We start from the raw sequence: 57,671 nt of genomic DNA on the forward strand, positions 1-57,671 counted from the left end.
ATTGTAGTAGTCAATTCTCCAGAGGGAAACACGATCGCCGCCGCCGAACATGCGCTAGCGATGATTTTGGCTTTGTCTCGCCACATCCCCGATGCTAATGCTTCGGTGAAACGCGGTGCATGGGATCGCAATAGCTTTGTCGGTGCGGAAGTCTACAAAAAAACTCTTGGCGTTGTCGGTTTGGGTAAAATTGGCTCTCATGTTGCGGCTGTAGCTAAGACAATGGGCATGAAACTTCTAGCTTATGACCCTTTTATTTCTACAGACCGAGCTGAACAACTTGGCTGTCAATTAGTTGAGTTAGATTTACTCTTCCAGCAAGCAGACTATATCACCCTACACATCCCCAAAACCCCAGAAACCACCCACTTAATCAATGCCACAACCTTGGCAAAAATGAAACCCACAGCCCGGATTATCAACTGCGCTCGTGGTGGGATCATTGATGAAGTAGCTTTGGCAGCAGCTCTGAAAGCGGGTAAAATCGGGGGTGCAGCTTTGGATGTGTTCGAGTCAGAACCACTGGGTGAATCTGAATTGCGATCGCTAGGCAAAGAAGTTATCCTCACTCCCCACTTAGGAGCCTCTACCGCAGAAGCTCAAGTGAATGTGGCTATTGATGTTGCTGAACAAATTCGGGATGTACTTTTAGGACTACCAGCGCGTTCAGCCGTCAACATTCCCGGACTCGGCCCCGATGTGTTGGAAGAACTCAAACCCTACATGCAACTAGCAGAAACTCTAGGTAATCTAGTAGGACAGCTAGCTGGCGGACGGGTGGAAGTACTCAATATTCGACTGCAAGGGGAACTTGCAACCAACAAAAGTCAGCCTTTGGTGGTAGCTGCCCTAAAAGGTTTACTTTACCAAGCTTTGCGAGAACGAGTAAATTACGTAAATGCCAGCATAGAAGCCAAAGAGCGCGGAATTCGGGTAATTGAAACTCGCGATGCTTCCATTCGAGACTATGCCGGAACGCTTCATCTAGAAGCCACCGGCACTTTAGGTACTCATTCTGTCACCGGCGCTTTGTTGGGTGAACGGGAAATCCATTTAACTGATGTTGACGGTTTCCCGATTAACGTCCCACCCAGTAAATATATGTTGTTTACTCTGCACCGCGATATGCCAGGGATTATTGGCAAACTCGGTTCTCTACTCGGCAGTTTTAATGTGAATATTGCCAGTATGCAAGTAGGTCGTAAAATCGTCCGTGGTGATGCCGTAATGGCTCTGAGTATAGATGACCCTTTACCAGAGGGCATTTTGGATGAGATTATAAAAGTCCCTGGTATTCGGGACGCGTATACAGTAACACTTTAAAAGTCAGGAGCCAGGAGTCAGAAGAAATAATTCCTCCTGACTTCTGAATTCTGACTCCTGAATTCTGAAAGATGGCAAACACCTGGTGGGAACTACAGATTTTATGTGAGCCAGACCTAGAAGATTCGATCTTTTGGCGACTGGAGGATTTTGGCTGTCGTGGAACAGCTAGTGAAAATAAAGGAAATTCATCTTTAGTCAGGGCTTATTTATCGACAATTCAAACGCAGCTGCTAGATTTGGCTGCTCTATCGCTGTGGCTGCGTCAAGATGCTCTCTGTGTAGGAGTTTCATATCCCTCACTGCAATGGCAGTTAATTGATGAGGAAGATTGGGCGACTAGCTGGAAACAATATTGGCATCCGCAAGAAATAGGCGATCGCTTCCTAATCAACCCCGCGTGGCTACCATTACCAGAAACAACGGAACGGTTAGTGATTCGTCTTGACCCTGGTGTAGCATTTGGTACAGGAAACCATGCCACCACTCAGCTATGTTTGGAATCTCTGGAAATGCGGCTAAGTGGAGTTCCTCAGTCGTTTGTGGGTGCTAGTGGTAAACATGAACATCTAGTAATTGCGGACATTGGCTGTGGTTCTGGTATCCTTTCTATTGGAGCGCTGCTACTGGGAGCAGAGAAAGTCTATGCAGTAGATACTGACCCTTTAGCGGTGCAATCAACTATCAGTAATGGTGCGCTCAACGACATTAGTTCAGAACGTTTACTACCAGCACAGGGAAGTGTAGACGTTTTAACAAAACTGCTTGAAAATCCAGTGGATGGTATTGTTTGTAATATTTTGGCTCATGTAATTATTGAATTAATTCCAGAAATGAGTGCGATCGCTAAACCGGAAACTTGGGCGATCTTCAGTGGTATTTTACTAGAACAATCTAAAGGTGTTGCTGATGCTTTAGAACAAAATGGCTGGGTGGTTGCTACCCTGTGGAAACGAAAAGAATGGTGTTGTTTGAATGCACGGCGTTCTTAACTCAGTAGGTAGTACCGCAAGGCGGAAGTCAAAAGTCAAAAGTCAAAAGTCAAAAGTATTATGGAATAAGCTATTTAGGTATTTTAAATGGTTGCTCTATTTACGCCGTGGTGTACTATTATTGCGATCGCAATCTCCGACAACCAAGCCACAAGTCCAAAAAACTGCTGAACGAGTATCAAAGACTCTCGCACGAGTATTAAAGACTCGCTCACGAATATCAGAGACTCTCGCGCGAGTATTAAAGTCTCTCGCATGAATATCAAAGGCTCGCTCACGAGTATCAAAGACTCGCCGACGAGTATCAAAGACTCTCGCACGAGTATCAAAGACTCTCGCACGAGTATCAAAGACTCGCTCACGAGTATTAAAGACTCGCCGACGAGTATCAAAGACTCGTGGATGAGTCAGCTTAACTCAAAATAGACGGATCGCTTACAGAAATTCTTCAAAATAGACGACAGATGCCAACCTAAAAAGCCGAATTAAATTCTAAATTTCTTAATTACGAATTACGAATTACGAATTACGAATTAAATCTTGCACTCTCGCTACCATTTGCCTCACTCCCTCAGCATCAGGAAATTGGATACGCTGCAATATCTCCAATGCTGGCTGTAAATAATCTAGTGCTTTATTGTAATCGCCCTGTTGCTCTGCTATTTCCCCTAAGCACCACAACGTTATTGCCTGACCTTGAACATTGCCGATTTGTTCATCAAGGGCAAGGGATTGTTCATAAAGGGCGATCGCTTCGTTGATTTCTCCTGTATTCTCTTTGAGATATCCTAAGTTGTTCAATATTGTTGCCTTAATTTTGACATCATCGAATTGTTCAATGATGGCAAGAGATTGCTGATAAAAGGCGATCGCTTCGTTGATTTCTCCTCTATCAGCTTTGAGTTTCATCAAACAGACCAAAGTCGTCACCTGACCTGTGACATAGCCGATTTGTTCATTGAGGGCAAGGGATTGTTCATATAGGGCGATTGCTTCGTTGATTTCTCCTGTATTGGCTTTGAGGTTCCCCAATTCGTGCAACGTCGCCGCCTTGCCTTGAACATCACCGATTTGTTCCTTGAGGGCAAGGGATTGTTCATAAAGGACAATTGCTTGTTCTATTTCTCCTCTATCGGCTTTGATTGTCCCCAGTTGGTGGAATGTGCTCGCCTGACCTTGGACGTGGCCGATTTGTTCACTGAGAGCAAAGGATTGTTCATATAGGGTGATCGCTTGTTCTATTTCTCCTGTATTGGCTTTGAGTCTCCCCATTTCGTGCAACGTCGCCGCCTTGAGTTGGACATTGCCGATTTGTTCATTAAGGGCAAAGGATTTTTCATACAAGGCGATCGCTTCATTGATTTCTCCTGTATTGGCTTTGAGTCTCCCCATTTCGTGCAACATCTCTGCCAGTCCTTGAACATCGCCGATTTGTTCATTGAGGGCAAACAATTGTTCATATATGGCAATCGCTTCATTGATTTCTCCTCTATCGGCTTTGATATATCCCAAGTGTTGCAACGTCGCCGCCTTGAGTTGGACATTGCCGATTTGTTCACTGAGGGCGAGAGATTGTTCATACAAGGCGATCGCTTCGCTGATTTGTCCCCTACTGGCTTTGAAATACCCCAAGCTATGAATAATTTCTGCTTTTTCTTTTTCGTCTTCTGCTGGACAGTTATCTAGGGCTTGTTGATAATGCTCTTGGGCTTTACTTACATCACCCAGTTCTTGTTCACAAGCAGCTAATCCATGTAAAACTAAGTAATTTTCAGAAATTTCTAGAGTAGATTTGCACAATTGAACAGCTTCCCGAAATCGGCTTTGATTCCTCCAGTGCCTTGCTAACTTCCCTGCTATTTCCACCGCAATCTTGTCTACCTTTCCTCGCAACGCCAGCCTATGAATTTCTAAGCATTGTTTCTCGGTTGGGATTTCTGTCCCTTCCCACCAAAAACGATACAACACCTCAGCCGCTTGCTTGTGCAAAGCTTCCCCATCTTCCGGTAAATGCACAGGCAAAATGCGCGGCACTCGTAACGCCTCATCATGGCTCACTTCCAACAGCCCCAAGGCAATCGCCCGACTAATATAATGTGGCAAATTGGGGATAGTGTCACAAACTGCGGCTAATGCTTCCCTCGGTACTGGCAACTCAAACACCAAACCCCGTGACAACATCTCCCGCATGGTTGTATCCATCTGTTGCAACAACGCCTCTGCCAAAACTTGCTCTCGTAACTCCACCGGATCTGCTGCTAACCGATTCAAAATTGCCGCCACATCAACGGTTGTATTTTGCAGAATCTTATCCAACCATTCCAGCAAGCAGGGATTACCATCCGCCAACTTCTGCGCTTGTGATTTTAACGCCTCATCCACCTGAGATTTAGCACTAAAGGCTGTGAGGCGATCGCACTTTTTTTGCAAATCTGCGCCTTGTAGTGCATCCAACGGCTGCTTGTGGAAATACTGCAACTGGGTAAATTCAAAATCGTAACGGCAGGTAATAATGATGCGGTGGGAAGTGGAATTTTCTTTAATTGCCCAAACTAAAGCTTTCATTACCTCTGCTGCTTCTGGTTGCAGCACATAACTCTCATTGCGGGTTTCCAAATTCACTTCAAAGTCATCCAGCACCAACAAAAACGGCTTTGCATCCTCATGCAACTGCTGAAAAACTCGCCTCAGCCGAAATCTTAATTCTTCATCGTAATTTTGTAGGCTTTTGCGTTGTTCGTTGTCATCCAACTTTTCCGCCAAGCGACTCACTGAACTAGCTTCATCAACTCTCCCCACCCAGACAACGCGCTCAAAATTGGGCAGTCTGTCGCACAGCCTAGCTGCTAAACTACTTTTACCCAAACCGCCCATCCCATGAATCAACACCCCGACTTCATCGCTTGGTTGACTCAGCACCCGTAAACAATTTTGTAATTGTCGACGACGACCAACAAAACTCTCCCGCGTCGGGACTTTCACCTTACCCGCAGGATCTAGAAACTGGGTAGAAACAGAAAGCGGTGGTGCTGGTTTCCGTCCACGAGTCCGCAAAGGTGTGACTAATGAACTCAGTAAATTGTCTGCTGCATACAGCCGCAATAAATGCCAATCCCGCGCTTTGTTCTTAATTAATGTTTGATAAGTACAAGCAACAGCCTCGATAATTTGCTTTCCGGCTGATAATTCCTGATACAACGCGGCAGCTGCGGCTGTAGCATCAGGATCTAAAACCTTTTGACCCCAACCCAAAACCGCTTTTGCACCCGATTCCAGCAATTCTTCAGCCATTGACGGCACAGAACCGCCATTGCCAGCTTGTCCAGTGCGACAACCAGAGAGGAAAATGAGTTTAGGCAATCGAAATTGTAATTCTTGGGCGATATCCCCAGCACTGGCATAGAAAGCTTCACCTGTTGCCGTTTCTGTAATGAAGCGATGTTGCCCATTCTGAAAAGTAGCATGACCCGTCAGGTGTAAAATATCAAAATATTCCTTGTCGTAAGCATCAACTAAATAACCCAACTCCGATAAACAGCCGCTTTCTTCCACTGTTAGCGCTAAAGGTTGGCGCTTTGTCGCCTCCAAAATCCGTGCTTCCTCGCCCTCAAAATCCAACACAGGTTTGACATCCAAAGGCGAAGTTGCCATAAACAAAACTTGCAGCGCCCGGTTTTCTGGTTCACCTTCAATGGTCAATTTTTTTACCGTGCTATCCGACACCCAGCGCACCGGGACAATAGCCGGGACACGCTGCACTAAAAAAGCATTGCCATCGTGCAACACTTCCCAAGGCAGATGGGCGAGTTTTTCAGATGTGGCGTTAGCGGAGCTTAACGAAGTTATCGCTAACACAATCCCCTCACGCCGATACTTATCTAGCAAGGGTTGCAGCCAGCGATCGCTCCCATCTAACCAGTTATACAACCGCCGTCCAGTTACCGTATAATCCTCTGGGAAAAACGAGACGTAATAATCTCTCTCAGCCAACTTAATCAAATCGGCGATTTCTGAGAGAGGAAGCGATCGCTTTTCATACTGATTAGGATTATTAACAAAGTAACGTAATTCTACGTAATTATCATCAACTGGCTTGAGGTCGAGGTGGAGGGTTTGCACGTTCTCAATCTTGAGACTTCAGTATTTACCCCAAGTCTACCACCCCCAATTCCGTCTCTACCGGATTTGTTCAGCAATAGCGATCGCACCCCCAACAATACCAACGATGGTAGCAACTGTTGCGGTTACTCCTTCTCTTTTTGGTGCATCTGCACTCACTGCATAGTTACCAGATATACCAGGAATTGCCAAAAGCGCCTCTGTTGCTGCGATTGCATCTTTACCCTCAATCGCTAACTGAATTTCTGCCATAGTGTTGATCTGCAAGTAACTCCAGGCTTATTTTAAACAACATCCCAAGGCAATTTCTCAGTTTCCCTGTGCCGTATCTTCTTAAAGCTTCGCTATGCTTCACATCAAATCGTAATGTTCGCTCTCAAGACTGAAGCATCAGCAGTGAGAATAGATAATATCAATTCTGTATGAAGATGCGTCGATAGTGCAAGAAATAAAGAACGAACCGCTTTACATTTAATACCGCCTGTAGCGGTTCGCTGGCAATGAGAACATAGAACTTACTGCTTGCACTTTGTCTACACTAGAACTGGATTAAAGTAGTTAAAAAGTAATAAAAACCTAATGTCTAAAAAGCCCGATTCACAGTTACAAAATCTTTTTGCTGCCCATCACTCCAGCGACTGGCAAGAAAAATTAGTGCAAGTAGCCTATCGTTTTAACCGGGAGTATCAACGTGAAACCTTTGAACTCCCAGCAGAAGTACAGGCGATGCCGATATTCCGGGAGTGGATTGGAGGTAGTTTCTCAGGGAGAATTGCTTCCCCTTTTTGGGAAATTGCTGAACCTAAAAAGAACCAGCACTGTATAGATATTGGCTGTGGTATCAGCTTTTTAATCTATCCTTGGCGGGATTGGCAAGCGTTTTTTCATGGGCAAGAAATCAGTAATGTGGCACGGGATACCCTGAATTCGCGTGGGCCACAGTTGAATTCTAAGCTGTTCAAAGGTGTTGAGTTGGGAGCAGCTCATCAGTTAAACTATTCACCAGAGCAATTTGATCTAGCGATCGCCACAGGATTTAGTTGCTATTTTCCACTCGAATACTGGAATGCTGTACTAGCAGAAGTCAAGCGCGTATTAAAGCCAGGTGGACATTTTGTGTTTGACGTTCTCAATCCAGAACAGCCTTTAGCAGAAGATTGGGCAGTTTTGGAAACCTATTTGGGGGCTGAGGTGTTTTTAGAGTCTTTGGCTAAGTGGGAAAAAACGATTAAGGCAGCTGGTGCTAAAATCGTAACGCACAAATCAGGGGAATTATTTGAGTTATACAAAGTACGGTTTTAAAAATACTATTACTCAGGGATAACTGGACTTAATGGATCTAAAGAAGTTGTAAAAACAAAATAGATTACTCCAGCGCCGAGAATCATCACAGCGATACTGAACAGCAACACCCAACGGTCTGTCGGTTCATAAGTATCTTCTTCGATATCACGACGGACTGCGAAATAATGTGCCGTTGATAGCCACACGGTAATCAAACCCACTAGTGAGAAGACTAAACCTAACTTCCAGCCGTTGCCAGGACGGGGTACTAAAGGTACATGGAAGGCACGCAGACGCACAATGACGACACCAAAACCTAAAAGAGCAATCCCTGTCCGCATCCAAGCGAGGTAGGTACGTTCATTTGCCAAGTGATCTCGAATTCGGGACGGATTTAATCGTCCTGGCTTTTTTTTATCTTTATCTTCTTCTGTAGGTTTTGATTTTAACTGCATCAATAACACCCTTATCCCCAAAGCGGCTCTTCTCAAAAAAATGTAAAGGTAATAGTAAATCTCTTTCCAGATGACTTGCACCCAGCACAATATTTGCGCTAATGAAATATATCTGTTATGATTGTACATTTTTCTCAATTTATTTTAATGCAGATATCTAAATAAAACAAGCCTGAGCTAATAATTCGTAATTGATAGTACAAAGCAAGTGTAAGTAATAAGGTGTAATTAATAAAACAGCCAATATCAGAGAGGTTTGCACTAGTGTTTATCTTGCTTCTCCTCTGAATATTGGCTGTTACCCTATTTAATGAATAATCATTCAAAAATAGATAAATTATACAGTTTTATTTCAAGACTGATTGCTAGGCGCATTCGGAACTCGTGTATTTAGGATAGCCTGCGATATATCTGGGATAAACCAATTAGCCGTTTTGCTGTTAAGAACTTTCACAGTCGGAACATTTAAGTCAATCGCACCAGTATCTGGATTTGTCTTAATCACCAACTGAGTTCCATCAAGTATTTTTAGAGCGGCTGGGCCTGTCAATTCTTGACCTTTCCCATTAGGGCTAGAAGTGAAATTTGCTACTTTGACATCATTCGCTAGATAGATGCCATCACAATCCCAGTTGTTTTGAGTGGACTGACCATTCGCTAGAAAATACAGGTTATTGTCGTATAGGGCATCTTCTTGTTCGTCTTCATCATTTGGTCTTTTGCCATATACAGCTATGGTATTACCTGTTTGGTTTTCGCATTGACCCCAGTTGATTCCCGTCTCTAAAGCATATTTTTGCAGTGTTAATTCTTCGGTTCTCTTTTGAATTTCTTCTGGTGTAAGACCTTCAACTTGAGTTTGGGCATCTTTTGTCTGAGAGAGTTCTTTCAGAGCTTTAGTAACTTCGATATAGTCAGGGTTTTTGCTAAACTTTGGTCGATCAGCAAAAGAAGGTTGAGCAAGGGCGAGATTCACCAAAACCATCAAGACAATTAGCAGAGATTTCCAGATTTTCATGTTTTGACTCCTGTTGATAGATAAGATTTTTTGCAATTTAGAATTCATTTTAGTGAGAAAATTCATGATGCACCTCTTCTTAGATACTTAGTTCTTCTTGTTTTTCACCCGACGGCTGATTATTAAAACCTAAAATTAATGAAAATATATAACTAGAAACTACAGATAAAAGAGTCCAAGTAACATTCTCTGTAACAATAAATATACCGAGTCCAATCAATATACAAGGCACAAAAGTATTGCCATTCTCTGTTAAAAAGTGAGCGATCGCAGGCAAGTAGGTTAATTTGTAAGCGGTATAACACCATACGCCCACCATTGTAAAAAATACACTTAATATTACCAGCAGACTATCTAATTCTGAGTTGGCAAACAGGGGCACGTAGACGCTGATATTATCACTACCATTGGCAAAGGCGATCGCAGCTACATTGCATGTTTGCGGAGAGATAAAACTGGCAAGCACAGAAGGACAAGACGGTTCAGTTTCTTCTTCGGCTTCCTCTGGTGAATCCTCTTCGCGTTTTAGTAAACTACTCATACCAATGATTATTGGCATTAAACCAAGTAGTCTAATCCAGTCTTGCGGTATAATCAGTCCACCGAAGAAACCGGGAAGGCTAGCAACGATCAATGCAGCAAAACCGAGATACTGACCACCAAGGATATGACGACTGCGGAATGTTTTATTTATTTGTGAAAAAAGCAACGTCAGAATGACAATATCATCGATGTTGGTGGCAGTGAATGCGGTAATCCCTGTGGTAATTGCAGTTACGAAATCGCTCATTTGTGGAAGTCCTTATTTTCATGCTTGGGAATTAGACATTGGGCATTGGGCATGGGGCATTGGTTATTTCTCCTCTACTCCTGTGCTCCCTCTACTTTCTCTGCTTTCCCCTGCTCTCTACTTGGTTGTTTGAGTCCGTGCCGAAGCTTTGATTTATACTTTAGTCAAACTAACCGATAGAATCAAATGCTTTTGTTTGTCAGAATGATAAATGAAAGTGATTAAAAATTTTACACCAAGTTGTAGGGACACCATAAATGGCAGGAATGACGTTTGAGCAGTTAAAGATTTTTCTGGCTGTGGCGCAGCACTTACACTTTACTCGCGCAGCAGAGGAGCTTTACATTACACAACCGGCCGTCAGTGCAGCAATCCACAACTTAGAGCAAGAATACGGTGTGAAACTGTTCCATCGGATTGGTCGCCATATTGAGATTGCTGAGGCTGGTAAATTATTGCAAGTGGAAGCACAAAAAATTCTCGATCAAGTTTCCTTAACTGAAAGGGGATTGCGGGAATTGAACAATCTGCAACGGGGTGAGTTGAAATTAGGGTCAAGTCTGACAATTGGTAACTATTGGCTACCAAGTAAGATTAGTGAGTTTAAAAGCCAGTATCCCGGTATCCAAATTAACTGTAGCCTTGCCAATACAGAAGAGATTTGTATGGGAACGGCGACAGGACAGTTTGATTTGGGTTTGGTAGAAGGAGATGTGAAGCCAGCCCTCCAGAGTACTCTAGAGTATGAAATAGTGGGGAGCGATCGCTTACAAATTGTAGTAGGTCAAAAACATCCTTGGTTTGAGTGGGGAGAAATTGACTTAAGCCAATTAACTCAAACCCTTTGGGTGATGCGAGAACCAGGTTCTGGAACCCAGCAAAGGTTTGAGGAAGCTCTACAAAATTGGGGAATCAATCTCAGTGAATTGGATGTAATTTTAGTATTTAATAGTGGAGAGATGACAAAAGCAGCGATCGAAGATGGTGTTGGTGCAATTGGAATTTCTGAGTTGATGGTAAAAAAAGAAATACAGCTGGGAACACTCCGGGCAATTCGAGTTATTGATAATAGAGAAGCTAAAGGTGCAATACCTACGGCAGGCTACACCTACGCAGAAATAGTTCGACCTTTTTTCAAACTCAAACATCGCCAGCGTTTTCAAACTGCTCTTTCCAAAGTCTTTGAACAAATGTTGATATCACCTATGTTAGATGGTTCACATCAACATGTATCAAAATCAGTTATTTAAAGGGGTCTGGGGATTAGGTACTAAATCGAAAAATCATAGTGGTTGCTCTTATCCACCACCAATTTTAAAAAGCTTTTTTCCAGTACCCAGTCCCCAATACCTAGTACCGAGTCCCTTTTACACCTTCCGCATATTTTGACTAATGGGGTCAAAACCTCTAGAAAACCGTGTGCTGTCGTCGTAATAAGCGCCAGTCAAATTCGCTCCATACAACTTAGCATAGTTGAGTTTTGCTCCCCGGAGATTTGCTTCATTGAGTTTGACACCGCTCAAATTAGCTCTGGTCAAGTTTGCTTTGGCTAAGTTAGCTCTACTTAAATCTGCTCCCCAGAGTTTAGCTTTAGCTAAGTTCGCTCCACTCAAGTCAGAACCCCATAAATTTATTCCAGGCAAATAGGCTCCAATCAACTTGTTCCTACTCAAATTGACGGCTGGAAAATATCTTTCTCCTGCGGCAAAACGTCGTTTTAATTCCTCAGCATCCATGCGTTGCGTTTACCTTTTTTAACAATACAGAAGTTATTTGTTCCCATTCCTGGCTTAGTTCTCCTAAAAACTCTGGCTGACCACTGCGCTGATACCAGTAACGGGCATTGTTCAAATCGCCTTCTTCGCGGTGCAGGTAAGCATGAACCCAAGCACTATCGGCATCACTAGCATTTCCAAGTATTTCATGAGCTTTGCTCCAATCACCTTTTTTGTCATACCACATAGCTTGCAGTGCTTTTGGTAGCGTCTGGGGACATGAGCGCTGCTTTTCGATTAATTGCAGAAATTCCTCTGTATTCACGATCGCCACCCAACAAGAATTAAACTTCTATCTCTAAGATACTCTTTAACTTAAGGTATTTTTATTGTAACCGCCATAGTAGAGATTGTTTATTTAATATCTGCAATCATTCCAAATTTACTCGGTTGCACAAAACTAATATAACAATATATTCATTTTAATATTCGGGCAAGGGTTATTTTTTGGCAGCAATTAGTGGAATTATTCTTATTAACTCTTAGAGCTAATTTATTACTACGTAAGCGAGTAGTTAAACTACCGAATTGTTAAAATTGCAAAATAAGCCATTTTTAGCAGCTTTAATTGTAAAATAACCTCAACATGAGATTTTATTTAATTATTCTCTTACAGAAAGAATTATGGCCTTTAAAACAGCAACCGAACATCTGATCGACCTAAAAAATGTCAGCAAATCTTATCAGCAGCCCAATGGTCAGCAGATTGTCATCTTAGAAAATATCAATCTTGAGTTGCGACCGGGGGAGATAGTTGCATTGCTAGGCCCTTCAGGTTCAGGGAAATCTACTTTAATGCGGATTGTTGCTGGCTTAATTCCCGCCAGTCAAGGTGAAGTCATATATCATAATCGTCCCTTAGTTGGATTAAATCCTGGGGTAGCAATTGTTTTTCAAAGTTTTGCTCTTTATCCTTGGTTAACTGTATTAGAGAATGTGGAACTAGGTTTAAAAGCAAAAGGAGAAGCGCCAGATTCTCGACGGCAAAAGGCACTGAAGATGATTGATATTATTGGTTTGGATGGTTTTGAAAATGCCTATCCCAAAGAGCTTTCTGGGGGAATGCGTCAGCGAGTTGGATTTGCTAGAGCTTTAGCTGTAGAACCAGAATTGTTATGTATGGATGAGCCGTTTTCGGCATTGGATGTGCTGACAGCAGAAAACTTACGGTTTGAGTTATTAGATTTGTGGTTAGAACGTCGAATACCGACCCAAGCCATTCTCATCGTCACCCACGGGATTGAGGAAGCGGTAATTATGGCAGATCGAATTATTGTTTTAGGACGCAATCCGGGAAGAATTCGGGCTGACTTACCTGTGACTTTACCCCATTACCGCGATCGCAAACACCCAAATTTTCAAGCCCTAGTAGATCAAGTTTATACAATCATCACCAACCCCGAATTAGAAAAAATTCAGCCTCCAGCTACTACCTCTGTACCAGATGCAACACCACCAGCAAAATATCAGTCTTTACCAGCCGTGCGAATTGGTTCTATTGCCGGTCTTTTGGAAATTTTAGAAGATCGTCAAGAAAAAGATTTATCTCGGCTTACCCAAGAATTGCAACTAGAAGTAGATGATATTTTACCAATTGTGGAAGCTGCAAAATTAATGGATTTTGTAGAACTCGCAGAAGGTGATATTAGCCTAAAGCCAATCGGGCAAGAATTTATTAATGGTAGTATTGACGATCGCAAACAAATTGTGCGATCGCAACTTTTAACTCATATTCGTTTAGTACAGCAAATTTACCGTCTTCTAGAAGCGAAAAATAATCAACGTATTCCAGAAGAACTGATTTTAGATATTTTAGAAAGTCATTTTAGTCCAGAAGAAGCCGAGCGGCAATTAAACAGTGCTGTTGAGTGGGGTCGTTACGCCGAGATATACGGTTACGATGAGCCATCGGGACAAATCTTTTTAGAGCAAGCTGTTGTTAGTCATTAGTCATTGGTTATTAGTCATTTGTGATTTTTGAATTTTGAATTGTTAATCTCCTCTACTCCCTACTTATATGACTCGACCGCTCACTCCTGCTAATAAAACTCTGGGACGTAACAATTGGACTTGGCAAGATGGATTGCTAATTCTAGTGATTTTATCTTTTATTGTGGCAATTATTAGAACTGCTTCACAATTTAGCGGTACTTTTCAACCCGAACTGACGATTTCTACAAACATCAATGCTTTACCAGGATATGCAGCCCAAAGCCTGATCCGTATGGGTCTTGCTTACTTTTTATCTTTAATTTTCACCCTATTGTATGCCTATACCGCTTATCGCTCCCGAATTGCAGAACGGATTTTAATTCCGATGTTGGATATTCTGCAATCGATTCCAGTATTGTCTTTTTTACCAGGTGTGGTGCTGGCTTTGATTGCCCTGTTTCCGGGTCAGAGAATTGGTGTAGAAATAGCAGCAATTTTGCTAATTTTTACTGGCATGACTTGGAATATGACGTTTAGTTTTTACCAATCTCTTCAAAGTATTCCGCAAGAATTACGAGAAGCAACGCGGGTTTATCGGCTTAATCCCTGGCAACGTTTTTGGACGTTGGAGTTACCATCTGGTGTAATTGGTTTGGTATGGAATAGTGTAATGTCGGTGGCTGGAGGTTGGTTTTTTTTAATTGCAATTGAGTCATTTACCTTGGGTAATAAAGATTTTCGCTTGCCTGGATTAGGCTCTTTTTTAGGTACAGCAGCCAATAATGGAGACTTTCTAGCTATACTCTGGGGCTTGGCGCTGCTGATTGGGATTATTGTGGTGACTGATTTTTTTGTGTGGCGACCCCTGATTGCTTGGGCAGAAAGATTCAAGTTAGAGATGCTTGAAACTGAAAATGCACCCCAATCGTGGGTATTAGATATTTTCAGGCGATCGCCTACTTTACGCGCAATTAGCGATCGCGTTTTTCAACCATTACAAACAGTCCTAGACAATAGTTTAATTCGCTCGTTTCCCGTGCGTTCTCTACCTGTAAATACCAAAGGAAACCTAAATTTACCGACTTTTGTAAATTGGGTATTTGTTAGTGGCTTCACCTTAATTGTGCTGTGGGGTACTTGGGAAGCCGTACTGCTGTTACGGACTTTAGGCTGGGATGATTGGCAACAAGTAATGAAAGGCGCTATATTAACGGCCTTGCGAGTGGTAATTGCTTTGATATTATCCCTATTGTGGACAGTACCCGTAGGAGTAGCAATTGGTCGCAATCGACAGTTAGCTCAAGTTTTACAACCATTGGTACAAATCGCTGCTTCTGTACCAGCAACAGCCTTATTTCCAGTACTTTTGCTGGCTTTAACCCGCATCGCTGGTGGTTTGCAGATTGGTGCGATCGCTCTGATGATGTTAGGGACAATGTGGTATATCCTGTTTAATGTCATTGCTGGGGCACAGTCGATTCCCTCAGACCTGATCGAAGCAGCTTGGGTGTATAAACTCTCAACTTTGCAACGTTGGCGAACCTTAATTTTACCTGCAATCTTTCCCTACCTAATTACAGGAATTATTACCGCCGTTGGTGGCGCTTGGAATGCCAGTATCGTTAGTGAGTACGTCACATTTCAAGGGCGAATAATTAGTACTCCTGGATTAGGCGCAACAATTTCTCATGCCACAGCTACAGGCAATTTCTCTCTGTTGTTGGCTTCGACTGTGGTAATGTCTCTTTTGGTAGTACTGACCAATCGTTTGGTTTGGCGACCACTTTATAATCTAGCTCAAGAGAAATATCAATTATTGGTTTAAGAATAAGTAACTAGAACGACGTGAATAATTAAAGGTTTGTAGTTAGCTTGAGCCTCCCTAACTCTCCTTTTTAAGGAGGGAATTAGAGCAATCCTCTTCTTTCCCTTTACTTAGCTGGAATAAGTTCAAACTCGAAAGTACTGATCAAACGGTCATCAATATAAACCTCTATTCTATACTTACCAAGCGGATCGCCAGGAGCGATCGTCCAAAAATTCTCAATCACACCGTTTGGAGCCGACTGTGTGCGCCGTGTCACAGATGTAGTACCATCTGCTGATATTGAGAAGTCTTCACCGTTATCTGTACCCCAAGTTTCTGGAGGTTTTGGTAAATGCAAGACTTCGCGCCATTTCACTTCACCTTGGTAGTCTTTGAGTTTAATCCGCCATCCGTAGGCGTTTCCTTGCTGAAGTGGCACTCTTGTTGTCCGCAAAATGGTAACATTCCCTTTGGAATCAACTCTCTTCAGCCCGAACTCAGTGTTACTAACAGTAATCTGTTTTGTATTCGTTGGCGCAGGAGATGATATAACATTTTCTACCAAAACAGAAGTAGCGTTGATTGGCTTAGAGGCCATGACGCCAAATATTAGCCAAGAAGAAACTAGCACAGCAGTAGTAGCCCAAATTTTCATTAGAATAGTTTTCCTATCAGATTGGTACTTATTCAAGTAATCTGACATGTTTTCCGGGCCAAGGCTATCTATAGTTGGACAAAAACGAAATTGCTTTTAATAATTGATAGATTCAGGAACTCAGGGAAAACTCGAATTTCCTAAATACTTTTACTGAGGCTTGACCGTATAAATTGCGTTAATTTGAGGCGTTGATACAAACTAATTTGGTGATTTCGTGTTTGCTCAAGCCTCAGACAATGACTTTATTGCTTTTAATATATCGTCTCAAGATAAGTTCCAACAAAATCAAAATATACAGAGCTTAACCGAAGTTTCACCTATAGGTAAAATTTGGGACAAGCACAGAAGTAATACTGATAAAGTCCTGCATTATTATGCTAAAGCAGGCGAAGATTATTTTCAGCAGTATGCTTGGCGGATGAGAATATGTTCCGAGTTGCTGAAGTTTCAATTAGTGCCAGAGGAATCGGAAGGTATTCTCAAGTTAAAGCTATCAGATGCACGATTCTGTAGAGTTCGTCATTGTCCGGTTTGTCAGTGGCGGCGCAGACGCAAAGCGGCTTGTCGTTAGACATCGCTCATGTGGAAAGCAAGAGCTTACAAGATTCTCCCACAGGTTGTAACTGATTACCCCAAGTACCGTTGGCTATTTGTTACCTTGACTATAAAAAATTGCCAGATTGAGGAACTCAGAGAAAACTTGGATTTGATAAATAAGGCTTTTAAGCGATTCACTGAATTGAAAGCATGGCCTGCAAAAGGTTGGGTGAAGTCTATCGAAGTAACTAAAGGTAGAGATGGAGTCTCAGCACACCCGCATTTACATATTTTGGCAATGGTGCCGCCTTCGTATTTTAGTCATGGGTATCTTTCTCATGCCAAATGGGTAGCGTTATGGCAGCAGTGCTTACGGATTGATTACCAGCCTCTTGTTCATACTAGCGCGATCGCAAAACATCATAACCCTTCACTACTGATCCCAGAAATTCTCAAGTATCAGGTGAAAGAGTCAGATTTGGTGGGTGATAGAGAATGGTTTTTAGAGTTAACCCGTCAACTGCATAAAAGTAGAGCGGTCGCTGCTGGGGGTATACTCAGGCAGTATATGCGTGAATTAGAGGAGAAAAACCAAGACCTCATTGATGAAAGTGAAGAGACAGATGAGGTAAATGGAGAAAGTTTGTTTTTCCGATGGGAGCGCAAGTTACAAAGATTTAATATAGAGTGACATCAGCGATACAAGAATAGCTTCGCTGATCGAGTTATAAAATCTAAAAATAAAAGGTGTAAAAATAACAATGGCTGATCCAAAGCCTATTCGCACAGTTGTTCGCTTAAGAATATTCTATAATACTCATTAGTCAGAAAAACAAGCTCAACAAGAGGGCTTTTCTTTTATCAACGTTTTTTTGAAATAGATTTTAGAGTTATTGAAACGAATAATTAAATTTTAACTAGGGAGATAAAAAGCTTCTACAACCGCTTTTGGTAATTCAATCAATACGAAATAATTGCTAGGATATAAATAGTCTTCACCTGATTCATCAATAACTCTAATCATTCGGTGCTTAACAGCATCAGAATCAGGAACAGTCTGGTAAATTTTCCGAATTTCTAAAGAAGCAGGATAATCTTTGTTGTTAATGCAAACAACATATTGAGTTTGCGTGTTCGCTGACTGCATAACGACTCCTATAGAAAGCGTTTTATTTTGATTTATTTCTTACCAATTCCGTGGGCTTCATACCAGTGTAACTCAACTTCATAAATGCTTCCGTCGTCTAAGCTAATGGTTGCAAAGCCTTTAAGTTTCCGCCACCGTCCTGAACCATAAATTTTACGCAAGCGTTCTAGTTCACGAATGGAGTTACCAACAGCAATTATTTCAATATTGGTGATGTCTCCGATAATTTCAAAATTCAAGTAAGCATTACTCCTAGTAAATATTGCAACAAAGAACTTTTAACCACAATCCACCGCCAATCTTCGACTAACCAACTCAGCCGCTAAATGTATTGCTGCTTTCATACTCGTAGCATCAGCAATTCCCTTACCCGCAATATCAAACGCTGTTCCATGATCTGGTGAAGTCCGAACGAAAGGAAGGCCAATAGAAGTATTAACTGCTCGATCAAACGCCATCAGCTTCACAGGAATTAAGCCTTGGTCGTGGTAAAGTGCCAAGTAGCCATCAGCAGGATTTTGTACTAAAGAATTTCCATACCAAGCTTGACCAGGTTTAACCCACATCGTATCTGGCGGTATTGGCCCATCTAGCTGTAATTGTGGTCTATTTTGCCGCTCTTGCTCTAACCAGGGAATTAACCAATCTTGTTCTTCATGTCCAAGTTGTCCCTGTTCGCCACTGTGGGGATTTAAACCTGCGATCGCAATTCTCCCATTTTCTATCCCAAAGTCTTTCTCTAAACACTCCACCAGCAAATCCAATTTCTGTGTCAACAATTGCGGTGTCAATATATCGGCTACTTGACGTAGGGGAATATGTGTGGTAACTAGTATTGCGCGGAGTGTCCAATTAGTATGGGGCGATCGCGCCACAAATAACATCCCAAAACGCTCAACACCTGATTTTTCTGCCAAAAGTTCTGTTTGTCCTGGATAATTATAACCTGCGGCTTTCCAAGCAGATTTAGCGATGGGGCCTGTGACAATAGCATCAAATTTACCAGCCAGTGTTTGAGCGATCGCACATTCTATATACGCAAAACTAGCCGCACCACTGGCCGCATTACCTATTCCGGCAATAATTTCATCTTGAATTTTTCCATCTAACTGCACATTAATAACTGATAAATTGTCTGGATTTGCCAAAGGTACTAAATTCTCAGTTAAATTCAGTTTGTAATAAATATGTCCTAGCAAAGCCCGGTTTCCCACCACTGTAACGTCATATTTTTTACTAATTTCCGGTTCTGCTAAAGCTTTCAAAATCACCTCCGGCCCAATTCCCGCCGGATCTCCCAACGTCACCGCTAAACGCGGGCGATTTTTTTTGGTAAAATTCACTAGATTATCTAAATTATTTTGATACATAAAATTTATTCATAATTATTATCATCAAATTTCCCCATCCCCGTGTTCTCCCGCTCACAGTAGGGATTGCCCCCCAAACCAGTAGGGATTACTTGCTAAACTAGTTTAAGATTATTTACACAGGTCTAATTCTACAGCAACAATTCAAGAGCTTCTGATAGACCTAGTTTACACACACTAATTTGCATAAGGAGAATCACACCAATGGGCGGCGAACTTTTGAATGCAGCTCTATTGTCCTTCGGTTTAATCTTCGTAGGCTGGGGCTTAGGCGCGTTGTTACTAAAAATTCAAGGCACAGAAGAATAATCCCTACGGTAATTGGCTATTGAGAGGGAAGAGGTTTTCCTCTGCCTTGAAAAGTTCTGTTCGCCCCAATGTGGCGTTCATACTTTTCGCTAACTGGGAAAATTGCTGTCCGGTAAACGGACAGCAATTTTCCCATGAGTCTGCCCATAACAAACGATTTTCTTAGAAAAGATGTAAAGTTTTGTTTGCATAGGTTATTCTGATAACATTCTTTTCATAAAACAATAAAATTTATTACAACCCTCATGACATTATTAATCGTCGGTGCCACTGGCACCTTAGGAAGACAAGTGGCTCGTCGTGCAATCGATGAGGGATATAAAGTACGCTGTCTTGTCCGAAGCAGTAAAAAAGCAGCTTTTCTCAAAGAATGGGGTGCAGAACTCGTACCGGGAAATTTACGTTACCCCGATACCTTAGTGGAAGCTTTAGAAGGAGTAACCCAAGTTATCGATGCGTCAACATCTCGTCCTACAGATTCACTGAGTATCAAACAAGTGGACTGGGACGGCAAAGTAGCATTGATTCAAGCAGCAAAAGCAGCAGGTGTAGAGCGTTTTATTTTCTTTTCGATATTAGATGCTGATAAATACCCAGAAGTGCCGTTAATGGAAATTAAGCGGTGTACAGAACTCTTTTTGGCTGAGTCTGGCTTAAATTACACCATCTTGCGCCTAGCTGGGTTTATGCAAGGATTAATCGGTCAGTACGGAATTCCTATTTTGGAATCACAGCCAGTTTGGGTGACTGGTAATTCTTCTCCCATTGCTTATATGGATACTCAGGATATTGCTAAGTTCGCAATCCGTGCATTGAGTGTGCCAGAAACGCAAAACCAAACTTTTCCGGTAGTCGGTACTCGTGCGTGGAGTGCAGAAGAAATTATTAACCTATGCGAACGTTTATCTGGAAAAGATACCAGAGTAACACGGATGCCAATAACCTTGCTGCGTGCTGTGCGCGGCTTAATGCGGTTCTTTCAGTGGGGATGGAACGTAGCAGACAGGCTAGCATTTACAGAAGTATTAGCTAGTGGTAAAGAGTTAAATGCTTCAATGGATGAAGTATACACAATTTTTGGCTTAGATCCGCAACAAACCACAACCCTAGAAAGCTATCTACAAGAGTACTTCAGTCGAATAATGAAGAAGCTCAAAGAGTTAGACTACCAGAAAAATAAAAATAAAAAGCAGAAACCTAAAAAAACTCCTTTTAAACAGTCTTCAAAAGCCAATAGTCAATAATTATTACAAAACAGACATTAGTCATAAAAGTCTAGACTTTGGATATTTGACTCTAGATTAATGACTACATGACCAAAATGTGTAAGGATTACATAATACAGAGCATCGCCTAAACTTGGATATTTGAGTGTGCCGAAAGCAGGCATTATCTACAATGACGTTAAACCGATAGCCGGCCGTGTCGCTATCGAGTTGAAAGACAAGCTAACCGCAGCTGGTTGGGATGTGTGTGTCACATCGAGTATCGGTGGAATATTGGGCTACTCTAACCCGGAGAGTCCTGTATGCCACACCCCCATTGATGGTCTAACGCCCCCTGGTTTTGACTCGGATATGGAGTTTGCAGTGGTGTTAGGGGGAGACGGGACTGTTTTAGCAGCGTCTCGTCAGGTGGCTCCCTGTGGTATTCCACTGCTAACAGTGAATACCGGCCACATGGGATTTTTAACAGAAACCTTCCTGAATCAATTGCCTCAAGCACTAGAACAGGCAATGACGGGTGAGTATGAAATTGAAGAACGAGCCATGCTCACCGTCAAAGTGTTTCGGGGAGATTCAGTGCTGTGGGAAGCCCTCTGCTTAAATGAAATGGTTCTGCACCGCGAACCTTTGACCTCTATGTGCCATTTTGAAATTGCCATAGGGCGTCATGCGCCAGTAGATATTGCAGCAGATGGTGTAATTGTTTCTACACCTACTGGTTCTACAGCTTACTCATTGAGTGCTGGTGGCCCAGTTGTTACCCCTGGTGTACCTGCTTTACAGCTAGTACCCATTTGTCCCCATTCCTTAGCTTCTAGAGCATTAGTATTTCCAGATACTGAATCGGTCAACATTTACCCAGTTAACATTCCTCGGCTGGTAATGGTGGTGGATGGTAATGGAGGGTGCTATGTACTACCAGAAGATAGAGTATATATGGAGCGATCGCAATATAGTGTTCGATTTATTCGTCTGCAACCGCCTGAGTTTTTCCGAATTTTACGAGAAAAATTAGGTTGGGGTTTACCACATATTGCTAAACCAACTTCGGTAGAATTGCCGTAGAGATTGGGCAGGAGGCAGAAGTTTTTGAATTTTGAATGGATTATCTCCCTCATCCCCCACTCCCCAACTTACTGATTTCCTTCCAGAATTACTGGTGTAAAGATGGTATTTGGATTTAGTTATTAAGATTGCATCCAAGAATTAGATGGCTGACACCTGAACGTGCTAAAAGATTCTTAGCAGCGTGTCAAATCAGGATTGCTCCATCACTAATAACTCGTAATTGCACTTTATAACTGATGTAAAGATTTTCTCTGGAATATCTTTACAATCTCAAATCCAATATCCCAAATTGTTATGACAGTTGCTCCAAGTCCCTGTGTTTTGGTGATTGAAACCGATGAGAGCCTAGCAAATCAGCTTTCTTGCGATTTGCAAGAAGCCGGGTATGAATCAATTTTGGCTCATGATGCGACTAGTGGTTTACAACACTGTCGCGATCGCCAACCTGCTTTAATTGTTTTAGACCGGATGCTAGCAGGAGAATCAGGACTCTCATTGTGCAAAAATCTAAGAAGTACTGGTATGCGATCGCCTGTATTAATTTTAATGGCAAGGGATACAGTTGATGATCGTGTAGCTTGTCTAGAAGCAGGAGCGGATGATTACATCCTCAAACCTTATCGCTCAGAAGACTTTTTAAAGTTGATTCGGCTCTACTTAAAACCTGATGTGGATACCACGGAGCAGTTACGCTTTGGGGATCTGATTTTAGATATAGCAACTCGCCGTGCCATACATAGCGGACGAGCAATTGACTTGACAATGAAAGAATTTGAGCTATTAAAATTCTTAATGGAACATCCCCGTGAGGTATTAACCCGCGAACAAATTTTAGAAAACGTTTGGGGTTACGACTTTCTGGGCGAGTCCAATGTAATTGAAGTGTATATCCGCTACTTGCGCCTAAAAATTGAAGATGAAGGACAAAAGCGCCTCATTCAAACGGTGCGAGGTGTAGGGTACGTTTTGAGAGAATCTTAGTACACTCTCTACGAGACGCTACGCAAATGCTTAGAGCGAGTCAGACGCTCCTACGTCGCTTACGAGCATCGCGGTACGACGAAGCACAAAGCGTCCCTTCAATCCTACCTTGCATAAGGTGTGGGTTACTCCTGCCTCCTGAAAGGACGAATAAAAGCCGTAAGTTTTTTAGCTTAAATTCTGTAAAATTGAAATCTAAATTACAAAATCAAAAATAATTATGATTCATCGACTAAGTTTGCTTTCAATGGTGCTAAGTATTTTACTGATGGGCTGTTCTGTGCCAACAACAGCTAAACCTCCCAGCCCTACGTCTAATTCTCAAACTCCAGCACCAGAGAGTTTAGGTCAAAAACTACCAATTTCTGCTAAAGCTATTGTTCCTAATGGCACAACAATTCAGTTAGAAGTGGCGCAGACACCACAACAGCAAGCAATGGGGTTGATGTATCGACCAGCTTTGCCAGATAACCGGGGGATGTTGTTTGGGTTCCCTTCACCACAACCAGTTAGTTTTTGGATGAAGAATGTACCTGTGGCCTTAGATATGGTATTTTTACAAAACGGAGTCGTTAAATATATTCAGGCTGCTGCACCTCCTTGTGCTAGTGAGCCTTGTCCTACCTATGGGCCCAATACACCAATCAATCAGGTGATTGAACTTCGCTCTGGCAGAGCTGCCGAGTTGAAGTTGAAAGCGGGCGATATTGTCAAAATTGAGCGTTGAGACTTCGGTGCTTTGCGTAGATAAAGATTTGGATAGTTTCTCTGTTCAGAGTCTATACTATCGAAATCTATGTTTTTTCTGTAAAAAATGGCACGTCTTATGGAAAAAATTCATCTGTAACGCTACTATTTAAAAACTGTGGTGATAATGTAAAATTCTACTGTCTCCAACCCGAAATCGCAGTCTTGAGGTTTGGCAAAAATATTCCCTTGGGCGCAAGTGTAAACAGTCGCCAATAAGAGAATATAGGCTATGGAATCTTTGTTACTCCATGTGTAATTAAATAACGCACAAAAGTAAACAAAATGGAGCCAATTTAACTAAGTAAGAATACTGCTTAACAATTGAGCAGATAATTTGTAAGAAAATTTTTATTTTTCAGAGTTTCTATGAGAAGCCTTTGTTAAAGGCAAATCACAAATACTCTGCTAGGGTGTATAGCCGATAACGGCAAAGTGACAGATAAAATACTGGCTAGTGGCTACCAAGCAATGGTGAACTGATATATGACAATACATTCTGCACAAGGAGGTGAGATACAAATGTCACAATCAAAATATTCTCGACTGATTAATTTTTTGCAAGAAGATTTAGCAATTTCCACGGCATCGCTGGCGGTGGCACTTCGGCATCGAGAGCAAGATCCAGGCCCTTTGGCAATGATTCTTTGGCAATATGGTTTGATTACTCTAGAGCAGTTAGACCAAATTTATGATTGGTTGGAAACGGCATAGTCATAATAATTTTGGATTTTGGATTAAAAGTCTCTACTAAAAGGCTGTTATCAGAATCTGAAAAAATACTCTATTTATACCAATTCAGTATCATGCTGAGTTGCCAAAATTAGTCTTGTTTGGTGTCGAATAAGCTATCTGACTGTCTTCAGAGCAATACTATTTAGAGCAACTTGGTATAATTTATGAAAATTGGGACTGTCACACTATACCTTGTGCAAAGGTTGATATATAAGTTTATTAACTTTGGCGGTTTTTACTTATTTATATACAAATCAAAAGAGCAAGTTGATAATTTAACTCGCTCTTTTGATTTGTCCTTTGTCTATTGCAAATGACCAATGACTATTGTGTAAACACTCTAACTGCCGCCGCTATACCAGATCCAGGGGTGAAATCTTCATAGCCAAGTTCTTTTAGGGTAACTTCTAAGGATGCGATACAGCTAAGAATATCGCGATCGCTCACAAAACCCAAGTGACCAATGCGAAAAATCTTATTACTCAAATGGTCTTGACCACCCGCTAGGGCAATATCAAAGCGTTTTTTCATCAATGACCGAATCTTATCCGGTTCAATTCCTTGTGGTGCTACAGCCGTAATTGCCGGGCTAGCGGAACTATCTGCTGCAAACAAGGGTAAATTTAAGCCTTGAATGGCGGCGCGGGTAGCATTTTTCAGCCGTTCATGTCGAGCAAATATTGACTCCAAACCTTCCTCCTTCATGATTCGCAACGTGGTATGCAGCGCTACAATCAAGTTCACAGGTGGAGTAAATGGAGTTGTATTTTTGGCTGTGGCTTTGCGATATTTGCCTAAGTCCAAATAATATTTCGGTAGCTTTGCCGTTTTGTAAGCTTCCCAAGCTTTGGGGCTGACAGAGACAAAACCCAATCCCGGTGGAATCATATAACCTTTTTGGGAACCGGAGGCGACTATATCCAAGCCCCAAGCATCCACAGGTAGATTGAACGCACCCAAGCTAGTGACGGCATCAACGATAATTAAAGCTTCACCGTGTTCTTTAACATGGCGGTTGATGGTTTCTAAATCATTCAAAACACCCGTCGAGGTTTCGCTGTGGGTAATGATTACGGCTTTAATTTGCTTTTGAGTATCAGCTTGCAGTTTTTCGGCAAATGCTGCGGGGTCTAAGGGTTTTCCCCATTCCACCTTAACTTCTTCTACATTCAAACCGTAGGCTTGACCAACTTCTACCCAGCGTTCGCCAAATTTACCATTAGAACCAACTAAAATGCGATCGCCTGGAGAGAGAAAATTAATTATTCCGGCTTCTACAGCACCCGTACCACTGACATTCAGCGTTAGCACATCACTTTGAGTTTGATGTAGCCACTTGAGGTTTTCCGTTACCTCTGCCAATATATTGCTAAATTCACTGGTGCGGTGTCCAATCGGATGCTTGGCTAATGCCAGTAAGGCAGCTTCTGGCACCGGGGTTGGGCCTGGAATCATCAGCATCAGCTTGTCGTTCATATGTCTATCCTAAAAATCAAATAAAAGTCAAAATTGTGGGAGTTGGTTAAGTCTGATAGCAAATTCTAGATATTCATCTACAAATTCCACTCAGTTCGTCACCAGCCTTGTTGTATATTTTCCAAATTCATAGGAAAAGTATCGTGGGAGTTAATAATCGGTCAGCTTGACCTTTGCAATTTATACGAGACTCCAACTCAAATAAAACCCCTGTTCACAGGCAATCTTACCACACACCTAGACAACAGGTTAAGGCGTTTGCTCGTAGGAGAGCGGCTATTTTAACCAAAGGTGAAACCTCTATCTAGATGAGGCACAGATATAATAAATTCTTAAATCTTACCCATAATCTGCCTCTATTGTTTTTATATAAACACGCGAAATCGTCAGTGAAAAAGCTGTGTTTTGCTTCAATGAATGAAGTAACTGCCTACACTATGCGGAAGCGCTGCATGTTGCCGTTTGATAAGAGATAGAAGATACTTAACCCAAACTTTTCAATCTGCTTAGGTCGAGCATTTGTTCTTCGGTTGCCATCCTCTAAAGAATACTTTTATCCATTGAGGATCTGATAATTTATTTTCCTCCAAATCATTTCGCTGTCAATATTAAAGGCTTATCCTGGCTTACTCAATGGCGATTTTCTACTGATGCTTTCTGGTTCATTTGCAGCCAATTTTGAGATAAGTATGCTGTTACTCGCTGCACATTTAAAACTGTACTTAGTAGTAGGCGATCGCCAATAAACTATAAGTTTTTATACTATACTCACAAAATTGCTACAATCATGCTTAGTCTTGTTAATTACTATTCATGATGAGTCGTTTTTAACTAGTGTTCAGTTCATAAACTGTCACTCATCAGATCCCCGGTATTCTTGCAAAAGAGATATTCTTAATTAGTGCAAGGAGTGATACCATTTCACCACATGTTTGTCACAAGTTATCCTCGCAATGCTCCCTAATAAGGGGGCGTTGCAGATTTCAAATGTTGCATCAAACGAGTGAGTTGGTATAAGCTTTTACGAGGAAACGCTTGAGTGAGCAAAACTCTCAAGCGTTTTTTCGTGTATAAATAAAACAGTTAAACTCTCTGGAAGATCATACAGATGTTTTTAAATACACATATACCAGAGTGATAAATTACTGGTATAACAATTGTTGCAACACATACTTGATGACTTTAGCATTTGTGCATTCCATCAAAACTTTTTAAGCAATTCTGTGGGTTTAAATCCCCTGTTTATAACAAGCCGCAAGTATGTTATGCCAATTCGCAATGACGCTCCTACGGACGCTCGTTCCTCTCTACGAGACGCTGCGCGAACGCTACCACTTCGCTAACGCTAACGCAATTAAGAAACTTAGATGCAGCAAGACTTTCCTGATTTACATCTGTTGCCTCATTTTGGAGAATTGGTATTAGACAGGGTTTAAATCACCATTTCAAAACTTAATTACGTTAGCGCAGCGTTAGCGACGCAGGAGCGTCATTACGAATTATTTTAAGTGACTGGACGTACCACACGAATTAGTTTTCCTTGCAACGGTTCTTCTATTGTCAGAGCTTCATCTATCCGTGCTGCAAACTTTTCCCAATTACGATTGTTTGTGCAAACAATAATACCGAAGTGGTTACAATACTTGTCGGTTAAGGGGAAAAGGGGAAAGAAAAAACCTTTAACCTTTTCCCAGATGTTTGGTCAGGCTATATTTACAATTTTATTGATCGCTAAGTACAATAATTAATTCCTAGCGAATTGTCTGCGCTTCTACCCTGCGCGAAGATGAAGCGCATCCGCGTTGAAATTTCAACCCTCAATTCGCCAAGATTTTAGGCAAAGCTGTACTTAGCTAACTACAAAATTTACCAACTTTCCAGGCACGACAATTACCTTTTTAATCTCCTTACCTTCGATGTAACGTTGGGCAATTTCTGATTCACGGGCATATTTCTCCAACGCTGCTTTATCTGCTTGCGCTGGTACTTGAATCGAGCCGCGAGTTTTGCCCATAATTTGAATTACTAAAGTAATTTCATCAGCTACCAAAGCAGCCGGGTCAAATGACGGCCAAGTTTGAGTGTGAACTGAATTACTTTCACCCAATAAATGCCACAATTCATCAGCAATGTGTGGTGCAAAGGGTGCTAGCAATACCACCAAAGTGCGAATACCTTCTGCGTAAATTGGTGAATTTTTCCCATCGGCATCAGTTAGAGCGTTACTCAACTTCATCAATTCTGATATAGCTGTGTTGAATTGATATTCGTCTTCAACGTCTTCTGTCACTGCTTGAATAGCCGTGTGAATCGCCCGTCGCAATTCTTTTTCTGCCTTAGTTAAATCAGCGAGTTGCACTTGCTTATGGGATACCCCAGCTGCAACATAATCTGTCACCAAACGCCAAACTCGATTTAAAAAGCGGAATTGTCCTTCCACATCGGCTTCATCCCATTCCAGGTCTTTTTCTGGCGGCGCTTTGAACAAAATGAACATCCGCGCTGTATCTATACCGTATTTGGAAATTACATCTTCTGGGGCTACACCGTTACCCTTTGATTTAGACATGGTGGCGTAGAGACGTTGCAGTGGTTCACCTGTCTGAGGGTCGCGGGGGTTAGCAGAATTTACCAGATCAGAAGGAATCCATTTATCTTTACCGCCCTTGTTGGGATTTAGGTAAGTTAAACCCTGTACCATACCTTGAGTTAACAGGCGTTGGAAGGGTTCATCAAAGTTTAACAAACCGCGATCGCGTAGTACCTTAGTAAAGAAACGCGAATACAACAAATGTAAAATCGCGTGTTCAATTCCACCGACATACTGATCAACTGGCATCCAGTCGTTAATTTTACTGGAATCAAAAACCTGTTGTTCATTCTTAGCGTCAGGGAAGCGCAAGAAATACCATGAAGAATCAATAAAAGTATCCATTGTGTCAGTTTCCCGCTTTGCCGGAGTGCCACAAGTTGGACAAGGCACATTTACCCAACTTTCCAACTGAGTCAAAGGTGAACCGCCACGTCCAGTAAATTCCACTTCTTCTGGCAACTGAACTGGTAAATCTTGATCAGGCACTGGCACTATCCCACAGTTGGGACAGTGGATTACAGGTATTGGTGCGCCCCAGTAACGCTGCCGCGAAATTAACCAATCCCGCAAGCGATATTGCACCCGTACTTTACCAAAACCTTGTTGTTCGGCGTATTCAATTATCGCTTGTTTAGCATCTGTGGAAGTTATACCACTAAAAGACCCAGAATTAATTAAAATTCCTGGTTCAGTGTATGCCTGGTTATATTCAATTTGGGTAAGTTGTCTGACTTCATTAATCTTTGATGTTGGAGTTAAGTCAAAACCTGCAACATCATCTGGGGAAGCAATAACAAAATTAATTGGCAAATCGTAATTTTTGGCAAACTTAAAATCCCGGACATCGTGGGCTGGTACGCCCATCACTGCCCCAGTACCATACTCATACAGTACATAGTCAGCAATCCAAATCGGCACTTCTTCCCCTGAAAACGGGTTAATTGCTACCCCACCTGTGGAAATACCCCGCTTCGGTTTGTCTTCAGCAGTACGTTCCAACTCACTTTGATTGGAAACCTCTTTAATAAAAGCTTCTACGGCTGCAAGTTGTTCTTTTGTAGTGACACGCTTTGTTAAGGGATGTTCTGGTGCTAACACCAAGTAGCTGACACCATAAACGGTATCTGGACGTGTGGTGTACACGGCGATTTTTTCATCTATCCCAACGATAGGAAATTCTAAGTAAGCGCCTGTAGATTTGCCAATCCAGTTTGCCTGCATCAATTTAACGCGTTCCGGCCAACCTGTTAACTTATCTAAGTCATTGAGTAATTCTTCGGCATAATCGGTAATCTTGAAAAACCACTGTCGCAACAATTTGCGCTCAACTATTGCGCCACTGCGCCAAGAACGTCCTTCGTTATCGACTTGCTCATTTGCCAATACAGTTTGGTCAATGGGGTCCCAATTTACTGCTGCTTCTTTTTGGTAAGCTAACCCCGCTTGCAAAAACTGCAAGAAAATCCATTGTGTCCACTTGTAATAATCGGGTGAACAAGTAGCAAGTTCACATTCCCAGTCAATGGATAAACCAAGACGCTGCAATTGTTGCCGCATCTGGGTCATATTCTGATAAGTCCACTTTGCTGGCGGTACACCACGGTCAATGGCGGCATTTTCTGCTGGCAAGCCAAAGGCATCCCAACCCATTGGATGTATTACTCGATAGCCTTGCATTCTTTTAAGGCGGGCAATCACATCGGTAATCGTATAATTACGGACGTGACCCATGTGTAGGCTGCCCGATGGATAAGGGAACATGGATAAAGCGTAGAATTTTGGCTTGTTACTAGCTGTGGGTGTTTTATCTAAGCCAAGTTCTACCCATGTTTTTTGCCATTTTTCCTCAATCGCTGCTGGGTTATATCGAGAATCAACATCACGTATTTCCAATGGTTTCATGCCTGTTACACTTTACTTCTACTAATTTTCTAGTATTTGACCCTTACTAGTACATTTGAGCCACTATCTTGAGGGAATTATCTGTATAGCAATTTTTTAATTTAATTTACAAAATCAATTTACTATTTTCTTCTATCCCCTATTCTTATCTATCTTATATCCCTAAAGTTCTTAGACTAAAGCTAATAGTAATTTTATACTACAAAAAGGATACTTCAAAACTATTGTGGTTTTGTGTCCCTATCTTTACGATTCCCGATGCAATATTTATACTCGCACGCCAATCGAGAAATTTTTGTAACCTAAATATCCCCCACAACTTTTACGAAGTGGGGGATCTTGTTTCTCAGCAATGACCAGAAAGAAAAAGGTACAAGCCCATAAATTTATTTATGGGCTTCTTACTTTTGACTTTTGACTTCCCCGTTCGCGCAGCATCCCGTAGGGAAGGGGCTGACTCAGGATTGCTAAATTACGCTAAATCAAAAAGTAAGATTTCGCCGCCGATATTGGTGCTAATTTCTAGCTGTTCTTCGCCGTTGATTTGTACTCCATCGCCTGCTCTGAGTTCTTCACCATTTAAGTTAACTATACCTTGGGCTATTTGTAACCAGGCATAGCGACCAGGTTTAATTTGATAATTAACAACATCACCTGACTCTAAAACAGATGTGTATAAATCAACATCTTGGTGAATTGTCACAGCACCATCGCGCCCATCTTTAGCAGCAATTAAGCGGAGTTTGCCACGCTTTTCTTCCAGAGGAAAAGCTTTTTGTTCATATCTTGGTGTCAACCCTTCTTGGTCAGGAAGAATCCAGATTTGTAACAAGTGTAGTGGTTCAGTTGGTGAGGGATTAAATTCACTGTGGCTGATTCCAGTTCCAGCACTCATAATCTGTGCATCACCGGGACGAATTACTGACCCAGTACCCAAGCTGTCTTTATGCTCTACAGCACCTTCTAAGACATAAGTGAGGATTTCCATGTCACGATGGCTGTGGGTAGGGAATCCAGCACCAGGGGCGATGCGATCGTCGTTAATCACTCGCAGAGAACGAAATCCCATGCGGTTGGGATCGTAAAAACTACCGAAGGAAAATGTGTGATAACTATCGAGCCAGCCCATTTTGGCGTGACCACGGGCGTTTCTATCATGAATTAGATGGCTAATTGTATTTTGAGACATATATTTACCTCGTTGTTAATCAGTATTTAGAGACGCGATGAATCGTAGAAGAGACGCGATGAATCGTAGAAGAGACGCGATGAATCGTAGAAGAGACGCAATGAATCGTAGAAGAGACGCGATGAATCGCGTCTGTACAAGAGTTAGGAATTAGAAGGAAATTAGTATACTTTTTCACTAATCGACTAGCTTATTGAAGTTGAAGTATTAATCTTGAGATATCACTTGTCGAAGATATTCTGGAGTTTTTCGACCTACGTTTTGAACTATTTCAATAGTAAAGTATATACATATAAAAGAAAAGTACGCACTTAAAAGTGTCGTACTTACCAAAAAGATACTATTAGATTTACAAAAGACTACTTTTCTCAAAAGTGCTTATTTTACACCAGCAGGGATCTTTTGAGTTGTAGTAGCACCCGCTTTGCCATTCTCTCCCTTAATTTCTGCTACTTGCAGATGAGCTTCTAAGAACCATAGTCGTTTGTCAATGGCGCGGGAAATTTCGGTGTAAAGATCGGCAGTGTCGAGATCGCTTAAGTCATCTGTTTTATCGATCGCTTCCCGCAGATGTTTAGCATAGAGTGCATAACGATCTGACAAGGCTGTTACATGGTCTTTACCATCCAAAATATCTAAGGGATATTCTGGCAAAATTGAATTTCTAGCTGCGGCACGGGCTGTTCCGAAAGCGTATCCGCCTAAAGCTGTGACACGTTCAGCTACCATATCGATGTACTCTTCCAATTCTCCAGCCAGTTCATCAAATAATAAGTGTAACTGGTAAAAGTCAGTACCTTTAACATTCCAGTGCGCTTGCTTTGCTTGGGTTTTCAAATCCGAAGTGGCTGCTAAAGTTTGGTTGAGAAGTACCACGATTTTCACTCGTGCTTCGGCGGGAATATCAATGCGGGTAGGGTACAAACGTGATGTAATGCTGTTGTCGTTCATGATTCTACGTTGTTAATGCCTTTTATATCTAACTCTACAGAATTATTTGGCTTAACGAAACTCTCTGACGACCGATTGAATTAATGCCTGAATATGTTAAAGTTTATGACTATTAGTTAAATACGGTGGTTTTCTATGGTATTGAATGTACCACCGAAAAGGCGATCGCGAATTACATCATTGTGTAAAAAGTCATGGGGAAAACCCAGTTCAATTTGACTAACTTCATTTAATTGTTGCAAATGTTCTGGCGAGAGGATGATATCTAAAGAAGCTAAGTTATCTTGAAACTGCGTTAATTTACGTGCGCCAATGATCGGAATAATCACACCATTTTGAGCGTGTAACCAAGCTAATGCTACTTGTGAAGGTGTGTGTCCGATTTCGGTTGCAACTTCACTGACAACTTGAGCGATCGCTAAATTCTTCTGTGAAATCTCTCCCCCAAAAGTTTCGAGTCGTCCTTTTTCACCGTCTGCTTGAGGAGGCTGATTATATTTACCTGTAAGCACACCACCACCCAAAGGCGACCACGGTGTTACTGCTAAATCCAAGGCTTTAGCCATCGGCAACAAGTCACGTTCTGGGGTTCGTTGAATTAAACTATACTCAATTTGTAGGGCGACAAACTGCGTCCATCCTTGGTATTGGGCAATAGTATTTGCTTGGGAAACGATCCAAGCAGGTGTATCAGAAATACCGATGTAAAGTACTTTACCTTGGCGGACTACATCATCAAGCGATCGCAATACTTCTTCAATAGGTGTTGTGAAATCCCAAGCGTGCAACCAGAATAAATCAATGTAATCAGTATTCAGTCGTTTCAGGCTACCTTCTAAAGACTGGACTAAGTTCTTGCGATGGTTTCCACTGGCGTTAGGGTCGCCTTTTTTGTTATCCATCTGCAAGGGAAAGGAATATTTTGTCGCAACTACAAAGCGTTCCCGTTCTTTAGCAATCAACTCACCGACAATTTTTTCACTGCTACCATCGGTATAACCGTTGGCGGTGTCAATGAAATTTCCCCCTGCTTCTGCATAGCTATCGAAGATTTTACGGCTTTCGTCAACAGATGCACCCCAACCCCAATCTTCACCAAAGGTCATGGTTCCTAAGGAGAGTTCAGAGACTCTTAACCCGCTTTTACCCAAGAGTTTGTATCTCATGAATATTTTCTCATTAATGAAAAAACTAAGCAAATACCATTCCAAAAGAATGATACAGCAGAATTTAGAATTCAGGAGTCAGAATTCAGGAGTCAGGAGGAGTTAAAACTTAAAAGTTGAGCCTATAAAGGTGAAAGTTTAAATTTTAATCCCTACTCAATGCCTAATGCCCCATGCCTCATGCCTTCGCTACAATAAACTCAAAACAAGACATAATGACCTACACCTCGCCCAAACTACTTACCTTTGAGGAATTTATAGCCGAATATGGTGACAATACACGCTACGAATTAATCGATGGACAACTAAGAGACATGGAACCTACAGGGCCACATGAAGCTGTTGCAGGTAGTATTGCTGGTAGAATCTATGTCGAAATTTTTAATTCTAATTTCAACTGGCTAGTTCCAAAAACTTGTCTGATTAAACCACCTGCGGCTGAAGCTACAGTGCTGCGTCCTGATGTAATTGTTTTAGATAAAGCAGAACTTAGTAAAGAACCGCTTTGGCAAAAGGAATCTATTATTTGTAACGGCAGTACTATTAAACTTGTTGCTGAGGTTGTGAGTACAAACTGGCAAGATGATTATGCAAGAAAGGTGGAAGAATACGCTTTTCTTAACATCCCAGAATATTGGATTGTGGACTTTAGAGGGTTAGGTGGCTTGCAATTTATCGGCAATCCCAAACAACCCACCTTCACTGTTTGTCAGTTAGTTAACGGTGTGTACCAGCAGCAACAATATCGTTTAGGAGATACTATTTCATCTGAACTTTTGCCAAAGTTACAACTTAAGCTAGACGACATTATGCATATTTAACAAATTAAATTTTGTTTTGGCTGAGGTAGATCAGATTATTTACTACTGCGTTACTTAAGCAAGAGCGATCGCTACAGTTTTCTAAGCTAAAATACCAAAGTTGTATTTAAACACATCTGATAACTCAGTTATTTTTATGAATTACTACGTAATCTACGATGGGAATTGTAATCTCTGCGTTACCTTAGTGCAATTGCTAGAAACCTTAGACCAAGGAAAGCTATTTCGCTACAGTCCTATGCAAGATGAGCAGACACTTTTACGCTGGGGAATTACAGCCCAAGACTGTGAACAAGGGATGATTTTAATTGATGCCAATGAACCTCAGAGACGTTGGCAAGGTAGTAATGCAGCTGAAGAAATTGGGCGGTTATTGCCAGCAGGAAGTATATTTGTAGACGCTTATCGAGCATTACCGGGGATGAAATGGGCAGGCGATCGCTTTTACGAACAAATCCGCGATAATCGCTACACTATATTTGGTAAGCGTTCTAATACATATCAATCGGCATATTGTGTGGATGGTAGCTGCAAGCCGTAGAGTCTGGGGCAGGGGGCAGGGGGATGAGGGGAAACCCTATAAATAAATGTATTGGGTCTGAGACAATTACGCATTATTTATCGTCGCACTTTCCGCTTAAATAAATATTTTTCCGTTGAGCATAAATACATTTATTAGCTCGTAACCCTAGACTGCTGGGGAATTACAGCATCTTTCTCCCCCTGCCCCGCCCTCTGCTCCCCTGCCTGTTTGGTCATTGGAGAGAATTTATTCTGGTCAAAAATCCGCCTACAGGTGCTAGCTAAGAGCTTGGTAGACCAACCATTATGCTATCTGGCGTGTTTGTAAATATTGTGCAATCAATGACATTTGCGATTGCGCCACAATTCGGCACAACAAACTGGAACTGATGGGAGGATACTGCGTGAGAATAGGTGCTAACTACTTGGGTGACGGAGAGTGTGAATTTACAGTTTGGTCTCCGCTATTAGATGGTGTCACGGTACAAATTTTGACGCCAGAACAGCAGTTAATTCCACTCAAGCCTCAGTCTGAGGGATACTGGCAAACGAAAGTCAACGATGTATATCCAGGCACGCTTTATCGCTATGTCTTAAATGGGCAAGACGCTTTTGCCGATCCGGCGTCGCAGTATCAACCAGAAGGGGTACATGGGCCGTCGCAAATTGTCGATCAACACTTTGAGTGGACTGATGAAGGGTGGACTGGGATTCCTGTGGAATCGATGATTTTCTATGAAGTTCACGTTGGGACTTTCACGCCTGAAGGAACTTTCACTGCCATTATTTCCCGCTTACCGGAACTCAGAGAACTCGGAATTAACGCCATTGAAATCATGCCTATCTCCCAGTTTCCGGGAGATACCCATATTGAAGCAACTCTTGCATATCGCAACTGGGGTTATGATGGCGTTTACCCTTATGCGGTGCAAAATTCCTACGGTAGCCCAGCCGAACTGAAGCAACTAGTAAATGCTTGCCACCAACACGGAATTGCCGTTGTGCTGGATGTGGTGTATAACCACTTTGGGCCAGAAGGCAACTATATGAGTCAGTTCGCGCCCTACTTTACTAAAACCTATAAAACGCCTTGGGGCGAAGCGTTGAATTTCGACGATGCCCATAGTCAGGGTGTGCGAAATTATTTTATCGAAAATGCGCTTTACTGGTTGCGCGATTTCCACATAGATGCATTGCGGTTGGATGCTATTCAAGCAATTTACGACTTGGGGGCGAAGCATTTTTTATGGGAACTGGCGGAAGCAGTTCATCATTTTTCCCAACAAGGGCAAAAATGGAAACGCCATCTAATTGCTGAAAGTGACTTGAATAATCCGCGAATAATTCGTCCAGTAGAATTGGGTGGATATGGTCTTGATGCTCAGTGGAGTGATGATTTTCACCATTCATTGCACGCACTGTTGACAGGCGATCGCCAAGGATATTACCAAGATTTTGGGCAAGTAGCTCAGTTGGCAAAAGCTTATGAAGATACTTTTGTCTACGATTGGAAATACTCACCCGATCGCAAACGATTTCATGGTCTATCTTGCCGCGATCGCCCTTTATCACAATTTACAATCTGTATTCAGAATCACGATCAAATCGGCAATCAAATGAAAGGAGAACGCCTCAGCCAGCGAATCTCTTTTGAGGGATTAAAGTTAGCTGCTGCTGCTGTGCTACTGTCGCCCAACTTACCCCTGTTGTTCATGGGAGAAGAATACGGTGAAACAGCACCCTTCATTTACTTTGTCAGTCACTCTGATCCAGATTTAATTCAAGCAGTTCGAGCCGGACGCAAACAAGAATTTGAAGCATTTCACTATGCAGATGATCCCCCAGATCCCGAATCGTCAGAAACTTTCCTAAAGTCTAAACTCAATTGGGAATTACGCAATGACGGTAAACACAAAGTTATCTGGGATTGGTATCGTCAGTTAATTAATTTCCGCAAGACGCATCCAGCACTTTTGAATCAAGACCGTAACTCCATCAAAGCGATTAGCGATGAAGAGAAGCAGTTGGTCATCGTGCGTCGTTGGTGCGAATCAAGTGAACTAATATTTGCGATGAATTTCAATTCGTCTCCAGTGACAGTGACTCTGCCGTTTGAGCAAAACGCTAATAAATTGTTAGACTCTGCTGATAAATCATGGTCTGGGCATGGTTCTGAAGCCCCTGAACATCTGTCTGTAGACCAAGAATTCAAATTGCAACCTACTAGTTTAGTACTCTATGAAAAAGGATGAGGGGAAGAGTTAGAACTTAAAGTTTCAGCCTCATCACCTCAATGTTTGAGCAATAAGACTTAAGGTTTGAGCAATAAGGCTTAAGGTTTGAGCAGTAAGGCTTAAGGTTCGAGCAATAAGGCTTAAGGTTTGAGCAATAAGGCTTAAAGTTCGAGCAATAAGGCTTAATGTTCGAGCAATAAGGCTTAAGGTTCGAGCAGTAAGGCTTAAGGTTCGAGCTAAAAGGTTGCTTTAAAAATGGTTGACTGTGATGTTAGGTACTTATTGATCTCCCCTAACCCCACCCTAACCCTCCCCTTTACAAGGGGAGGGAACTAGATTTCTTGTTTCCCCCCTTTATAAGGGGGAATTAAGGGGGGTAATACGCTTTTGCTAACGAGAAAAGGACTTTTCAAACATCCTCTAAAAGGTTCAGCGTTTATCCTCAAAACCTCATCTCTCTCCCTCATTCCCCTTACTCCCCACTAAAAAATATGCGAATTCCTACCGCTACTTATCGAATCCAATTTACACCTCAGTTTGGCTTTGACAATGCCAAAGCGATCGCAGCTTATCTAGCAGATTTAGGTATTTCCGATTTATATGCTTCCCCCATTTTCAAAGCACGATCTGGGAGTACCCACGGCTACGATATAGTAGATGCCACTCAACTCAACCCAGAACTGGGAACTAATGAATCCTTTGATGCATTAGTTAGTGAAATTCAATCCCTTGGTATGGGCTGGTTACAAGATATTGTGCCAAACCACATGGCCTATAGCAGCGAAAACGATTACTTGATGGACGTATTGGAACACGGCCCAGATTCTAGCTATACCGACTACTTTGACCTTTCTTGGAACGCTCCCTTTGGCGATCGCCAAGAGCGAATTCTCGCTCCTCTCTTAGGAGATTTTTATGGTACATCCCTAGAAAACGGACACATTCAACTGCAATACGAACAAAACGGTTTAACCGTCAACTATTACAGCTTGAAACTACCACTGCGGTTAGAATCTTACACAAAATTTATCACCTACAATCTAGGTAAACTCACCCGTACACTCGGACGCAATCATCCCGATTTTATTAAGCTATTGGGAATTCTCTACATTCTCAAAAATGTGCCTTCAGAAGTTGCCGGAAAACAGCGACAAGACCAAATCGCATTTATTAAAGGATTGGTTTGGGAACTTTACACCACAAATGATGCCATCCGCGAGTTCATCGACGAAAATCTCCAAACATTCAACGGAGAACCCGGTAATTCAGAAAGCTTTAACCTCCTAGATGATTTACTGAAGGATCAATTTTACCGTCTCGCCTTCTGGAAAGTTGGCGCGGAGGAAATGAACTACCGCCGTTTCTTTACTGTTAATGAATTGATTTCCGTGAAAGTTGAAGAAGTGCGGGTTTTTAATAATACTCACGGACTGATTCAGAAGCTAGTTGAAGAAGGAAAATTTACTGGTTTACGAATTGACCATATTGATGGACTTTATAACCCAATCCAGTATCTCGAAAGGCTGCGGGAAAAGATGGGAGATGTTTATATCACCGTCGAGAAGATTTTAGAACTAACGGAAGAATTGCCAGAAAACTGGGGAATTGAAGGTACATCTGGATATGACTTTCTCAACTATGTAAATGGCGTATTTTGTCAAGTTGAAAATGAATCATCCTTCGATAAAATTTACCAAAACTTTATCAGTTCTAGAGTAGATTATGCTTCGGTAGTGAAGGATAAAAAACACCTAATTTTAGAAAAGAATTTAGCAGGTGATATTGACAATCTGGCACTTTTGTTAAAGAATGTTTCCAGCAAATATCGCTATGGCAATGATTTTACACTGAATGGATTAAAAAGAGCGATCGCCGAAATTTTGACACTGTTTCCGATTTACCGCACCTACATTACACCAGATGGAATTGGAGAAAGCGATCGCGCTACCATTCAGCAAGTAATTAGCCAAGCCAAAGAACAAGTACCCCTATTGCAAAACGAGCTGAATTTTATTGAAAAGTTAATGCTGTTAGAGTTTGATAATTCTCTGACTCAAACAGAACGTGAACAGTGGATATATTTCGTCTTGCGGATGCAGCAATACAGTGGGCCGTTAATGGCAAAAGGCGTAGAAGACACCACATTATATGTTTATAATCGGTTACTATCGTTGAATGAAGTCGGGGGAAATCCTGGTCATTTTGGCATCGACTTAGCCAAATTTCATGCATTTAACAAACAGCATCAAGAAACCTGGCCTCACACAATGAACACCACAGCCACCCACGACACCAAACGCGGCGAAGATGTGCGGGCCAGATTGAATGTCCTCTCAGAAATCCCCGATGAATGGGATCAGCAGGTAAATACCTGGAGTGCCATGAATCGAGGACATCGTAGCCATCGCCACGGGTTCGCTATGCCCGATCGCAACGACGAGTATTTTCTCTATCAAACCTTGCTAGGGGCGTTTCCTTTTGCAGAACAGGAACATGCATCCTTCGTGGAACGGGTGAAAGACTATATAATAAAAGCAATTCGAGAAGCGAAAGTGCATACAGCATGGTTGCGGCCAGATAGCGAGTATGAAGAAGCTTGTACCTCCTTTATTGAAAAAGTACTCGATCCTTCTCTCTCCGGGGAATTTCTAGAAGCCTTTCGTCCCTTTCAAGCGCGAATTGCAGAGTATGGTATCTTCAATTCCCTTTCCCAAACTCTACTGAAGATTACCGCCCCAGGCGTACCCGATGTATACCAAGGAACAGAACTTTGGGAACTAAGCCTAGTCGATCCAGATAACCGCCGCCCGGTAGATTTTGAACAGAGACGCACCTACTTAAGCGCCATCCGCGAACAGGTGAAAACCGACACTCTGGCTTTAATTCAAGAGTTGCTGAGTGATAAAACCGACGGCAGAATCAAACTGTTTTTAACGGCTCAATTACTCCAAGCCAGAGCAAACTATGTCTTATTATTCCAAGACGGCGACTATCTCCCCCTAGAAGTTCAGGGAACCTACGCCAATCACATAATCGCCTTTGCGCGACGGGAAGGTAATCAAACAGCGATCGCGATCGCCCCTCGCTTTTTAACCAACCTGATCCAGCCAGGAGAAAACCCCTTAGGCGAGTCAGTATGGCAAGATACGCACCTGTTATTACCCCCTGGAACTCCCTCCACCTGGAAAAACGTCATCACTCAACAACCCTTACAAACCACACAAACCCTATCTATCGGATCTGCCCTCGCCCATTTCCCAGTTGCCCTATTAGTTAGTAGTGCCGAGTAAAAAGATAAAAAAGAAGGGAAAAGGGGAAAGGCATGGATTAGGTTGCCCACCAGGGGCGAGGTTTTTACCTTTCCCCCTTCCCCCTTCTTGATAAATCTATCTCACGCAGAGAAACGCCGTAAAATCTCTACGTGACGCTTTGCAAATGCGTTCCTCTGCGTTAAAAAAATTCCTCCAACCTCCTCACACCCCGTCAAATTAAATCATGATTACCTTACCAGTACTTACCACCACGCAGATAGACGCCGTGCGGGCCCATATCAAAAAAACCTGGAAAACCTTAACCCGATCGCACGAACACTTATTACAATCCGCCAAAGATACCAAACTAGACCACAAAACCGATACTCCTTGGCTTGTCTACATTTCCCCCTTAGAAGATTGTCCCGACATTCAGACAGTATTAGAGCGATCGCTATCTTCCAAAGATATGCAAGAAATTGAAATTCGCACTTTGCCCTCAGAAGTCGAAGCGATTAAAGAGCATGGCTTACTATACCTACCAGGGCCTTATGTCGTACCAGGTGGTCGATTTAACGAAATGTATGGCTGGGACAGCTACTTTATATTACTAGGACTTTTGCACGATGAGGAATGGGAGCTAGCGCAAAACCAAGTAGATCAATTGTTGTACCAGGTGAAGCATTACGGCGCTATCCTCAATGCCAACCGGACTTATATGCTGTCGCGATCGCAACCCCCCGTCCTCAGCATGATGGTTTTGGCATTATTCCAGCACACCCAGGATGAAGAGTGGTTGAGAGCAACCGTACCACTGCTAGAACAATTTTACTATTACTGGGTAGTACCGCCCCATTTGAATCCCGGAACCGGCTTATCCAGATTTTATGCCTTTGGCGAAGGCCCCGCGCCAGAAGTTGTATTCTCCGAGCGAGATGAGGAAGGAAGAAGCCACTACGATCGCGTCAAGGAATATTACCAAACCTTTGAGGTTGAAGATTACGACGTTGATCTTTACTACGATCGCGAAAATGACAAACTGACCCACCTATTTTACAAGGCTGATCGCACCATGCGCGAGTCCGGTTTTGATATCACCAACCGATTTGGCCCCTTCTGTGCTGATATCCTCCACTACGCTCCTGTGTGCCTCAATACTTTGCTATATCAGGTAGAACAAGACTTAGCGCGAATTAACGCTATTTTGGGGAACGAACAACTAGAAAAACAATGGCGCGATCGCGGCGCATATCGGCGCGATCGGATCGATCAATTTCTCTGGAATGAAGAACGAGGACTCTATTGCGACTATCACTTCCAGAGTGGAAAAAGTCGTTGCTACGAATTTGCTACCACATTCTATCCCCTGTGGCTAGGAATTTCTTCTCAAGCCCAAGCCCAGCGCGTCGTGGAAAATCTCTCTTTGTTTGAAGCCCCAGGCGGAATTCTTACCAGTACTCATATCACCGGGAACCAGTGGGATGCTCCCTTTGGTTGGGCACCATTGACATACATTGCTGTCCAGGGACTTCACCGTTATGGGTTTCATACAGAAGGCGATCGCATTGCCAACAAATTTCTGGCTATGGTAATTCAAGAATTCGAGCGTCACAACACCCTAGTTGAGAAATATGATGTTGAACGCTGTTCTGCCAACGTTTCCGACGAAATTTCCTTTGGATATAGTTCTAACGAAATTGGCTTCGGCTGGACAAATGGAGTCATTCTGGAACTATTAGTAGGTGGCGGGAAAAAAGTTTAAAAAAAAAGGCGTGAGAAAAAACCTCACGCCCTAATCTGACTCACTTTTTAAATGTCTATGACTGATAAAAGAGAAAACAAAATTGATAATTAAGCTTTGAATTTGACTTGTTTCGATTTTTTATCATTATTGGCTTAAGATTGAAGGTCAGCCAATACGGTTCGGTTAAAGGGGAAAGGCGAAGGGGGAAAGGGGAAGAAAAAACCTTTAACCCTTACCCTTTAACCTTTTCCCCAAACCAATTCTTAGTTCAAAATGCTTATCCGAACCGTATTGGAAGGTCAGCATCTTATTTTCATCTTTTCAAAGATATAAAATACCTATAAATAAGTAGTGGGAGCATTTTGCTCCCACTACTTTTAAAACTATGGTTCTCAAAATAGTCGCTTTTAAAATCTGCGTAGTGCCGACATCTTGCCCACTCCTATCAACAGAGATTTTTATATTCAGCACCTAATTATAATCATCTTTACGCTTATCGTAAGGTTCGCCTGTAAAAGGTTGTACGCCTGTAGCAGGATAAGCGTCATCATTAGGCCCAAAAATCCGCATTGCAGCTTCAGAAATATACTTGGTTATGTTCGCAATGATATTGGAAATAGCCATAATATTGGACTCCTTCTTTCGAGTCGCTTTAATTGTGCTACCTATACTCTAATACTGATATTCAAAGCTGGCTCTTGTTCTCAATATATTGAGAATATATGCAATGTTTATTCAGATAACTTCGCAATACTTTAGCTTGTCAGAAAAACAAACTTTTCCCTTTGATTCTAATTTTAACATAGTTGTTTCTCCAACCCCAGTTAGGGCAACGAAGTAAAACAAAGAATATTGTTTCCTTTTATTAACCACCTTATTTGATTAACATTATTGCTAACTAATACTATTAAAAAATATTAAATATTTTATAAAGCTAGTATAAATTTGCCATCAATCTACTGTTATACGGCAATCTCAGAAAATATACTTGCTGATAGTTGACATTATTTATGGTAAATATTACCATAAATAACAGAAGCATCTTGTAAGGAAGCTCTTGCATGACAACTTTGCCAGATTTGGACTATGTATATAAACAGCAAAGCCAGCAGAACCAGGAACTAAACCTCTCTGCGGATGACTACAGCTTATTGACCGACCTTTACCAGTTAACAATGGCAGCTTGTTACACAGGCGAAGGTATAGAACAACGACGGGCAAGCTTTGAGTTGACTGTTAGGCGATTGCCAGAGGGTTTTGGTTATTTAATTGCAATGGGACTGACGCAGGCATTGGAATATTTAACTAAATTCCGGTTTAGTTTGGCGCAAATTGCGGCATTACAGGCAACAGGAATTTTTGCTCAAGCAGGCGATCGCTTTTGGTCACTTTTAGCTGACGGAAAGTTTACGGGTGATGTTTGGGCAGTACCAGAAGGAACAGCTGTATTTGCCAATCAGCCACTATTGCGAGTGGAAGCACCACTTTGGCAAGCACAACTAGTAGAAACTTACCTGCTGAATACGATTAATTACCAGACTTTGATTGCTACAAAAGCAGCAAGGTTAAGGGATATAGCGGGAGAATCAGCAACACTTTTAGAATTTGGCACAAGACGAGCATTTAGTCCTCAAGGGTCTTTGTGGGCGGCGCGGGCGGCCTTGGCAGGTGGTTTAGATGCCACTTCTAATGTGTTAGCAGCGCTACAACTAGGACAAAAGCCTAGTGGTACTATGGCACACGCCCTGGTGATGGCGTTGTCAGCAATAGAAGGCACTGAAGAACAAGCTTTCAGTGCATTTCATCGATATTTTCCGGGTGCGCCATTGCTGATTGATACTTACGATACCATTACTGCTGCCGGGCGCTTGGCCGAAAAAGTAAATTCTGGGGAAATGCAATTAACAGGAGTGAGATTGGACTCAGGAGATTTAGTTACCTTATCAAAACAGGTGCGATCGCTCCTTCCCGGTGTACCAATTTTTGTCAGTGGCGACTTGGATGAGTGGGAAATTGCCAAACTAAAAGCTGCTGGGGCCCAAATTGATGGTTACGGATTGGGAACACGATTAGTTACAGGTTCGCCAGTAAATGGAGTTTATAAACTTGTAGACATTGATGGTATCCCAGTGATGAAGCAGTCTAGTGGTAAAGTTACTTATCCAGGGCGCAAGCAGATTTTTCGCTCGTATACGGGAGGTAAGGTAAAAGCAGACAGGTTGGGACTCTTAGGTGAAATTCCTTTGGAAGAAGAACCTTTGTTGCAGTTGGTAGTGCAACATGGTGAACGGATACAGCCGTTGGAATCGTTGGCAACAATTCGTCAGCGTACCGCCGTATCAGTTGCTAGTTTGCCACAACAGACACGCCGTTTGGATGATCCTGTCTCGGTGCAAGTGGAAATTTCTGCCGCGCTGCAAGAGTTGACAGAAGAAACTAAGAAACGAACCGCCAAGGACGCCAAGGACGCAAAGTAAGATGATGAGAGTTGCTTTGTTTGGAACTAGTGCCGATCCACCAACTGCTGGACATCAAGAAATTCTCAGTTGGCTGTCTGAGCGTTATGATTGGGTAGCTGTTTGGGCAGCAGATAATCCATTTAAGTCTCATCAAACACCCTTAGAACATCGGGCGGCAATGCTGCAATTGTTGATTGCGAATATAGACGCACCACGGCACAATATTGCTTTGGAACAAAAATTGAGTAGCTTCAGAACACTGGAAACAGTAGAAAAAGCCAAGCTTACTTGGGGTGAAGACACGGAATTAACGTTGATTATTGGTTCAGATTTACTGAGTCAGCTACCACGTTGGTATCGCATTGAAGATTTGTTACAGCAAGTGCAACTACTGATTGTACCGCGACCGGGATATGCAATAGATGAATCTAGTTCAGAGGTAGTGCAAAAGCTGGGAGGCAAGATTGCGATCGCTAGTCTGACCGGTCTAGATGTTTCCTCGACAGCGTACCGCGAACATGGAGATTCTCAAGCCCTCACAGCCCCTGTAGTTGCCTATATTAATCGAGAGCATTTGTACGAATGCCAGGACGTTCACAAAAAAAGATACCAACTCCGTTAAACCAACAACCTTTGGCCGATTTCAAGGTTGGTGTTGATAATGTAATTTTTTCTGTAGATACTGTACAAAATCGGCTGTTAGTTCTACTAGTAATGCGACAGCAAGAACCATTTCTAAATCATTGGAGTCTTCCCGGTACCTTAGTACGTCCAGGAGAGTCTTTAGAAGATGCCGCCTATCGCATTATGGCAGAGAAAATTAAGGTCAACAATCTCTATTTAGAACAACTCTATACATTTGGCGGGCCGAATCGCGATCCACGGGAAGCAACTGATAGTTATGGTGTGCGTTATCTATCAGTTAGTTACTTTGCCCTAGTGCGATTTGAAGAAGCCGAATTAATTGCCGATCGCATGACTGGTATAGCTTGGTATCCGGTAAAACAAGTGCCGCAATTAGCTTTTGACCATAATGAAATTTTGGCTTATGGACACAGGCGATTGCGAAATAAATTAGAGTATAGTCCGGTGGCTTTTGAAGTCTTGCCAGAAATGTTCACCTTGAATGATTTATATCAGTTATACGCCACAGTTTTAGGTGATAATTTCTCCGATTATTCTAATTTTAGAGCGCGTCTACTCAAGTTAGGTTTTTTATCCGATACCGGAATTAAGGTATCACGAGGTGCTGGTCGTCCAGCTAGTTTGTATAAGTTTGATGCTGAAGCTTTTGCTCCCTTAAAAGATAAGCCTTTGGTATTTATTTAACGAGTCTCTACCCAAAGTCCAGAGTTAAAAGTTTTAAGTTCAGAGTAACTTATAACTCTTAACAAATGACAAATGACCAATGACTAATGACAAATAATATGAAAATTGCGATCGCTCAAATTAATCCAACAATTGGTGATTTGCTTGTAAATGCCCAAAAAATCCTAGAGGCGGCACAACTAGCAGCATCTAGCGGGGCGCGTTTATTGCTAACACCAGAACTTTCTTTGTGTGGCTATCCACCAAGAGATTTACTATTAAATCCTAGTTTTGTGGAAGCGATGGGCATCACTTTACAAAATTTGGCGCAGGATTTACCACCAAATTTAGCTGTTTTGGTAGGAACTGTTGAACAGAATATCAAAGCACATATTAGTGGTGGTAAAACCTTATTTAACAGCATGGCTTTGCTAGAAGATGGTAAGGTTAAGCAAGTTTTCCACAAACGGCTTTTGCCTACTTACGATGTATTTGACGAACGTCGCTATTTTGAACCAGGTTTAGAAGCTAATTATTTCACTTTAGATGATATCCATATTGGCGTAACTATTTGCGAAGATTTATGGAATGACGAGGAATTCTGGGGCAAACGTAGTTATGCAGTAAATCCGATTGCTGACTTAGCAATTTTAGGTGTAGATTTAATTGTAAATTTGTCTGCTTCCCCCTACACTGCCGGTAAGCAGCAGTTTCGAGAAACAATGCTTAGGCATAGTGCAATACGTTTTCAACAACCAATGATTTATGCTAATCAGGTTGGCGGAAATGATGACCTAATTTTTGATGGGCGGAGTTTTGCCTTGAATCGTCAAGGTGAAGTGATGTGCCGCGCCCGTGGGTTTGATACTGATTTAGTAGTAGTTGAATTTGATGAAGCGCAACGGGATTTTCAATTAGGTTCTATAGCACCTGTCTATGAATCGGAAGATGAAGAAATTTGGCAAGCGTTGGTTTTAGGAGTGCGAGATTATGCTCGTAAGTGTCGCTTTTCTAAAGTAGTTTTGGGTTTAAGCGGCGGGATTGACTCTGCAATAGTAGCTGCGATCGCAACTGCTGCACTTGGTAAAGAAAATGTCCTTGGTGTTCTCATGCCTTCCCCTTACAGTTCGGAGCATTCTATCAGTGATGCTGTGGCATTAGCCGAAAATTTGGGGATTAAGACTCATCTTTTACCAATTGGCGAGTTAATGCAAGGCTTTGATCAAACTTTAGATGATTTATTTGCAGGTACTGAGTTTGGGCTGGCAGAAGAGAATATCCAATCTCGGATTCGCGGTAATTTATTAATGGCGATCGCTAATAAATTTGGCTATCTTCTCTTATCTACCGGTAACAAATCAGAAATGGCTGTTGGTTACTGTACTCTCTACGGCGATATGAATGGCGGGTTAGCGGTAATTGCAGATGTTCCTAAAACGCGTGTGTATTCACTTTGCCAATGGTTAAATCGCAATCATGAAATCATCCCGCAAAATGTCTTGACTAAACCACCCAGCGCCGAACTCAAACCAGGCCAAGTTGATCAAGACTCTCTACCGCCTTACGAAATTTTGGACGATATTTTGCAACGCCTGATTCATAATCACCAATCAGCAGCGCAAATCGTTGCAGCCGGTCACGATCCGGTAATTGTAGACAGAGTAATCCAAATGGTAGCGCGGGCTGAATTTAAACGGCGACAAGCACCCCCTGGTTTAAAAATCACCGATCGCGCTTTTGGAACTGGTTGGCGAATGCCAATTGCTAGTAACTGGGTTGGTGTCAAAAAGGCTTACCAGGCTAAAATTACAGCTACACCTAATCTTAGTTTGTTGTGATGGACAAGATGCTCATCCGCGTTGTCCAAGCGCGGATAAGCATTAAGATTGAAACTAGAGTCTCAAAGAAAATTATGTTAGATGAAGCAAATCTTGAACAACGTTTAGCGACTCTTGAACAAACAGTTGCAGATATCAAACATCGAGTCATTGATGCGTCTACCTCTAGTAATTGGCTAGAAAAGGTTATTGGCTCAATCTCTGATGAACCAGCATTTTTGGAAGCTTTAGAGTATGGTCGGTCATTACGCCACGCTGACATATTGACAGAAGAGATTGGCAAACAACTGTGAGATATCTACTCGACACTGACCATATCAGTTTTCTTCAAAGACGTTCAGGAATATAAAAAGTATTTAGGCGTTATCTTCAACTTGATATGAGCGTAGCAGATTTATTTCCAACCTTGCACAACCTATCTCGTGCAGATAAACTCAAAGTCATGCAGTTTTTAGTTCAAGAACTGGCGACTGAAGAAGCATTGTCGTTACAGCCTGGAGTCACTTATCATGTGTGGTCTCCCTATAATTCTCATGAAGCTGCGAATAAACTAGCGGCACTGTTAGAAGAAGACAGACAGGTAAACGATGCTTAATTCACAAAGATTTCCCTTTGTTGAAAGTCGTGATGTGTTCGGGGATATCGATGCAGTGCCAATATTACCTCTGACGTTAAGCTACAAAAATTCTGTCATGAACGTTTTAGGTTTATTGGATACTGGAGCTAGTATTAATGTTTTACCTTACAGTCTAGGTATTCAGTTAGGGGTAGTTTGGGAAGAACTAACAACCTCAGTGCAACTGGCTGGAAACCTAGCACCAGTTGAGGCAAAAGGGTTAGTTGTATCTGCTCAAATAGCCAGTTTTGAACCAGTGCGATTGGTGTTTGCTTGGAGTCTCACGGATAATGTGCCGTTACTTTTAGGACGCATGAATTTTTTCTTAGAATTTGATGTCTGTTTTTATCGTTCGCAGATGGCGTTTGAACTGTCTTCTAAGTCGTAAGATTGAACCAATCATACGATCTTGATCGCTCCACCTCTGAAGTTGAAGCTTGCACCTTGGAACATGAGTTATCGAGTTAAAAGAGCGATCGCTTAACCTTTAACCCTCGTAATTGCACCTTTTATCCTCGCCGTTGCGTCTTTTATCCTCGCCGTTGCACCTTTTATCCTCACAGTTGCGTCTTTTATCCTCGCCGTTGCGCCTTTTATCCTCGAAGTTGCGCCTTTTATCCTCGCTGTTGCACCTTTTATCCTCGCCATTGCGCCTTTTATCCTCGAAATTGCGTCTTTTATCCTCGAAGTTGCACCTTTTATCCTCATCATTCTGCTTTTGCACTTAAAGCTAGCATCTCAGAACACAAATTATCGAGTTAAAAGGGTCTAGACATAGCCTGTTGGAGACATTGCTCTATCTCAAAGCGTCACTAATAGTCTAGTTTTACTCATCTAAACGGTGTGCGATCGCATTCAGCAATGACTCAAAGCCTGATTCGCTGTGAATATCAGGGGTGAGCGTGTTCATATCTCTTAGCAGGTTGGTGAGTTCTGCGATCGTGTTGCGAATTTCGGTGTATTGGTCAATTTCTTCACGAATTCCCTGTAATCTAGCTGCACTAACTTCTTTCATACCTTTATCTAATTCTTTAATTTCGTCTTCCCAATGCTTGATATATTTAAGTCTTCCAGTAGCTTTCATAATATTGGCATCTGCTAAAATAATTGGAAATATTCGTTTATAAAATTCTCCGTTTTTGGCGATTTCAACCAGTTCATACATACAATTTTCTGACTTCAAGTACTCGTCGCTAATTACTAAAATTACACATGTACCACGGCTCAAACGCTGCATGAATTCTTGAAATCTTTCTTTATAGACAATTGCATTGGTATCACGAATAATTTTAATGCCTTTGGCTTGAAATGCTTGCTCTATTTTTTCTACAAGTGGCTTACTTTGTTGATCTCGCCAAGTGTAGGAGATAAACACTTCCTTTTGATTGCTATCTTTTAGGCGATGTTTTAATGATTCCTCTCTTTGTTGCTCCAGTTCGTTTTGTAACTGTGTAACTTGGGGTTTGACTTCTCCATCTGCTCTAATGTCTTGGAGCATGACATTATCAATTAACCTACGGACATCTATCATTTCATAGCTGGTTTCGCACTCAATTTGGTAACGATCATCGTTCAAACGTTTGTTGAGTTTTTCCAGAGAATAGGAATAAGGGGTGGGCAGATTTTTACATTTTCCGCAGTTACAAGGAACTAGTGTTTCATATTGCAAACGCTCATAAGAGTTATGGATTTTTTCGAGTTCATGGGTGATGACAGCCATTAGTTCTTTTTTGCGGTTTCCGTCTACACGGATTTTAATTTCCCGTTGATTGTAGTTTTCAATGACTTCTGCACGAGTTTGGTCTTTGTTGAGAACAACACCGTTTTTCCAAACAAATTTTTGCTCTTCAATCCAAGGGTGCGTCTCGACAATAAAGCGGGTGAGGATGCCTTTGGGCATGAATGTATAGCTGTAGCGCAGGATAAGGTTGTTGCGATCGCTCCAGGTATAATCAGGTTTTTCAATAGAAAGCAATTGAGGCGCAATATAATTGTCACGGCGATCGCGGATTTCGTAGCAAAGCTTGAACTGCATCATTAATTGCAGGAGTTCATCTCGCATATCTGCATATTCGTCGTCTTGCCAAATATTTTTGAGGTCGTCTTTGGTAAAACAACCTAGCTTTTCCTTGACAGCTTGATTATCCAAAACTTTGTAAACGGCTGTTGTCGCCCATTCCGGTTTGAGGATGATGTAGTGTTTGAGTGTAGAATCGTCTTGAAAGTGGAGACAAACGCCGAGGTCATGGAGATAGCTACTCAAGGGCAGCATGTCTTTACGGTCAGTTAAATTATTAACTCGGCAAAGGGTACAGTATTCTTCAAAGGTGATATAATTTCGGAAATTGTTCTCTAGCGCGGCTCTGACTCTTACCCAGAGTTTTGGTAGAGGTGTAGTAACGTGGTCAAGATTGCTGATGTAAAGTTGAATCGTATCTTTAATCTGGGCTAAACCGCGATTAGTATCTAAATTCGTTGCCAGTATTTTCTCCAGATTGCTAAATTCTCCTCGTAACTGGCCTTCATTAACTTCGCACTGACGGTCTTGTTTTTCGTTTTTGATGATGAAAACTGGACTTTTGTCGCTCAAGAGTTCGACAACTTTCAGCCACCAGTAAAAATCAGTGTTTTCTTTGCGAGTATCGGCAACTAAAGCATAGAGAGAACGTTTGCTAAGGAAAAACTGATGAGTTTGGTGGTAGATTTCCTGACCGCCAAAATCCCAGATGTTGACGCGAAAATCTTTGCCATTGGGCTGTGTAAAGTGCCACCGGATCACTTCAATGCCTTGAGTTGACTTCTCTTCTGGCTGGAGTTTATAGGTTTCGTTTTTGATTTTATTAGCTAAAGAGGTTTTACCAGCTCCTCCTTCGCCAATAATTAAGAATTTTGCTTCATAGAAAGGTTCGGTTTCGGCTGGATCTTGCACCCGAAAATAGAAATCGAGAATTTTATTTACATCGCCCGGATATTCGGATAAATTCTTCGGCCCCAAAATCTCTGGTGGAATGGGGACTGGATTTCTACGAAGATCCAGCTTTTTCAGGTTTGACAGTTGCCTGATTTCCCTTGGCAGACTGCTCAGTTGATTACTGCGGAGGTCGAGGATTTGCAGGTTGGTGAGTTGGACAATTTCCGGTGGCAGACTGCTCAGTTGATTACTGCCCAGGTCGAGGGATTGCAGGTTGGTGAGTTGGCCAATTTCCGGTGGCAGACTGCTCAGTTGATTACTGTCGAGGTCGAGGGTTTGCAGGTTGGTGAGTTGGCCAATTTCCGGTGGCAGACTGCTCAGTTGATTACTGCCCAGGTAGAGGAATTGCAGGTTGGTGAGTTGGCCAATTTCCGGTGGCAGACTGCTTAGTTGATTACTGCCCAGGTAGAGGAATCGCAGGTTGGTGAGTTGGCCAATTTCCGGTGGCAGCGTTGTTAAGCGTTCCTCTGACAAGCTTTCCTCAGAAAGGATTAATCTTGTCACATTGTCTCTGACAGCTTGTTCAATAATTTGCAGCAGTTCTTCGTTAGTCATTTCGGGTTTTACAGAGGCAATGTCTGACGACGAGTTGCTGCTTGGACGCGCAGCAGAGAAATTGAGCTAATTAATAATGTAGCCTGTATCAGCGATCGCATTAATACAATGTGCGTGCGTTAGCGCAGCTCGTCGTAGACATCGCAGACTCCAGATGACCTCATATTTGAGGTTAGAGTATGGTTTTAGACGATATCAATTTTTAAAATGATGTTTAATATTTAGAACTTAGTAAATGAAAGCAAGTGCATAATGAAACTACAAGATTTCTTGGGAAAAGATGAGAAATGGTCGTTTGATGCGATCGCAGAAGATGCAGACTTGGCTCGTCAGATTCAGATATTGTTAATCGGTTTAGGTTTGCTAGAACCTCCAGCAGATGGCAAATTTGGCCCTGTTTCTGTGATATCTCTAAAAAAATTTCAAGAATTAATAAGGACTGAAGAGAATGGCTTTTTAGGAGCAGTCACAGCCAAAAAACTAATTGAAACCAAAATAGACGATCTTCCTAAACCCCCATTAAAACTAGGCAATGACATCGCTAGTAGGATTGTGAAATATATGCTATCCAAAGGTTATCAAGTATTTACCAATCCAAAAGAATACAACATTGTTTATATAGAGGGCATAAATGCAGACTGGAATCTCAACAGTAATATACCTAATCAATTTAACGATAGGCGGATTGTTATTGAAGTAGTAAATGGCGTTCCCAAAATCGTAGATCACTGGGAAGCTACTACAGAACCAGGGAAGTACTACACTTATAATCCGATGAATCCCAAAGGAGCCGCTAGAATTCAGTTTGGACAATACAAAGCTTGGGCTGTTGGTATCCACGGCACAGCAGAGCCTCACGAAGCATTAGTGCAAGTTGGAAATATAACTGTTTGCAGAGATTTCAACAAAGATTTTAAACGAACTGGCGATAAACTTGATACAGGTAATGATTTTTATGTGAATCAACACTACGGCTTTGATTTTCCTCGGAATGATATTCGCCTTGCTAGCGCGGGTTGTTTAGTAGGACGGACTCGTAATGGACATAGAAACTTTATGGCTATTCTTAAACAAGACCGCCGTTATGTCGCTAATCACAAATATACTTTTTATACTACCGTGATTCCTAGCGATGATTTACTGAGAAACTTTCCAAGATGAGCTAATGGGTAGCATTTGTTGTTATGATGCAACCTTTAGTAAGGTAACACAGATGTGCTACCTTATTTTGTCTAACTTTGTTCTTGTGGTTGTCCTATTTGTGCCGTCAACTTCTCTTTATCTTGCCTGCGTTTCTTAGCGTAAAGTTGAATAGTAACTGCCATCAAAATAATCATGCCGAAAATAGCCCAAGCAGCAATATCTGTAGGTAGATTATTTTTAAACACAGCCAGCAACACGATCGCTACTAACATAACTGTGGGTGCTTCATTTAAAGCACGTAATTGCTGACCAGTCCAGCCACATTCATCTACTGCTAATTTCTTCATCAGTCGAGCGCAGTAATGATGATAGCCAATTAAAATAGCAACAAACAGCAGTTTTATATGCAACCAACCCTCTTTTAAAACGTCCGGTTCAGTGGTTAATAAACCGATGGCCATTGCGATCGTTACAAACATTCCTGGGTTAGTGATGATATAGTAGAGACGCTTTTCCATAATTTGATACTGATTTTTCAGTATCGTTCGGGCTGGTTCAGGTTCAAGGTTCGCTTCAACGTGATAGATAAAAAGACGAACTAAGTAGAACAAACCAGCAAACCAAACTACAAATCCGACAATATGAAAGGCTTTAAACCATGAATAAGCCATGAATACTAATCTCCTTTACTTGTGGTTGTGAGGCATTTTTAATGGTAATAAAAAGTAGTCAGGAGCGAGAATTCAGAATTCAGAATATTCCATCTATTAAAGGATGGACTTTTAACAATAAACAAATTTGAATTCCGCCACTGAGTCTTCCATTTAGCGGACTACAGTGATGATTTTGCATCCTCTACTAATTGATTCTGATTCCTGAATTCTGAATTCTGACTCCTGAATTCTGACATTCATTTTTATAATATCGATTTTTGCCAAAAGTATATTGTCAATGAGCATCTTTACGACGCACAAAGGGTAAAAGGTCTTCTAAAATCGCTTCGTGGTAGTGTTCTTGAGGATAATGTCCGACGTTATTAAGTTTTATTAATTCGGTATTTGGTAAGGAGTTGGCAAAATTTTCGGCAATGTCTACGGGTAGCCAAGGGTCAATCATACCCCATTGAATTAGAATTGGCTGTTGCCATTCTTTAAAGCCAGATTCGATTTCTTTCATTGCTGAATCAAGCTGTAAATTGCGAATACTTGATAACAGACTCCGCCCAGATGAAGAACTTTTTAAAAATGGTTTTCGATAAACATCTAATTCTTTATCTCCTATGCGATAACGGCTTCCACCTTCTAGCGTTCGGTCAACTAAAAGTGGGTCTTGGGTCATGACTTCACCTGCTAAAGGTAAACCCATTTGTTTAATTTTCCAGGGTAATTTGGCAGCAGTTGAAATTGGTGCATTTAAAATAGCTATATTGGCAATTTGTTCTGGATGACGCAAGGCATATTGTAGTCCTACAGAACCTAAAAATCCTTGGACAACTAAAGAAAAATGTTCAAGTTCTAGCGCTTTAACAAATCCTTCTAAAGCTGTGATAAAAGCATCGGGAGTGTAAGCAAAATCTCGTTTTTCTGGTTTTGCAGAAAAGCCGTAACCAATCCAATCTGGAGCGATCGCTCTTGTACCCTGATTCGCCAAAGCAGGTATAATATTACGCCAACTATAACTTTGTGAAACCAAGCCGTGTAGCAACAACACAGGCGCTAAGTCACTTCTGCCGATTGGTAAAGATTCCCGATAAAACCATTCCAGTGAATCTACATTGATTTTATGTTCTGTTATTGACACGCTATTTTCCTATATTGGGCATTTGTCATTTGTCATTTGTCATTTGTCAGGAATTATTATTCTCTTCTGCTTCCCCTGCTCCCCCTGCCTCCCCTGCCTCCCCTGCTCTCTCATCCCCCTATTCCCTGATGAATAATCATCTCACGAATCGCATAAGCTGTAGCGGGTGCTAGTAAAACGCCGTTGCGATAGTGTCCCGTAGCTAGGAGGACATTACTAAACCCTGGTAACTTACCAATAACTGGGGCTGGACGACCTTCAGGACGGGGACGTAACCCCGACCAAGTGCGGAGAATAGTTGCTGTGGCTAATTCTGGGCAAAATGCGATCGCTTGTTCTCTAACAGATTCCAGCAATTCTTGATTTGGCGGTATCTCATCGCCATTGTTGGGAAATTCTACTGTTGCACCCACCCAATAATCTCCACCACCCATAGGAACAATATGCACATCGTTACCTGTTATCGCTGGCTGAAAGTCTGGATTACCTAACGGATGTCCTACATGCATTTGCAAGGCTTGCCCTAGCACGGGGCGGATATCAATTATTTGATTTAATTTTGCTGTTAGTGGTGTTGAACCTAACCCTGCTGCGACTACAAACCAATCTGCGGCTGTTTTTCCTTCTGTAGTCTCAAGTTGAACGCAAAATTGGGGAGAAGAATCAGGTGGTGAGGTTTGGGCATCCAAAACAGCCACACCAAATTTGAAAGTTACACCATTTTGCTGGGCAGCCTCAACTAAAGCTAATGTCAGAGCAGTTGGATCGAGTTGACGGTCTTGAGGAGAATAGACAGCGCCAGTAATTGTTTCGCAATCAACTTGAGGACAGATATTTTTGAGTTTAGCTGTATCCCATATTTCTAAATGCCAGCCTTGAGAGTGGCGAACTTCTACAAGCTTTTCCCATGCTACTAAATTCTCCTCTTCCAAACCAAGACTGAGAATTCCCTGGCGATTAAAGGGGATTTTACGACCTGTTAAAGCTTCTAGTTCAGGAATCAAAGTTTCATAGCGTTGGATGCTAGTTTCTCGCATCTGCCAAGCTTTGCCCTTAATTTTTTGGCTGATTGCGCCCATTAAAACGCCAAGTGCAGCGCCCGTGGAAGCTTGTGCTGGTGGTTGGCGATCGCAAACCGTGATTTTCAGCCCTTTTACTAGACTCAGTTCGTAAGCGATCGCAGCCCCAACTACGCCACAACCGATAATAACTATATGACTCATTGCTGTTTTGAGGCGAAGATGGGAGAGATGTGGGAGATGAGGTAACAGGGGGAGCAATTTTTACCCTCCTGTTCCCTCATCCCCTTTGCTCATCTTACCTTGCGCTTAACTTGCCTCTGATTCACTGTTGGTCTCAGGAAGCAGATCGAGGAATTTGTCAATCTCTGCAAAAGCAGCTTGGGATTGATTTAAGGCAACTAGAGGATTGCCTGCACTAGTAGCTTTATCAAGCTTAACCAAGTCATTAAACAAATCTCGTGTTATTTGACGTGCTTTGGGTTGGTCATTGGGCAGAAGGTTGGAAGTGACATAAGTCAGGTTCAGCCTTGCTTCTGTTATGGGCCCATGTATAAAGTTACGCACATTGATCCAATCACCTCTTTGGATCAGGGTTTTCAACTCTTGTGAGCGATCGCGCACAGCCTGAATTTCAGGAACATAAGCCTGAATTTTTTCAAGTTGTAATGCTGTGTAAGTCGGAGGTGCGATCGCAACACCAGGGCCACCACAACTAATCAGGAATGTGGCCAATAGTACTAGAAAAAATGAAAAAATCGAGCGTTGACGCACCATATATTGAACTTAATTGCTTTTGGTTTACCGATTCACAGTGTCATTTTAGATCGCTAGCGCAGTCAATCGTTCTTGTCAGCCAAGGATTTTGCAGAAAATCTTGATATTTTCTCTAAAGAGCAGAGTTCCGTCTGCTTTTGAAGAATTTTTAAGTACAATTACTTAATAGGTGTTAGCCAGTCCCAAAAAGAAGCGATTTTTGGCATCTGCTTAGTAACGATGATTGTTAGGGAAGGATGATTTAGAGTTGCTAAATATCAAAGCTCTTGATAAGCTGAAACACCAATAATATAAGCCTTCTGGCGGTTTTTCTGTCTTCACATCCTTGAAGATGCCGACGCAATATAGGAGTGTTTTTTAGTGAACGCAGCTGAACAGGCAACGAACCTTGAACTCGCCAGCAACATTGCTACGGTGGTTAATTTGTTCAAATTCGAGTTTCCTGATGCCAAATCCGATCTCAAACCCTGGAAGAATGACCCGGAAACCAGGGAATTGGTAGATCCAGATTCTATAGATATTGGCTTTCACTTTCCTGGTATCAGCAAATCTTGGCGAAGTCGCAGTATTTTAATTCAAATTCGATTTTATCAAGATCCCATCAATAATTCCCGCCGTGCGATCGGCGTGGAGGTAGCTGGATTCGATCATCGCGGTGAAGCGTGGCGACTCTCTACGGTAGAAAACTGGAGTGTTGTCGGCGCATCTTCGCCTTCTGATGAAATCAAGGATAAGCTCAAACAAATTTGCCGACAGATTTTAGAAGTTTTTAATAAACCAAGTGAATGAAAGAGGTAGAAAGCAAAAGGAAACCTCTCCCATGTTCGTGCAGCTTCTTGTAGAGAGCATCTTGCAATTTTTAATTAATAATTTTTAATTTTTAATTGGAGCGAAGCGACTTGACCACTGTAATATTTGTACATGGCACAGGCATTAGGGAACGAGAATATAACGAAACCTTTCAGATAATTGAGCAAAAGATTCACGCCCAACGTCCTGATATCAAAGTTTCTCCCTGCCTTTGGGGTGCATTAGGTGCAAAGTTCAATGATAATCGGGCATC

53 protein-coding genes (2 of these 53 only partly in view) are annotated in these 57,671 nt (G+C 42.0%); 29 read left to right on the plus strand and 24 right to left on the minus strand.

What is annotated here, in order from left to right; translation table 11 throughout:
- Positions 1-1,323: the 3' portion of a phosphoglycerate dehydrogenase gene (serA, locus tag RMZ43_RS23320; protein ID WP_322648431.1), read on the plus strand. 258 nt of this gene lie to the left of the window's left edge; only the last 1,323 of its 1,581 coding nucleotides appear in the window; its start codon lies off the left edge, out of view; its stop codon occupies positions 1,321-1,323.
- Between the two features lie 71 nt (positions 1,324-1,394).
- Entirely contained in the window at positions 1,395-2,315 is a 921-nt protein-coding gene (gene prmA / locus RMZ43_RS23325; protein ID WP_322653604.1) for a 50S ribosomal protein L11 methyltransferase, read from the plus strand.
- A gap of 83 nt (positions 2,316-2,398) precedes the next feature.
- On the opposite strand, the gene RMZ43_RS23330 is transcribed toward prmA, so the two are convergent.
- The 3 genes from RMZ43_RS23330 to RMZ43_RS23340 form a co-directional block, all read right to left on the minus strand.
- Complete coding sequence (locus tag RMZ43_RS23330) at positions 2,399-2,677, minus strand: hypothetical protein (protein ID WP_322653603.1); 279 nt, start codon at positions 2,675-2,677, stop codon at positions 2,399-2,401.
- Between the two features lie 157 nt (positions 2,678-2,834).
- Positions 2,835-6,434: a tetratricopeptide repeat protein gene (locus tag RMZ43_RS23335; RefSeq protein WP_428850922.1), complete on the minus strand. Its 3,600-nt coding sequence runs from the start codon at positions 6,432-6,434 to the stop codon at positions 2,835-2,837.
- A gap of 57 nt (positions 6,435-6,491) precedes the next feature.
- Positions 6,492-6,686 carry a hypothetical protein gene (locus RMZ43_RS23340; RefSeq protein ID WP_322653601.1) on the minus strand — a complete coding sequence of 65 codons (195 nt, stop codon included), beginning with the start codon at positions 6,684-6,686 and terminating at the stop codon, positions 6,492-6,494.
- Between the two features lie 327 nt (positions 6,687-7,013).
- Here RMZ43_RS23340 and RMZ43_RS23345 point away from each other — a divergent pair, with 327 nt between their 5' ends.
- Entirely contained in the window at positions 7,014-7,736 is a 723-nt protein-coding gene (locus RMZ43_RS23345; RefSeq protein ID WP_322653600.1) for a class I SAM-dependent methyltransferase, read from the plus strand.
- Between the two features lie 8 nt (positions 7,737-7,744).
- Here RMZ43_RS23345 and RMZ43_RS23350 read toward each other — a convergent pair whose 3' ends face one another.
- The 3 genes from RMZ43_RS23350 to RMZ43_RS23360 form a co-directional block, all read right to left on the minus strand.
- Entirely contained in the window at positions 7,745-8,173 is a 429-nt protein-coding gene (locus RMZ43_RS23350; RefSeq protein ID WP_322648426.1) for a YidH family protein, read from the minus strand.
- A 352-nt stretch (positions 8,174-8,525) separates the two neighbouring features.
- Positions 8,526-9,191: a hypothetical protein gene (locus RMZ43_RS23355; protein ID WP_322648425.1), complete on the minus strand. Its 666-nt coding sequence runs from the start codon at positions 9,189-9,191 to the stop codon at positions 8,526-8,528.
- Positions 9,192-9,270: 79 nt separating this feature from the next.
- A complete protein-coding gene (locus RMZ43_RS23360; protein ID WP_322648424.1) occupies positions 9,271-9,981 on the minus strand; it encodes a cadmium resistance transporter in 711 nt (236 codons plus the stop codon).
- A gap of 257 nt (positions 9,982-10,238) precedes the next feature.
- On the opposite strand from RMZ43_RS23360, the gene RMZ43_RS23365 reads away from it, so the two are divergent.
- Positions 10,239-11,231 (plus strand): LysR substrate-binding domain-containing protein, encoded by a 993-nt coding sequence (locus RMZ43_RS23365; protein WP_322648423.1) that lies wholly within the window; start codon positions 10,239-10,241, stop codon positions 11,229-11,231.
- 117 nt (positions 11,232-11,348) lie between these two features.
- Here the strand turns inward: RMZ43_RS23365 and RMZ43_RS23370 are convergent, their stop codons facing one another.
- Together RMZ43_RS23370 and RMZ43_RS23375 are read right to left on the minus strand one after the other, a co-directional pair.
- Positions 11,349-11,717 carry a pentapeptide repeat-containing protein gene (locus RMZ43_RS23370; protein WP_322648422.1) on the minus strand — a complete coding sequence of 123 codons (369 nt, stop codon included), beginning with the start codon at positions 11,715-11,717 and terminating at the stop codon, positions 11,349-11,351.
- Complete coding sequence (locus RMZ43_RS23375) at positions 11,707-12,030, minus strand: hypothetical protein (RefSeq protein ID WP_416212436.1); 324 nt, start codon at positions 12,028-12,030, stop codon at positions 11,707-11,709. Before RMZ43_RS23375 ends, RMZ43_RS23370 begins: the two co-directional genes overlap by 11 nt.
- A 350-nt stretch (positions 12,031-12,380) precedes the next feature.
- Here RMZ43_RS23375 and RMZ43_RS23380 point away from each other — a divergent pair, with 350 nt between their 5' ends.
- Complete coding sequence (locus RMZ43_RS23380) at positions 12,381-13,706, plus strand: nitrate/sulfonate/bicarbonate ABC transporter ATP-binding protein (RefSeq protein WP_322648418.1); 1,326 nt, start codon at positions 12,381-12,383, stop codon at positions 13,704-13,706.
- Positions 13,707-13,773: 67 nt separating this feature from the next.
- Complete coding sequence (locus RMZ43_RS23385) at positions 13,774-15,513, plus strand: ABC transporter permease (protein WP_322648417.1); 1,740 nt, start codon at positions 13,774-13,776, stop codon at positions 15,511-15,513.
- A gap of 106 nt (positions 15,514-15,619) precedes the next feature.
- On the opposite strand, the gene RMZ43_RS23390 is transcribed toward RMZ43_RS23385, so the two are convergent.
- Positions 15,620-16,150 carry a hypothetical protein gene (locus tag RMZ43_RS23390; RefSeq protein ID WP_322648416.1) on the minus strand — a complete coding sequence of 177 codons (531 nt, stop codon included), beginning with the start codon at positions 16,148-16,150 and terminating at the stop codon, positions 15,620-15,622.
- 217 nt (positions 16,151-16,367) lie between these two features.
- On the opposite strand from RMZ43_RS23390, the gene RMZ43_RS23395 reads away from it, so the two are divergent.
- Complete coding sequence (locus RMZ43_RS23395; RefSeq protein ID WP_322648415.1) at positions 16,368-16,724, plus strand: hypothetical protein; 357 nt, start codon at positions 16,368-16,370, stop codon at positions 16,722-16,724.
- A gap of 9 nt (positions 16,725-16,733) precedes the next feature.
- Positions 16,734-17,381, plus strand: coding sequence for a protein rep (locus RMZ43_RS23400; protein WP_322648414.1), 648 nt, complete (start codon positions 16,734-16,736; stop codon positions 17,379-17,381).
- Between the two features lie 222 nt (positions 17,382-17,603).
- Here RMZ43_RS23400 and RMZ43_RS23405 read toward each other — a convergent pair whose 3' ends face one another.
- Genes RMZ43_RS23405 through pdxA form a run of 3 tightly spaced genes read right to left on the minus strand, consistent with a single transcriptional unit; the run spans position 17,604 to position 19,207 of the window.
- A complete protein-coding gene (locus RMZ43_RS23405; protein WP_322653599.1) occupies positions 17,604-17,837 on the minus strand; it encodes a hypothetical protein in 234 nt (77 codons plus the stop codon).
- A gap of 32 nt (positions 17,838-17,869) precedes the next feature.
- Complete coding sequence (locus RMZ43_RS23410) at positions 17,870-18,076, minus strand: hypothetical protein (protein ID WP_322648412.1); 207 nt, start codon at positions 18,074-18,076, stop codon at positions 17,870-17,872.
- A gap of 39 nt (positions 18,077-18,115) precedes the next feature.
- Positions 18,116-19,207: a 4-hydroxythreonine-4-phosphate dehydrogenase PdxA gene (gene pdxA, locus RMZ43_RS23415; protein WP_322653598.1), complete on the minus strand. Its 1,092-nt coding sequence runs from the start codon at positions 19,205-19,207 to the stop codon at positions 18,116-18,118.
- Positions 19,208-19,411: 204 nt separating this feature from the next.
- Here pdxA and petM point away from each other — a divergent pair, with 204 nt between their 5' ends.
- From petM to RMZ43_RS23445, 6 genes are all read left to right on the plus strand, one after another.
- Positions 19,412-19,516, plus strand: coding sequence for a cytochrome b6-f complex subunit PetM (petM, locus tag RMZ43_RS23420; protein WP_118167852.1), 105 nt, complete (start codon positions 19,412-19,414; stop codon positions 19,514-19,516).
- 245 nt (positions 19,517-19,761) lie between these two features.
- Positions 19,762-20,760, plus strand: coding sequence for an SDR family oxidoreductase (locus tag RMZ43_RS23425; protein WP_322653597.1), 999 nt, complete (start codon positions 19,762-19,764; stop codon positions 20,758-20,760).
- Positions 20,761-20,889: 129 nt separating this feature from the next.
- Complete coding sequence (locus RMZ43_RS23430; protein WP_322648409.1) at positions 20,890-21,807, plus strand: NAD(+) kinase; 918 nt, start codon at positions 20,890-20,892, stop codon at positions 21,805-21,807.
- Positions 21,808-22,104: 297 nt separating this feature from the next.
- Positions 22,105-22,791 carry a response regulator transcription factor NblR gene (nblR, locus tag RMZ43_RS23435; protein WP_100900721.1) on the plus strand — a complete coding sequence of 229 codons (687 nt, stop codon included), beginning with the start codon at positions 22,105-22,107 and terminating at the stop codon, positions 22,789-22,791.
- 220 nt (positions 22,792-23,011) lie between these two features.
- Positions 23,012-23,518, plus strand: coding sequence for a DUF192 domain-containing protein (locus RMZ43_RS23440; RefSeq protein WP_322653596.1), 507 nt, complete (start codon positions 23,012-23,014; stop codon positions 23,516-23,518).
- A 506-nt stretch (positions 23,519-24,024) separates the two neighbouring features.
- Complete coding sequence (locus RMZ43_RS23445; protein WP_100900719.1) at positions 24,025-24,252, plus strand: DUF2949 domain-containing protein; 228 nt, start codon at positions 24,025-24,027, stop codon at positions 24,250-24,252.
- A 345-nt stretch (positions 24,253-24,597) separates the two neighbouring features.
- Here the strand turns inward: RMZ43_RS23445 and RMZ43_RS23450 are convergent, their stop codons facing one another.
- From RMZ43_RS23450 to RMZ43_RS23470, 5 genes are all read right to left on the minus strand, one after another.
- Positions 24,598-25,749: a pyridoxal-phosphate-dependent aminotransferase family protein gene (locus RMZ43_RS23450; protein WP_322653595.1), complete on the minus strand. Its 1,152-nt coding sequence runs from the start codon at positions 25,747-25,749 to the stop codon at positions 24,598-24,600.
- A gap of 1,849 nt (positions 25,750-27,598) precedes the next feature.
- On the minus strand, positions 27,599-30,244 hold the full coding sequence (gene leuS / locus RMZ43_RS23455) for a leucine--tRNA ligase (RefSeq protein WP_322653594.1): 2,646 nt from the start codon (positions 30,242-30,244) through the stop codon (positions 27,599-27,601).
- A 472-nt stretch (positions 30,245-30,716) separates the two neighbouring features.
- Positions 30,717-31,433, minus strand: a complete 717-nt coding sequence (locus RMZ43_RS23460) for a pirin family protein (RefSeq protein WP_322648405.1) — start codon at positions 31,431-31,433, stop codon at positions 30,717-30,719.
- A 378-nt stretch (positions 31,434-31,811) separates the two neighbouring features.
- On the minus strand, positions 31,812-32,384 hold the full coding sequence (gene dps, locus RMZ43_RS23465; RefSeq protein ID WP_322648404.1) for a DNA starvation/stationary phase protection protein Dps: 573 nt from the start codon (positions 32,382-32,384) through the stop codon (positions 31,812-31,814).
- A gap of 116 nt (positions 32,385-32,500) precedes the next feature.
- Positions 32,501-33,550, minus strand: coding sequence for an aldo/keto reductase (locus tag RMZ43_RS23470; RefSeq protein WP_322653593.1), 1,050 nt, complete (start codon positions 33,548-33,550; stop codon positions 32,501-32,503).
- Between the two features lie 215 nt (positions 33,551-33,765).
- On the opposite strand from RMZ43_RS23470, the gene RMZ43_RS23475 reads away from it, so the two are divergent.
- The 5 genes from RMZ43_RS23475 (at position 33,766) to RMZ43_RS23495 (ending at position 42,140) form a co-directional block, all read left to right on the plus strand.
- Positions 33,766-34,371, plus strand: coding sequence for a Uma2 family endonuclease (locus tag RMZ43_RS23475; protein WP_322653592.1), 606 nt, complete (start codon positions 33,766-33,768; stop codon positions 34,369-34,371).
- 136 nt (positions 34,372-34,507) lie between these two features.
- The gene (locus RMZ43_RS23480) at positions 34,508-34,912 is read left to right on the plus strand and encodes a thiol-disulfide oxidoreductase DCC family protein (RefSeq protein ID WP_322653591.1); all 405 of its coding nucleotides are present in this window, start codon (positions 34,508-34,510) and stop codon (positions 34,910-34,912) included.
- Positions 34,913-35,297: 385 nt separating this feature from the next.
- Entirely contained in the window at positions 35,298-37,145 is a 1,848-nt protein-coding gene (gene treZ / locus RMZ43_RS23485; protein WP_322653590.1) for a malto-oligosyltrehalose trehalohydrolase, read from the plus strand.
- A gap of 473 nt (positions 37,146-37,618) precedes the next feature.
- Positions 37,619-40,417 carry a malto-oligosyltrehalose synthase gene (treY, locus tag RMZ43_RS23490; RefSeq protein WP_322653589.1) on the plus strand — a complete coding sequence of 933 codons (2,799 nt, stop codon included), beginning with the start codon at positions 37,619-37,621 and terminating at the stop codon, positions 40,415-40,417.
- Between the two features lie 205 nt (positions 40,418-40,622).
- Positions 40,623-42,140 (plus strand): trehalase family glycosidase, encoded by a 1,518-nt coding sequence (locus RMZ43_RS23495; RefSeq protein ID WP_322653588.1) that lies wholly within the window; start codon positions 40,623-40,625, stop codon positions 42,138-42,140.
- A 453-nt stretch (positions 42,141-42,593) separates the two neighbouring features.
- Here the strand turns inward: RMZ43_RS23495 and RMZ43_RS23500 are convergent, their stop codons facing one another.
- Positions 42,594-42,746: a hypothetical protein gene (locus RMZ43_RS23500; RefSeq protein ID WP_322648398.1), complete on the minus strand. Its 153-nt coding sequence runs from the start codon at positions 42,744-42,746 to the stop codon at positions 42,594-42,596.
- A gap of 437 nt (positions 42,747-43,183) precedes the next feature.
- Here RMZ43_RS23500 and RMZ43_RS23505 point away from each other — a divergent pair, with 437 nt between their 5' ends.
- The 7 genes from RMZ43_RS23505 (at position 43,184) to RMZ43_RS23535 (ending at position 48,731) form a co-directional block, all read left to right on the plus strand.
- Positions 43,184-44,599, plus strand: coding sequence for a nicotinate phosphoribosyltransferase (locus RMZ43_RS23505; protein ID WP_322653587.1), 1,416 nt, complete (start codon positions 43,184-43,186; stop codon positions 44,597-44,599).
- Positions 44,600-44,603: 4 nt separating this feature from the next.
- A complete protein-coding gene (locus tag RMZ43_RS23510; RefSeq protein WP_322653671.1) occupies positions 44,604-45,203 on the plus strand; it encodes a nicotinate-nucleotide adenylyltransferase in 600 nt (199 codons plus the stop codon).
- A complete protein-coding gene (locus RMZ43_RS23515; protein ID WP_190944074.1) occupies positions 45,164-45,910 on the plus strand; it encodes an NUDIX hydrolase in 747 nt (248 codons plus the stop codon). Before RMZ43_RS23510 ends, RMZ43_RS23515 begins: the two co-directional genes overlap by 40 nt.
- A 98-nt stretch (positions 45,911-46,008) precedes the next feature.
- On the plus strand, positions 46,009-47,727 hold the full coding sequence (locus tag RMZ43_RS23520; protein WP_322653670.1) for an NAD+ synthase: 1,719 nt from the start codon (positions 46,009-46,011) through the stop codon (positions 47,725-47,727).
- Positions 47,728-47,801: 74 nt separating this feature from the next.
- Positions 47,802-48,020, plus strand: a complete 219-nt coding sequence (locus RMZ43_RS23525) for a transferase hexapeptide repeat containing protein (protein ID WP_322653586.1) — start codon at positions 47,802-47,804, stop codon at positions 48,018-48,020.
- Positions 48,021-48,106: 86 nt separating this feature from the next.
- Positions 48,107-48,322 (plus strand): hypothetical protein, encoded by a 216-nt coding sequence (locus RMZ43_RS23530; RefSeq protein WP_322648396.1) that lies wholly within the window; start codon positions 48,107-48,109, stop codon positions 48,320-48,322.
- Positions 48,315-48,731, plus strand: a complete 417-nt coding sequence (locus tag RMZ43_RS23535; RefSeq protein ID WP_322653585.1) for a retroviral-like aspartic protease — start codon at positions 48,315-48,317, stop codon at positions 48,729-48,731. The genes RMZ43_RS23530 and RMZ43_RS23535 overlap by 8 nt, the downstream gene beginning before the upstream one ends.
- A 92-nt stretch (positions 48,732-48,823) precedes the next feature.
- On the opposite strand, the gene RMZ43_RS23540 is transcribed toward RMZ43_RS23535, so the two are convergent.
- Together RMZ43_RS23540 and RMZ43_RS23545 are read right to left on the minus strand one after the other, a co-directional pair.
- Positions 48,824-49,054 carry a hypothetical protein gene (locus tag RMZ43_RS23540; RefSeq protein WP_322653584.1) on the minus strand — a complete coding sequence of 77 codons (231 nt, stop codon included), beginning with the start codon at positions 49,052-49,054 and terminating at the stop codon, positions 48,824-48,826.
- A 115-nt stretch (positions 49,055-49,169) separates the two neighbouring features.
- Positions 49,170-51,869, minus strand: a complete 2,700-nt coding sequence (locus RMZ43_RS23545; RefSeq protein ID WP_322653583.1) for a COR domain-containing protein — start codon at positions 51,867-51,869, stop codon at positions 49,170-49,172.
- A 252-nt stretch (positions 51,870-52,121) separates the two neighbouring features.
- Here RMZ43_RS23545 and RMZ43_RS23550 point away from each other — a divergent pair, with 252 nt between their 5' ends.
- Complete coding sequence (locus tag RMZ43_RS23550; RefSeq protein WP_322653582.1) at positions 52,122-53,030, plus strand: peptidoglycan-binding protein; 909 nt, start codon at positions 52,122-52,124, stop codon at positions 53,028-53,030.
- Positions 53,031-53,101: 71 nt separating this feature from the next.
- Here RMZ43_RS23550 and hemJ read toward each other — a convergent pair whose 3' ends face one another.
- The 4 genes from hemJ to psbQ all read right to left on the minus strand — a co-directional run bounded on the left by hemJ (position 53,102) and on the right by psbQ (position 56,608).
- A complete protein-coding gene (gene hemJ / locus RMZ43_RS23555; RefSeq protein WP_322653581.1) occupies positions 53,102-53,683 on the minus strand; it encodes a protoporphyrinogen oxidase HemJ in 582 nt (193 codons plus the stop codon).
- 277 nt (positions 53,684-53,960) lie between these two features.
- Positions 53,961-54,812 carry an alpha/beta fold hydrolase gene (locus RMZ43_RS23560; protein ID WP_322653580.1) on the minus strand — a complete coding sequence of 284 codons (852 nt, stop codon included), beginning with the start codon at positions 54,810-54,812 and terminating at the stop codon, positions 53,961-53,963.
- A gap of 110 nt (positions 54,813-54,922) precedes the next feature.
- On the minus strand, positions 54,923-56,035 hold the full coding sequence (locus RMZ43_RS23565; RefSeq protein WP_322653579.1) for an NAD(P)/FAD-dependent oxidoreductase: 1,113 nt from the start codon (positions 56,033-56,035) through the stop codon (positions 54,923-54,925).
- A 105-nt stretch (positions 56,036-56,140) separates the two neighbouring features.
- On the minus strand, positions 56,141-56,608 hold the full coding sequence (psbQ, locus tag RMZ43_RS23570) for a photosystem II protein PsbQ (protein ID WP_322648387.1): 468 nt from the start codon (positions 56,606-56,608) through the stop codon (positions 56,141-56,143).
- 360 nt (positions 56,609-56,968) lie between these two features.
- Here psbQ and RMZ43_RS23575 point away from each other — a divergent pair, with 360 nt between their 5' ends.
- Positions 56,969-57,397 carry a hypothetical protein gene (locus RMZ43_RS23575; RefSeq protein WP_322648386.1) on the plus strand — a complete coding sequence of 143 codons (429 nt, stop codon included), beginning with the start codon at positions 56,969-56,971 and terminating at the stop codon, positions 57,395-57,397.
- A gap of 110 nt (positions 57,398-57,507) precedes the next feature.
- Positions 57,508-57,671 carry the 5' end (the start) of a hypothetical protein gene (locus RMZ43_RS23580; RefSeq protein WP_322653578.1) on the plus strand. Its footprint extends 1,009 nt past the window's final position, so 164 of the gene's 1,173 nt are visible here — the first part of the coding sequence; the start codon lies at positions 57,508-57,510; its stop codon lies beyond the right edge, outside the window.

The sequence above is a fragment of the Nostoc sp. CmiVER01 genome, from assembly GCF_034531135.2.
GTDB lineage: Bacteria > Cyanobacteriota > Cyanobacteriia > Cyanobacteriales > Nostocaceae > Nostoc.

Bases quoted from the DNA above. Each gene is read 5' to 3' on its own strand.
- prmA (WP_322653604.1), top strand. From the start codon at position 1,395: ATGGCAAACACCTGGTGGGAACTACAGATTTTATGTGAGCCAGACCTA.
- RMZ43_RS23340 (WP_322653601.1), bottom strand. From the start codon at position 6,686: ATGGCAGAAATTCAGTTAGCGATTGAGGGTAAAGATGCAATCGCAGCA.
- RMZ43_RS23345 (WP_322653600.1), top strand. From the start codon at position 7,014: ATGTCTAAAAAGCCCGATTCACAGTTACAAAATCTTTTTGCTGCCCAT.
- RMZ43_RS23350 (WP_322648426.1), bottom strand. From the start codon at position 8,173: ATGCAGTTAAAATCAAAACCTACAGAAGAAGATAAAGATAAAAAAAAG.
- RMZ43_RS23355 (WP_322648425.1), bottom strand. From the start codon at position 9,191: ATGAAAATCTGGAAATCTCTGCTAATTGTCTTGATGGTTTTGGTGAAT.
- RMZ43_RS23360 (WP_322648424.1), bottom strand. From the start codon at position 9,981: ATGAGCGATTTCGTAACTGCAATTACCACAGGGATTACCGCATTCACT.
- RMZ43_RS23365 (WP_322648423.1), top strand. From the start codon at position 10,239: ATGGCAGGAATGACGTTTGAGCAGTTAAAGATTTTTCTGGCTGTGGCG.
- RMZ43_RS23370 (WP_322648422.1), bottom strand. From the start codon at position 11,717: ATGGATGCTGAGGAATTAAAACGACGTTTTGCCGCAGGAGAAAGATAT.
- RMZ43_RS23380 (WP_322648418.1), top strand. From the start codon at position 12,381: ATGGCCTTTAAAACAGCAACCGAACATCTGATCGACCTAAAAAATGTC.
- RMZ43_RS23385 (WP_322648417.1), top strand. From the start codon at position 13,774: ATGACTCGACCGCTCACTCCTGCTAATAAAACTCTGGGACGTAACAAT.
- RMZ43_RS23390 (WP_322648416.1), bottom strand. From the start codon at position 16,150: ATGAAAATTTGGGCTACTACTGCTGTGCTAGTTTCTTCTTGGCTAATA.
- RMZ43_RS23400 (WP_322648414.1), top strand. From the start codon at position 16,734: ATGTGGAAAGCAAGAGCTTACAAGATTCTCCCACAGGTTGTAACTGAT.
- RMZ43_RS23405 (WP_322653599.1), bottom strand. From the start codon at position 17,837: ATGCAGTCAGCGAACACGCAAACTCAATATGTTGTTTGCATTAACAAC.
- pdxA (WP_322653598.1), bottom strand. From the start codon at position 19,207: ATGTATCAAAATAATTTAGATAATCTAGTGAATTTTACCAAAAAAAAT.
- petM (WP_118167852.1), top strand. From the start codon at position 19,412: ATGGGCGGCGAACTTTTGAATGCAGCTCTATTGTCCTTCGGTTTAATC.
- RMZ43_RS23425 (WP_322653597.1), top strand. From the start codon at position 19,762: ATGACATTATTAATCGTCGGTGCCACTGGCACCTTAGGAAGACAAGTG.
- nblR (WP_100900721.1), top strand. From the start codon at position 22,105: ATGACAGTTGCTCCAAGTCCCTGTGTTTTGGTGATTGAAACCGATGAG.
- RMZ43_RS23440 (WP_322653596.1), top strand. From the start codon at position 23,012: ATGATTCATCGACTAAGTTTGCTTTCAATGGTGCTAAGTATTTTACTG.
- RMZ43_RS23445 (WP_100900719.1), top strand. From the start codon at position 24,025: ATGACAATACATTCTGCACAAGGAGGTGAGATACAAATGTCACAATCA.
- RMZ43_RS23450 (WP_322653595.1), bottom strand. From the start codon at position 25,749: ATGAACGACAAGCTGATGCTGATGATTCCAGGCCCAACCCCGGTGCCA.
- leuS (WP_322653594.1), bottom strand. From the start codon at position 30,244: ATGAAACCATTGGAAATACGTGATGTTGATTCTCGATATAACCCAGCA.
- RMZ43_RS23460 (WP_322648405.1), bottom strand. From the start codon at position 31,433: ATGTCTCAAAATACAATTAGCCATCTAATTCATGATAGAAACGCCCGT.
- dps (WP_322648404.1), bottom strand. From the start codon at position 32,384: ATGAACGACAACAGCATTACATCACGTTTGTACCCTACCCGCATTGAT.
- RMZ43_RS23470 (WP_322653593.1), bottom strand. From the start codon at position 33,550: ATGAGATACAAACTCTTGGGTAAAAGCGGGTTAAGAGTCTCTGAACTC.
- RMZ43_RS23475 (WP_322653592.1), top strand. From the start codon at position 33,766: ATGACCTACACCTCGCCCAAACTACTTACCTTTGAGGAATTTATAGCC.
- RMZ43_RS23480 (WP_322653591.1), top strand. From the start codon at position 34,508: ATGAATTACTACGTAATCTACGATGGGAATTGTAATCTCTGCGTTACC.
- treY (WP_322653589.1), top strand. From the start codon at position 37,619: ATGCGAATTCCTACCGCTACTTATCGAATCCAATTTACACCTCAGTTT.
- RMZ43_RS23495 (WP_322653588.1), top strand. From the start codon at position 40,623: ATGATTACCTTACCAGTACTTACCACCACGCAGATAGACGCCGTGCGG.
- RMZ43_RS23500 (WP_322648398.1), bottom strand. From the start codon at position 42,746: ATGGCTATTTCCAATATCATTGCGAACATAACCAAGTATATTTCTGAA.
- RMZ43_RS23505 (WP_322653587.1), top strand. From the start codon at position 43,184: ATGACAACTTTGCCAGATTTGGACTATGTATATAAACAGCAAAGCCAG.
- RMZ43_RS23510 (WP_322653671.1), top strand. From the start codon at position 44,604: ATGAGAGTTGCTTTGTTTGGAACTAGTGCCGATCCACCAACTGCTGGA.
- RMZ43_RS23515 (WP_190944074.1), top strand. From the start codon at position 45,164: ATGCCAGGACGTTCACAAAAAAAGATACCAACTCCGTTAAACCAACAA.
- RMZ43_RS23520 (WP_322653670.1), top strand. From the start codon at position 46,009: ATGAAAATTGCGATCGCTCAAATTAATCCAACAATTGGTGATTTGCTT.
- RMZ43_RS23525 (WP_322653586.1), top strand. From the start codon at position 47,802: ATGTTAGATGAAGCAAATCTTGAACAACGTTTAGCGACTCTTGAACAA.
- RMZ43_RS23530 (WP_322648396.1), top strand. From the start codon at position 48,107: ATGAGCGTAGCAGATTTATTTCCAACCTTGCACAACCTATCTCGTGCA.
- RMZ43_RS23535 (WP_322653585.1), top strand. From the start codon at position 48,315: ATGCTTAATTCACAAAGATTTCCCTTTGTTGAAAGTCGTGATGTGTTC.
- RMZ43_RS23540 (WP_322653584.1), bottom strand. From the start codon at position 49,054: ATGATGAGGATAAAAGGTGCAACTTCGAGGATAAAAGACGCAATTTCG.
- RMZ43_RS23545 (WP_322653583.1), bottom strand. From the start codon at position 51,869: ATGACTAACGAAGAACTGCTGCAAATTATTGAACAAGCTGTCAGAGAC.
- RMZ43_RS23550 (WP_322653582.1), top strand. From the start codon at position 52,122: ATGAAACTACAAGATTTCTTGGGAAAAGATGAGAAATGGTCGTTTGAT.
- hemJ (WP_322653581.1), bottom strand. From the start codon at position 53,683: ATGGCTTATTCATGGTTTAAAGCCTTTCATATTGTCGGATTTGTAGTT.
- RMZ43_RS23565 (WP_322653579.1), bottom strand. From the start codon at position 56,035: ATGAGTCATATAGTTATTATCGGTTGTGGCGTAGTTGGGGCTGCGATC.
- psbQ (WP_322648387.1), bottom strand. From the start codon at position 56,608: ATGGTGCGTCAACGCTCGATTTTTTCATTTTTTCTAGTACTATTGGCC.